This window comes from Cryobacterium algoricola (assembly GCF_004402485.1).
GTDB classification, from domain to species: Bacteria; Actinomycetota; Actinomycetes; order Actinomycetales; family Microbacteriaceae; genus Cryobacterium; species Cryobacterium algoricola.
The window spans coordinates 55,982-113,652 of the sequence record NZ_SOFG01000019.1; the positions used below are offsets into that span (position 1 = coordinate 55,982).

Consider the following 57,671-nt stretch of genomic DNA (forward strand, 5'->3'; position numbering starts at 1 on the left):
GAGCGTCCGCGAGCTCGCCGAACTCGAGTGGGACGACGAACTGTTCCCGCTGCGGGAACGGGCCGAACGGGTCGTGCGCCGGGCCCTCGCGCTCGCGAGCGAATTCACCGAACAGCCCTGGGCTCCCGACGTCGAACTCTCCGGAGACCCGGCCGTCGCGGCCTGGCAACTCGCGGCGATCGCACCGGTCGGACCGCTCGACCAGGTCGAGCTGCTGCGGTCGGAGTCGATGGAGGCCCTGCTCACCCGAGTGATCGAGGTCACCGAGGCGGCCACAGACTCCTTCGGCGCCTGACCGGCCCGCAACCGAGGCCGGTCGGGCAGGCCGGAGCCGGTCGCTGGGGGACTCCGGCTGCTAAGCTGCTCGCGAAGCGGTTGTGCCCTGACGGGTGTGCCGTCCAACTGAATACCGGGCCGACATGGCCGATGCGGGAGAGTCCGGCGCCTCGGCGGCCGGACACCGAAGGAGCAATCCTCCCCGACAATCTCTCAGGTACTCGTACCGCATCGGACTGGCCACTCTGAAAAGTAGTCGCAGCACAGTGCGGCTCGCCCATGGTGAAAGTCACGTCCCGACCAGGACGCGGCGAAGCTCTCAGGCCTGACGACAGAGGGGGAGTTCCCACGGGGTCTTTCGACCCCGAGAATCTCGCTCGGCCGCGGCCGACCTGCCTGGAGAACTCATGACCCCGGAACTGACCGAACGGTATTCCCCGCTGCACCAGGCGCACGTCGATGCCGGAGCCAGCTTCACCGACTTCGCCGGCTGGCAGATGCCGGTGCGCTACTCGAGCGATCTCGCCGAGCACCACGCGGTGCGCACCGCGGCCGGTCTGTTCGACCTCTCCCACATGGCCGAGATCCGGGTGAGCGGGGCGGATGCCGCGGCCTACCTCGACTACGCCCTCGCCGGAAAGCTCTCCGCGATCGCCCTCTTCCAGGCGAAGTACAGCCTGATCCTCAACGCGGCCGGCGGCATCGTCGACGACGTGGTCGTCTACCGCACCGGAGAGACCGAGTTCCTGGTGATCGCCAACGCCGGCAACCACTACCCGGCGCTCGAGGCCCTCACCAAGCGCGCGGCCCGCTTCGACGTGACCGTCACCGACGAGAGCGACGACACCGCCCTCATCGCCGTGCAGGGCCCGAACTCCCTCGCCATCCTGCAGGCGACCGTCGGTCTCACGGCCACGGACGACCTCGCCGCCCTGCGCTACTACCGGGCGATGACGGGCACCTTCGGCGAGGTCCCCGTGCTGATCGCCCGCACCGGGTACACCGGGGAGGACGGCTTCGAACTGTACGTGCCCGTCGCCGAGGCGCTCGCACTCTGGAACGCCCTCACCGTTGCCGGCGCGGGCCACGGCCTCGTGCCCGCCGGCCTCGCGAGCCGCGACACCCTGCGCCTCGAGGCCGGGATGCCGCTCTACGGCCACGAGCTGAGCGTCGCGACCTACCCGGCCCAGGCCGGACTCGGCCGGGTCGTCAACCTCGCCAAGGAGACCGACTTCATCGGCCGCGCCGCGAGTGAAGAGGGTCCGCAGGCGGGGTCCGCCGTGCTCGTCGGCCTCGTGTCCGCGGGCAAGCGTGCCGGCCGCGCCTCCTACGACGTCTACCGCACCGCTGACGCGCACACCCCGGAGGGCATGATCACGAGCGGCGCCCTCTCCCCGACCCTGGGGCATCCGGTCATGATGGCGTACGTCTCGCCGTCGATCGCCCGGCTCGGCACCGAGGTCTTCGTCGACGTGCGCGGCACGCGGATCCCGGCGACCGTGACCGCGCTCCCGTTCTACTCCCGCAAGCCCTGATCCCTGAGGCCCTGACCCCGCGGGCATCCGCCCAGCTCGCTCCCGCCGGCGAATCACGCCGGCATCCCACACCAGACGCACTGCCCGTTGTTCCGCCGAAAGGACACCCCATGACCGACCAGACCACCCTCAAGTACACCGCTGAACACGAGTGGGTGCTCCTCGAGGGCGACACCGCGACCGTCGGCATCACGGCATACGCGGCCGAGAAGCTCGGTGACGTCGTCTTCGTCGAACTGCCCGCCGTCGGCACGGGCGTCATCGCCGGCTCGATCGTCGGAGAGATCGAATCCACCAAGTCGGTCGGCGAGCTCTTCGCGCCGGTCACAGGCACGGTCACGGCCACCAACGACGGCGTCGTCGACAGCCCCGAGCTCGTCAACAGCGACCCATTCGGAGAGGGCTGGCTGATCAAGGTCACCTTCCTCGAGCTGCCGCCCCTCCTCACCCACGCCGAATACTCCGCCCTCACCGGCGAGTAGACCCACCGGAAGCAGGCAGCGCCAGATGACCAAGCACCTCAGCCCCACTCTGACCCCCCAGGCCGCGTCCCAGGCCGCCGAACGGCCGTTCACCGAACGGCACATCGGCACGGATGCCGCGGCGCAGGCGACGATGCTCGCCCGCCTCGGCTACGACTCCGTCGACGCCCTCGTGGCCGCTGCCGTTCCCGCCTCGATCCACGTCGACGCGTTCCGGTCGGAGTCGGACACCCTGCTTCCGCCCGCCGCGAGCGAGCGCGAGGCGCTCGCCGAACTGCGCGCCCTCGCCGGCCGCAACACCGTGCAGCGCTCGATGATCGGACTCGGCTACTACGACACGATCACGCCCGCCGTGATCAAGCGCAACGTACTCGAGAACCCGAGCTGGTACACGGCGTACACCCCGTACCAGCCCGAGATCTCCCAGGGTCGGCTCGAGGCGCTGATCAACTTCCAGACGATGATCGCCGACCTGACCGGCCTGCACACCGCGAACGCGTCGATGCTCGACGAGTCGACCGCCGTCGTCGAGGGCATGCTCCTCGCCCGCCGCGGCTCCAAATCGCCGTCGCACCGGTTCCTCGTCGATGCGGATGCCCTCCCGCAGACCAAGGCGCTGCTCGCGAACCGGGCCGCCGCGCTCGGAATCGAACTCGTGGAAACCGACTTCGGCACGCTCGGCGCCGACGCCGAACCCTCCGAACCCACCGAGGTCGACGCCGAGGCCTCCACCGGGCTCGGCGACTACTTCGGAGTCTTCGTGCAATACCCCGGCGCGACCGGCCGGGTCTGGAATCCCACCGCCGTCATCGAGGCCGCGCACGCCCAGGGCGCCCTCGCCGTCGTCGCCGCCGACCTGCTCGCGCTCACCCTGATCATGTCGCCCGGTGAACTCGGCGCCGACGTCGCCGTCGGCACGAGCCAGCGCTTCGGCGTGCCGATGGGCTTCGGCGGTCCGCACGCCGGCTACCTCGCCGTGCGCAAGGGCCTCGAACGCCAGATGCCCGGCCGTCTCGTCGGCGTGAGCGTCGACGCCGCCGGCCACCCCGCCTACCGCCTGTCGCTCCAGGTGCGCGAGCAGCACATCCGCCGGGACAAGGCGACCTCGAACATCTGCACCGCCCAGGTGCTCCTCGCCGTGATGGCGGGCATGTACGCCGTCTACCACGGGCCGGACGGGCTCCGCCAGATCGCCCGCGGGGTGCACGAGAACGCGGGCAGGCTCGTCGCCGCCCTCCGCGCCGCCGACGTGACGGTGCTGAATGCCACCTTCTTCGACACCGTGCGCGTCTCGGTGCCGTCCCGGGCCGCCGAGATCGTCGCCCGCGCCTCGGGCGCTGGCGTCAATCTCTACCAGGTCGACTGCGACACGATCGGCATCAGTGTCGACGAGACCACCACCCCGAGCGACCTCACCGCCGTGCTCGGCGCGTTCGGCGGCACGGATGCGTTCGGACACGTCGACCTCGAGACATCCGTCACTGGGCTCCCCGACGAGCTCGCCCGCACGACGAGCTACCTCGAGCACCCGGTCTTCAATACGCACCGCTCCGAGACGAGCATGATGCGCTACCTCAAGCGCCTCGCGGACTACGACTACGCGCTCGACCGCGGCATGATCCCGCTCGGATCCTGCACCATGAAGCTCAACGCGGCGACCGAGATGGAGGCCGTCAGCTGGCCCGAGTTCAGTGGCATCCACCCCTTCGCGCCGCGCGACGACGTCGACGGGTACCTCGAACTCATCCGGCAGCTCGAGACCTGGCTGACGGATGTCACGGGGTACGACTCCGTGTCGCTCCAGCCGAACGCCGGGAGCCAGGGCGAACTGTCCGGGTTGCTCGCGATCCGCGGCTATCACCTGGCCAACGGAAACGCCGAACGCACCGTCTGCCTGATCCCGTCGAGCGCGCACGGCACGAACGCGGCCTCCGCCGTGCTCGCCGGCATGAAGGTCGTCGTCGTGGCCTGCGACGAGCTCGGCAACGTCGACCTCGACGACCTGCGCGCGAAGATCGCCGAACACTCCGACACCCTCGCCGCGCTCATGATCACGTACCCCTCGACCCACGGCGTCTACGAGCACGAGGTCGGCACCATCTGCGAGGCCGTGCACGCGGCCGGCGGCCAGGTCTACGTCGACGGCGCCAACCTCAACGCCCTGCTCGGCTTCGCCCGGTATGGCGACTTCGGCGGCGACGTGTCGCACCTTAACCTGCACAAGACGTTCTGCATCCCGCACGGCGGCGGCGGACCCGGCGTCGGCCCCGTCGCGGCCAAGGCGCACCTCGCACCGTTCCTGCCCGGGCATCCACTCGCCCAGGACGAGGAACACTACCTGCGCGGCGCCGACGGCAGTGCCGGCACCGTCGTGCACGGCGGCGGCCCCGTCTCGGCCGCACCATACGGGAGCCCGGGCATCCTGCCGATCTCCTGGGCCTACGTGCGCATGATGGGTGCGGCCGGCCTCAAGCAGGCCACCGGCGCCGCCGTGCTCGCGGCGAACTACGTCGCGAAGGGGCTCGAGGGCGCTTACCCGCTGCTCTACTCCGGGGAGAACGGGCTCGTCGCCCACGAGTGCATCCTCGACCTGCGGCCGCTGACCGCGGCGACGGGCGTGACCGTCGACGACGTCGCCAAGCGACTCGTCGACTACGGCTTCCACGCGCCGACGATGAGCTTCCCGGTCTCGGGCACGCTCATGGTCGAACCGACCGAGAGCGAGGACCTCGGCGAGATCGACCGCTTCATCGAGGCCATGATCGCGATCAAGGCCGAAGCGGATGCCGTCGCGGCCGGAGTCTGGCCGGCCGACGACAACCCCCTGCACAATGCGCCGCACACGGCGCAGTCCGTGATCGAGGGGGAGTGGGAGCACTCGTACGACCGCGCCACTGCCGTCTACCCGCTGCGCAGCCTGATCCGCGGCAAGTACTGGCCGCCGGTCCGCCGCATCGACAACGCCTTTGGAGACCGGAACCTGGTCTGCGCCTGCCCGCCCCCCGAGGCCTTCGCCGACTAGCAGCATCCGCTGAGCCCTGACGCGCCCGCAGCCCAGCCACAGCCCGGCCGCGAGAGCGCACTTTTGGCCCTTAAACCCCCGGTTTAAGGGCCAAAAGTGTACTCTCGCGGAAGGAAACCGGCGGTTCTGCGGACGAGGCGAGACGGGGACCGGCGCGGGGACGGGACGGGCGCGGGCGCGGGGAGCGCGCGGGTCAGGTGGCGGGGGCCAGGAGCGCTGGCCACCAGGCGACAGCTAGGGGGTAGCCGACGAAGGAGACCACGTCGAGGATCGTGTGCGCCACGACGAGCGGCGCCGTGCGGCCCCAGCGGGTGTAGCACCAGCCGAAGACGACGCCCATGGCGGCGTTGCCGATGAACGGTCCGATGCCCTGGTAGAGGTGGTAGCTGCCGCGGAGCAGCGCGGATGCCGAGATGATCGTCCAGGTCGACCAGCCGAGCTCCTTGAGCCGGATGAAGAGGTACCCGACGACGATGAGCTCCTCACTCAAGGCGGCGCGAACCGCGGAGAACAGCAGGATCGGGATCGTCCACCAGAACGTGTCGATGGGGGAGGCGACGACCGCGACCGTGATCCCGAGCGCCCGCCCGGCGAGATAGAGGCCGAGGCCGGGGATGCCGATGGCGAGGACGAGCACAACACCGGCCGTGACGTCGCGCCCCGGCCGGGTCAGGTCGAAGCCGAGCCGGCGGAAACTGCTCGACCCGGGCCGCCAGAGCAGGTAGAGCACGAGGGCGACGGCGAAGAGCTCGAAGAAGATGCCGAGGAACTGGTAGGTGAAGTCGAGCCATTCCCGGGTCGACTGCGAGCCGTTGATGGTCGTCGACTGGTTACCGAGCGGGGTCGTGTCGGTCAGGCGGGCGATGATCGACACGATCGAATACACGGCGGATGCCCCGAGCGACAAACCGAGGACGATGACGATTTCCCAGGCCAGTCGCGTCCGGTTCACGCCCCGGCTCCCTCGGGGAGCGTGCCGGAAGAATCCAGGCCGGTAGAATCCGTGCCAGAAGAATTCATGGCCCCGCCCGTGCCGCCGGTGTTCATGCCGCCCGCTGTCACTCGGCCGGCTTCATCCGGCAGGCCGGGGTCCCGCCGGGCAGGCGGTGCCGGTTGCGGGCCACCACCCGGTAGCCGGCCTCAGCGGCCCACGACCACGGTGGCACGGTGCCGAGCCAGCCGAGGAACCGCAGGCCCGGAGCCGGCTGGTGCCGGAGCAGGGCGGCCACTGCGGCGGCACCGCCGAACCGTGTTCCAGCGGAGTCGACGAGCCAGACCCGGGAGTGGGCATCCGTTTCGGTGAGCCCGTAGGCGGAGAGATCGGTCCACTGGTAGGGCGAAGCGTCCGGCATCACAGGCAGCAGGCGACTCATCCACCCGACGGCCGTCGTGCAGAAGGCACAGTCGCCGTCGAAGACCAGCAGTGACGCGCGCGCACGGGTAGCAGCATCCATACCCCTATCCTCGCATCGATGAAAGGGCGGCGTGGCTGCGCGCATTCTTCGCGCGGCCACGCGAGTTTCGGCGAAAGATTCCCTATTTGCGCAACGAATTTGCGCAAGATGTTTCGTCGAGGTAACGATTCCATCCGCGATTGTGCTTTTGGCTCAATGAATACTTAGGGTCAGAAGTATCTGAGGCGTCTTCGCGGTCCCGAATCGCGCGGCGTTTCCCTGCGCACTGGAGGAAAATTGAAAATCAGGAGACTGGGCATTCCCATCGCTCTGGCCACAGCGGGAGCGCTCATGCTCTCCGGCTGCGCCAGCGGCTCGACGACACCGGCGAAGACGGGTGATACGGCTGCGATCATCTCGACCAACGGTTCAGAACCGCAGAAGCCGTTGATCACCACGAACACCACCGAAACCGGTGGCGGCAAGATCATGACGTCGATCTACGCCGGACTGGTGTCCTACGACGCCAAGGGCGAGGGCAAGAACGAGGTCGCCAAGTCGATCTCCGCCGACGACGCACAGCACTGGACCGTCACGCTCAACACCGGCTGGAAGTTCACCAACGGCGAGGCCGTCACGTCCAAGTCGTTCGTCGACGCCTGGAACTACGGCGCCAAGTTCAGCAACGCCCAGAGCGCGTCGTACTTCTTCGACGACATCGAAGGCTTCAGCTACGACGCAGACACCGAGCTCACCGGACTCAAGGTCGTCGACGATTCGACCTTCACCGTGACGCTCGCGTCTCCGGAGGCCGACTGGCCGCTGCGCCTCGGCTACACGGCCTTCATGCCGCTGCCGTCCGTCGCGTTCACCGACATGGCAGCATTCGGTGAGAACCCGATCGGCAACGGCCCGTACATGCTGGCCAAGACCGGCGCGTGGGAGCACAACGTCAAGATCGACCTCAAGACGAACCCCGACTACAAGGGCGTGCGCACCCCCGCCAACGGCGGACTGAGCATCGTCTTCTACTCCTCCCTCGACTCGGCATACGCCGACGCCCAGGGTGGAAACCTCGACGTGCTCGACGCCGTCCCCGACTCCGCGTTCGCGACCTACCAGACGGACTTCCCCGAGCGTTTCGTGAACCAGCCCGCCGCGATCTTCCAGGCATTCAACATGCCGTACTACCTCGAACACTGGAGTGGCGAAGAGGGCAAGCTGCGTCGCGCGGCCATCTCGATGGCCATCGACCGCAAGGAAATCACGGACGTCATCTTCCAGGGCACCCGTACCCCGGCGACCGACTTCACTTCCCCGGTCATCGCGGGCTACTCCGACGCCCTCAAGGGTGCCGACGTGCTCAAGTTCAACAAGGAACAGGCCGTCAAGGACTGGGCGGCCGCTGACGCGATCTCCCCGTACACCGGCACGTTCGACATCGCGTACAACTCCGACGGCGGACACGCCGGCTGGGTAGACGCCGTTGCCAACAGCATCAAGAACACCCTCGGCATCAACGCAGTCGGCAAGCCGTACGCGACCTTCAAGGCCGCTCTGGCGGACCGCAAGGCGAAGGCGCTGACCGGCGGAACCCGTGCCGGCTGGCAGGGCGACTACCCCTCGATGTACAACTTCCTCGCGCCGTTGTACCAGACCGGTGCCGGCTCGAACTACGAGATGTACGCCAGCACCGAGTTCGACACCCTCCTCAAGGAAGGCGCAGCGGCCAAGTCCGTCGACGACGCCACCGCGAAGTACCAGGCAGCACAGGAGGTCCTGCTCAAGGACCTCCCGTCCATCCCGCTCTGGTACTCCAACGTGACCGGTATCTGGTCCGACAAGGTCCAGAACGTCGTCTTCGGCTGGGATTCCGTGCCGCTGTACAACGAAATCACCAAGGGCTAGTTCCCCCGCTCAACCCGAAAAAATAGAACCCAGTTTCATGCGAAGCGATGTCCGGGGCACTCAGTCCCGGACATCGCTCGCTAGACTCGACCAGTGATTGCGATTCTCATGACCGTTCGTTCCAGTGCGGGAACCTGATGCTCTGGTACACCGGCAAACGCCTGCTCCAGATGATCCCGGTATTCTTCGGCGCTACCTTCCTCATCTACTTCATGGTCTTCTCCCTCCCCGGAGATCCCATTGCTGCCCTCTTCGGTGATCGGCAACCCGCGCCAGGCGTGATCGAACAGCTCCGTGTCCAGTACCACCTGGACCAGCCCTTCATCGTGCAGTACTTCATCTACATCGGCGGCTTCTTCCACGGGGACCTCGGCACCACGTACTCCGGTCGCGCCGTTTCCGACGTGATGGCCGCCGCCTTCCCGATCACCGCCCGGCTCGCGCTTCTCGCGCTGTTCTTCGAGTCCGTCGCCGGTATCCTCGTCGGCCTCGTCGCGGGTCTCCGCAAGGGCAAGCTCTTCGACGCGAGCGCCCTCGTCGTGAGCCTGCTGCTGATCAGCGTGCCGACCTTCGTGATCGGGTTCATCCTGCAGTACGTCTTCGCGGTCAAGCTCGGCTGGGCGCGTACGACGGTCAGCAGTGAGGCCCCGCTCTCCGAACTGATCCTGCCGGCCATCGTGCTCGCATCCGTCTCGTTCGCCTACATCGTGCGGCTCACCCGGGCGAGCGTCTCTGAGAACCTCGGCGCCGACTTCGTGCGCACGGCCACGGCGAAGGGCCTGTCACGCCGACGGGTCGTCACCGTGCACGTGTTGCGGAACTCGCTCGTCCCCGTCGTCACATTCCTCGGCGTCGACCTCGGCTCGCTCATGGTCGGCGCGATCGTGACAGAGGGCATCTTCAATATCAACGGTGTGGGTGGCACCGTCTACAAGGCGATCAAACTCGGCGAAGGACCGACCGTGGTGTCGTTCATCGCCGTCATGGTCGTGATCTTCGTGCTGGCGAACCTGCTCGTCGACCTGCTGTACGCAGCCCTGGACCCGAGGATTCGTTATGCCAAGTAATCGTCAGACGCAGCCGCACTTCGTCGCTGCGCTCGAAGACACCCCCATCGCCGCGATCGATCGCCTCGACGAGACCGAGAAGGCGCGCAGCACCTGGGCGGATGCCTGGGAGTCGCTGCGCGGCAAGCCCAGCTTCTGGATCGCCTCCGCGCTGATCCTGCTGATCGTGATCGTGGCCCTGTTCCCCGGCATCTTCACCCAGGTGCCGCCGGACCAGAATTGCCTGCTCGCCAACAGCAACAAGGGACCGGAAGAAGGGCACCTGCTCGGCTTCACCCGGCAGGGCTGTGACGTGTACTCGCGGATGATCCACGGCACCCAGGCATCCGTCACGGTCGGCCTGCTCGCGACCATGATCGTCACCCTCTTCGGCCTCGTCGTGGGAGCCCTCGCCGGCTACTACGGCGGTTTCTTCGACGCGATCGTCTCCCGGATCGGTGACATCTTCTTCGCCGTCCCGACCGTGCTCGGCGCAATCGTGCTGATGTCGGTCCTCCCGGAGCGCACGCCGGTCACGATCGCGCTGGTGCTCTCGATCTTCGCCTGGCCGCAAATCGCCAGGATCATGCGCGGTTCGGTGCTCTCGGCCCGGAACTCGGATTACGTCACGGCGTCGATCGCCCTCGGCGTCTCGAAGTTCCGCATCCTCGTGCGCCACGTCGTGCCCAACGCGATCGCCCCCGTGATCGTGATCGCCACGGTCTCCCTCGGCACGTTCATCGTCGCGGAGGCGACGCTGTCGTTCCTCGGCATCGGTCTGCCCCCGCAGATCATGTCCTGGGGCAATGACATCAACTCGGCCCAGTCGTCGATCCGAACGAACCCCCAGGTACTGATCTACCCCGCCATCGCCCTGTCCCTGACCGTGCTCGCCTTCCTCATGCTCGGCGACGCCGTGCGCGACGCACTCGACCCCGAATCGAGGGCACGCCGATGAGCCAGACCGTGATCGAACCCGTGAGCACCGCTGTCCGGGACGAGAATTCCCCGCTCCTCGAGATCCGCGATCTCGAGGTCGGCTTCCAGACCCAGCACGGTGTCGTTCCCGCCGTGCGCGGCGTCAACCTCACCCTGTATCCCGGCCAGACCCTCGCGATCGTCGGCGAGTCCGGGTCGGGCAAGACCACGACGGCGCAGGCGATCATCAACCTGCTCGCCAACACCGGCACGGTCACCGCCGGCCAGATCCTGTTCGAGGGGCGCGACCTCACGACCCTCAAGCCCAAGGAAATGCAGGATGTCCGCGGGCGCCTGATCGGCTATGTCCCGCAGGACCCGATGTCGAACCTCAACCCGGTCTGGAACATCGGCTTCCAGGTCGAAGAGGCCATCCGGGCCAACGGCGGCGCCATGAGCAGGAAGGCCGCGAAACTGCGCACCATCGAGGTGCTCAAGGAGGCGGGCCTCAGCGACGCTGAGGACCGGCTCAAGCAGTTCCCGCACCAGTTCTCCGGCGGCATGCGGCAGCGAGTTCTGATCGGGATCGGCCTCTCGGCCCGTCCGAAGCTGCTGATCGCCGACGAGCCGACCTCCGCGCTCGACGTCACGGTGCAGCGCCAGATCCTCGACCACCTCGCCACGCTCACGCGCGACTACGGCACCTCGGTGCTGTTCATCACGCACGACCTCGGTCTCGCGGCCGAGCGCGCGGAACAGCTCGTCGTGATGTACAAGGGCAAGGTCGTCGAGTCCGGTCCCTCGCAGGAGATCCTGGCCAACCCGCAGCATCCGTACACGCAGCGCCTTGTCGCCGCTGCACCGAGCCTCGCATCGCGGCGCATCCAGTCGGCCAAGCACTCCGTCGCGGTCGACACGGATGTTTCCGCAGCGGGCGCGAACGACCAGGTTCTGGTGAACCGTGCGATCGAGCGGGAGCAGGCCGCACCGGCCAAGGACCTGATCTCGGTCCAGGGCATCTCGAAGATGTACCGCATCCGCACCAAGGGCTTCAAGTACAACGAACTGCTCGCGGTCAACGACGTGTCCTTCGGCATCAAGAAGGGCACGACGACCGCGCTCGTCGGCGAGTCCGGCTCCGGCAAGTCCACGGTCGCCAAGCTCATCCTGCAGCTCGAGTCCATCACGAGCGGGCAGATCGAGTTCGATGGCCAGGACGTCGCCGGGCTCAAGGGCGCGGACCTGCTGAAGTTCCGCCGCCGCGTGCAGCCGGTCTTCCAGGACCCGTACGGCTCCCTCGACCCGCAGTACAACGTCGGCAACACCATCGCCGAGCCGCTGCTCGCCCACAAGGTCGGAACGGCCAAGGAACGTCAGGCCCGGGTGCGGGAGCTCCTCGACCAGGTCTCGCTGCCGTGGGCGTCCCGGCACCGCTACCCGAGTGAACTCTCGGGCGGCCAGCGCCAGCGCATCGCGATCGCTCGGGCGCTCGCGCTCAAGCCGGACGTTCTCGTGCTCGACGAGGCGGTCTCCGCCCTCGACGTGCTCGTGCAGGGCCAGGTGCTCAACCTCCTGACCGAGCTGCAGACGGAACTCGACCTGACCTACCTGTTCATCACCCACGACCTCGCCGTCGTCCGCCTCGTTGCGGACAACGTCTGCGTCATGCAGCAGGGCCGGATCGTCGAGGCCGCGACGACGGACGAGGTCTTCGACAACCCCCGCCAGTCGTACACGCAGGAGTTGCTCGCCGCGATCCCGGGCGGCAACTTCGAGTTCGGGCGCTAAACAGCACCGGCTTCATCGTCAGTCAGCGGGGCGGGGACTTCGGTCCCCGCCCCCTTTTCGGCGTTCCAGCGGATGCCCGGATCACCGGGTACCGGCCGCGACACGGCTCCCAGCCTCCCGGCAGGAAGAGTGCGGTAGGATTATCCGTTGGGTCGGACCTTGACCACATACATCCATTCTTCGCCGCATCCGTTTGTCCGCGGCATCATTCTTCGTAAGGATTCACTTCATGGCGATTGCCACGCGCAATAACCTCCGAAATGTCGCAATCGTCGCCCACGTCGACCACGGCAAGACCACGCTGGTTGACGCGATGCTCCAGCAGACCAACTCGTTCTCCGACCACTCGCACGTGGACGAGCGCGCGATGGACTCGAACGAGCTCGAGCGCGAAAAGGGCATCACCATCCTCGCCAAGAACACGGCGATCTCGTACAAGGGCATCCACGCCACCGACGGCCCCATCACGATCAACGTGATCGACACCCCCGGCCACGCCGACTTCGGTGGCGAGGTCGAGCGCGGCCTGTCCATGGTCGACGGTGTCGTTCTCCTCGTCGACGCGAGCGAGGGCCCGCTGCCGCAGACCCGTTTCGTGCTGCGCAAGGCGCTCGAGGCCCACCTGCCCGTGATCCTCCTGGTCAACAAGACCGACCGTCCCGACGCGCGTATCGAAGAGGTCGTCGCGGAGAGCCAGGACCTGCTCATCGGTCTCGCGAGCGACATGGCCGACACGCACCCCGACCTCGACCTCGACGCCATCCTCGACGTCCCCGTCGTCTACGCGTCCGGCCGTAACGGCGCCGCGAGCCGCAACCAGCCCGAGAACGGCCAGCTGCCCGACAACGCCGACCTCGAGCCGCTCTTCGAAGCGATCCTCGAGCACATCCCGGCCCCCGTCTACGACGACGAGCACCCGCTGCAGGCCCACGTCACCAACCTCGACGCCTCGCCTTTCCTCGGCCGCCTCGCGCTGCTGCGCGTTTTCCACGGCACGATCCGCAAGGGTCAGACCGTCGCCTGGATCAAGCACGACGGTTCGGTCCACAACGTGCGCGTCACCGAGCTCCTGATCACCAAGGCGCTCGACCGCTACCCGACCGAGAGCGCCGGCCCCGGCGACATCGTCGCCGTCGCCGGCTTCGAGGACATCACCATCGGTGAGACCCTCGCAGACCCCGACGACCCCCGCGCGCTGCCGACCATCACGGTCGACGAGCCCGCCATCTCGATGACGATCGGCACCAACACCTCGCCCATCATGGGCAAGGTCAAGGGCCACAAGCTCACCGCCCGCATGGTCAAGGACCGTCTCGACCGCGAACTTGTCGGTAACGTCTCCCTCAAGGTCGTCGACATCGGACGCCCGGACGCCTGGGAGGTCCAGGGTCGTGGCGAACTCGCCCTCGCCATCCTCGTCGAGCAGATGCGTCGTGAAGGCTTCGAGCTCACCGTCGGCAAGCCACAGGTCGTCGTGCACCGCGTCGACGGCAAGATCCACGAGCCGTACGAACACCTCACCATCGACTCGCCCGAAGAGTACCTCGGCGCGATCACGCAGCTCCTCGCCGCTCGCAAGGGTCGCATGGAGAACATGGCGAACCACGGCACCGGCTGGGTCCGGATGGAATTCATCGTTCCGTCGCGCGGCCTGATCGGCTTCCGCACCCAGTTCCTCACCGACACCCGCGGTACCGGTATCGCCAACGCGATCTTCCACGGCTACGAGGCCTGGGCCGGCCCGATCGTCACCCGTAACAACGGCTCGATCGTCGCCGACCGTAACGGTGTCGTCACGCCGTTCGCGATCATCGCCCTGCAGGAGCGGATGTCCTTCTTCGTCAACCCGACCGAAGAGGTCTACGAAGGCATGGTCATCGGCGAGAACTCGCGCGCCGACGACATGGACGTCAACATCACCAAGGAAAAGAAACTGACCAACATGCGTCAGTCCACCTCCGACACGTTCGAGTCGATGACGCCGTCGCGTCAGCTGACGCTCGAGGAGTGCCTCGAGTTCGCCCGTGAAGACGAGTGCGTCGAGGTGACCCCCGCGATCGTGCGGATCCGCAAGGTCGAACTCGCGGCATCCGCTCGCGCACGCAACGTCTCGCGCATCAAGAAGCAGGACGCCAACTAGTCCCAGCTTGTCGGCGGCGCCGGCGGTTACGCTCTGATACATCAGGGCGGCACTGCCGGCGCCGCTTTTTGTCCCCCGACACTGAGGAAATGAAGAAGATGACGACATCCCTGCTCCACGTCCGAGTCCTGGCGACGATCGCGCTCACCCTGGTCGGCGGCACGCTGCTGACCGGATGCACCGCCGACGCGGCTCAGAACGCCGTCAACGGGGCCGTGCAGGGCGCGACCAACGGCGACGTGAGCCTCGGCGGCGCACTCCCGTCCGGCTGGCCGGCCGAGGTGCCGGTCGTCGAAGGCAAGATCCTGTTCGCCGCGGTCCAGAAGGGCGACAAGCCGGGCTGGACCGTGACCGTGAAGGCGAGCGCCGCCGATCCCATCGCCGAGGCCACCAGCAGCCTGACCGCGGCCGGTTTCGTGGCCGGCGGCAACGTGTCCGCGACGGTCGGCTCAGCCGGTCTGGTCTCGATGAAGAACGACCACTACGCCGTGGTCGTCGCCGGAGGACCCGACGGCCTGCTGTACACGGTCACCCCGGTCTCCTGACCTGACCGCTCGTCCCGTCAGGGGGCGACGTCGATGAGGACCTTGCCCACCACTCCGGCCTCGACGGCGGCGTGCGCGTCGGCCGTGCGCTCGAGCGGGAAGCGGTGCAGGGGCAGGCCTGCCTCGACGCCGACGCGGAGAGCGCCGTCATCGATGGCGGCGCCGATGTCGGCCGCCGCGGCGTCCAGCAGATCCTGGCCGAGCGTGTAGAGCAACTGGAACTGGTACCGCACGTTGAGGGTCATCTGGGCGCGGATGTCGAGCGTGAGCGGCTCGCCCGTCGTCGCATAGACCGCGATCGAGCCACGGGTGCGGATCACGGCCGCGTTGAGCGCCGCGTTCTGCGCGGGAGCGACCTCGACGACGAGGTCGACGCCGTCGGGCGCCAGTGCGCGGATGGCGCGGGCGGCATCCGTGTCTCGGTAGTTCACGATGTGGTGCGCGCCGGCGGCGGATGCGAGTGCACCCTTCTCCGCGCCGCTGACGGTGGTGATGACGGTCGCCCCCGCCCAGCGGGCGAGCTCGATGGCCGCGTGGCCGACCGCACCCGCCCCGCCGGCCACCAGGACCACCCGGCCGGCGAGAGCACCGGGGGAGAGGCGACGGGGACCGTCCTCCGCGACGGTGAGCGCGCGGTGGGCGGTCATCGCGGGAACGCCGAGGGTCGCACCGAGGTCGAAGCTCGCCGAGTCCGGCAGCGGGTACACCCGCTCGGCGGGGAGCACGGTGTAGTCCTGGGCGGTGCCGCCCGAGGCGAGGCCGTACGCGGCGATGGCCGTCCAGACCCGGTCGCCGACGTCCAGGCGCTCGACGCCCGCGCCGACTGCGTCGACGATGCCTGCGCCGTCCTGGTTCGGCACGACCTCCGGGAACGCAAGCGCCTCGCCGGGCCTGCTGCCCGCGCGGGACTTCCAGTCGGTGGGGTTCACGCCCGAGACGAGGATGCGCACGCGCACCTCGCCGGGGCCGGGCTGCGGCAGGTCGCGTTCGACGAGCCGGAGGACGTCGGGGGTGCCGGTTGCGCTGTAGACGATTGCTCTCATGCTCTGTCCAACGTTCCGGCGACGGAAAAGGTTCCCGCAGTTGCGCGGAATGGGTGGAACTCGGTCAGCGGCCCAGGAAGAACTCGGCGAGCAGCGGGGCCAGTACGGTCTGGTCGACGTCGTGATCCTGGCCGGGAACGGTCAGCACACTGCCGTCGGCGACGGAGGACGCCACCGCCTCGGCTGCACGGGCCGCCCAGGCGGGGCTCCGGCCGCCCGCGAGTGCCAGCGTCGGCGCCGTGATCGCGGCCAGGCGACCCACCGGGGGCACGCCGTCGGCCGTGAGGGCGAGTTCGTGCGGCAGGGTGGGGGCGAGGTGGACGAGCCCCGGCCAGAACGGGGCGGACGTGATGAAGCCAACGGCCGCGTCGTCCATCCCGGTGATGCGGAGGAAGAGCGTCGCCGCGGTGGCCGGGTCTCCCGCGTCGAGGGCGGCCTGGAGGCCGAGGTCGTCCGCCGGTGCCGGGTGCTCCGGGTCGGCGGTGTACGGAGGCTCGTAGACCGCGAGCCGGGTGACGTGCACGCCGGCCGCGGCGGCCTCGATCGCCAGGATCGCTCCGGACGAGTGGCCGTACACTCCGGCCGCGCCCCCGGCAACGGCGACGAGGGCCGCGAGGTCCTCGATCTCGCGTTCGACGGCGTAGGGGTGCGTCTCGGGGCTGTCGCCCTTGCCCCGCCGGTCGTAGGTGAACACGGTGAAATGCTCGGCGAGCAGCGTGACGAGAGGGTACGGGGAGGACCGGGTGTTGAAGGCCCCGCCGATGACGATGACGGGGTCCCCGGAACCGGCTCTCTCGAAGGCGATCTGCGTTCCATCGGCTGACCGGACGAATTCGGGCATCTGGCTCTCCTCGGGTTGGTGGCTATCGGCGGCGGTGATCAGTGGATGGGCGCGGGCACCGTCGCAGTGGCGGTTGCCGCCGTGCTGGTTCCAGCCGCGCGCGGGACCGCGAGCGGGCGCACGGTCCGGCCCCGGGCGCTCTTCACGAGGAAGAGCGTGAGCACGGTGCCGGTATAGGCGAGCCAGGCGAGGAGCGAGAGCCAGGTGGTTTCCGGCGAGAAGTTCAGGGTGCCCTTCAACAGGGTGCCGTACCAGCTCTCCGGCGGGATCGCGCTGCTCACGTCGAAGGCGAGGGCGTGCTCACCGGGCAGGATGCCGGACTCCTGCAGGTCGTGCACGCCGTAGGAGAGCACTCCGGCCGCGACGACGATCAGGATCGCCCCGCTCCAGGTGAAGAACCGCGCGAGGTTGATCTTGAGCATGCCGAAGTAGATGAGTGCGCCGAGGGCGACGGCGGTGAGGATGCCGAGCGCGGCTCCGATGAGCGGCAGCGTGGTCTCCCCGGTGGACTGCACGGCGGCCCAGATGAACAGGGCCGTTTCAATGCCTTCCCTCCCGACGGCGAGGAAGGCGACCAGGACGAGGCCGACGCCGGTGCCCACGAGGGAGCGGTCGATGGTGCCGCGGAGGTGACCGCTCAGGTCGCGGGCCGTGCGCAGCATCCAGAAGACCATCCAGGTGACCAGGCCGGTCGCGGCGACGGAGAGCGAGCCGGCGATGGCCGGTTCGGCGGATTCCGGAAGGCTCGCGGTGCCGAACGTGAGCACGGCGCCGATCGTGAGGGCGAGGAGCACGGCCAGGCCGACGCCCGTCCAGAGCCGGCCCAGCAGGTCGCGGCGGGCGACCTTCACGAGGTAGGCGACGAGGATGGTGACGATGAGGGCACCTTCGAGACCCTCACGGAGTCCGATCAGGTAGTTGGCGAGCACGGCACTCCGGTTCTGGTCTGGTGGGTGATGCGCACCGAGAGTACCACGGAGTTGGTAAGCCTACCCTTACCATCCGCCCCTGAGATTCTGAGAATCCACGAGGATCCTCCCGCCCGGTCAGGCGAAGAGGGCGGCGCCGAGGTAGCTGCCGCGGGCGGCACCGGGCGGGACCGCGAAGAGCGCCGAACCGACGTGCCGGACGTACTCGTTCATGGCGTCGTGCCGGGCGAGCGCGAGCTGCACCGTCGTGAACTGCGACGGCCGGCGCTGGTAACTGATGAAGAACAGCCCGGCCTCGAGCCGGCCGAGGTCGTCGTTGCCGTCCACGAAGTTGTAGCCGCGCCGCAGCAGCTGCACCCCGTTGTTCTGGGCGGGATGCGCGAGGCGCACGTGCGAGGTCGCGGCGATCAGCGGGGCGCCCGTGTTGCCGGTGCTCGCGAAGTCGGGCTCGGTGAACTCGGTGCCCCCGGAGAGCGGAGCGCCCTCACCCTTGGTACGGCCGAACACGGTTTCCTGTTCGCGGAGCGCGGTGCGGTCCCAGGTCTCGATCGTCATCCGGATCCGCCGGGCGACGAGGTAGGAGCCCCCGGTGAGCCACGCGGGACCGTCGCCCGCACCGACCCAGACGTGCTCGTCCACGACGGCCGGCTGTTCCGCCTTGACGTTGGCGGTGCCGTCCTTGAAGCCGAAGAGGTTGCGCGGGGTGGCCTGGCTCGTGCTCGTCGAGGAGGTGCGGCCGAAGCCGAGCTGCGACCAGCGGATCGCCGCGCGCCCGAAGGCGATCCTGGACAGGTTGCGGATCGCGTGCACCGCGACCTGCGGGTCGTCCGCGCAGGCCTGGATGCAGAGGTCGCCGCCGCCGCGCGCGGCCTCGAGCTGGTCGCCGGGGAAGTGCGGCAGATCGACGAGCGCGTCCGGGCGGGCGGATGCGAGGCCGAACCTGTCCAGACCTGCACTCGTCTCGAAGAGCGTCGGCCCGAAGCCGACCGTGATCGTCAGGCCGGCCGGAGGCAGGCCGAACGCCTCGCCGGTGTCCTCCGGCGGGGCGTCGTACGGCCCGCCGACGGCGCCGTAGCTGCCGATGTCGCGCCCGGCGGTCAGGGCCGCTGCCGCGGCGGTCCAGTCCTGCAGCAGGGAGATCAGGTCGGCGCGGGTGGCCCCCGGTGCCAGATCGAACGCCGCGAAGTGCAGCCGGTCCTGGGCGGGCGTCACGATGCCGGCCTGGTGCTCCTGGTAGAACGGGTAGACGGTGCTGCCGGCGGCCGGTGCGCCCGCCGCTGCGACGGCCTGGACCCCGCGGTCCGCGGCGATCCCGATGCCGAGGCCCGCGACGCCGGCCCCGGCGAGGCCGAAGAGTCCGCGCCGGGAGATGCCGCGCCGGGAGGTGCCGCGCGGGCCCTCCGCGGCTGCCCCGACCACGGACGCCGTCCCGGACGCGTTCGCGCCGGCATCCGCCCGGTCCTTCCGTTCCTCCCCGTCTTCCCGCGAGAGCGGAGTTTCGGCCCCTTCGGCGCCCGGGAAGGGGCCACTTTTCCGCTCTCGCGAATCGCCGCCCTGCATCAGAGGACGAGGGCCGCGGTGAGCCGGCCGAGGGGCTCGGCGAGGGCGTTGACCTGGTCGGCGAGGCCCTTGACGGTCCCGGTGGACAGGTCGGTGTAGAGCACGAAGCCGTCGCCGACGCGCTGGGCGTCGAGGAGGGCCTGCAGGGCCGCGAAGCGGGTGTCGAGGGTCGCCGCGAGGTCGGCGTCCTTCTGCACGAGCACGTCTCGCACCCCGGCGTAGAGCACCCGGGCGCCGTCGACGTTGGCCTGGAAGTCCCAGAGGTCGGTGTGCGACCAGACCTCCTCCTCGCCGGTGACCTTGCCGGTCGCGACCTCGTCGAGGAGGCCGATCGCGCCGTTGGTCTGCTGGGCGAGGGTGAAGCTGAGCGGCTGCACCTTCTCGTTCAGGGTCGCCGTGTCCGCGACGAGCAGTCCGGCCAGGCGGGCGCGCTCGGCGGCGGGGTACGCGGCGAAGCCGGCTTCGGCGTCGGCGGGCCAGAGGTCCTTCTCGATGGCGTGCCAGCCGGTCCAGTCCTGGCCCTCTTCGAGGTCGGCCTCGCGCAGGTCGAGCTTCGGGTCGAGGTCGCCGAACGATTCCGCGACGGTCTCGACGCGCTCCCAGTGCGCGCGGGTGGCCGCGTAGAGCGTGCGCGCGGTGTCGTCGTCGCCTGCGGTGTACGCGGCGGCGAAGGCTGCCGTCCCGGTGACGAGCTGGCCGATCTGGTCCTTCACATAGGAGGCGTAGTTGGCGTTCGCGGTCTCGACGCGGGCAGCGAGGTCGGCGTCACCTGGGGCGTTCGTCGCCGCATCCGCTGCGCTCGACGGGGTCACGGTGAACGGGGCCTGGCCGATACCCGCACCGGTCATGCCGGGCTTGCACGCGGTGAAGTAGCTGCCGGCGTTCAGGTCGACGACGAGGGTGCGGCTGAGGCCGGGGCCGATGTTCTCCGCCTCGCCCACGATGTGGAGCTGGTCGTCGCCGAGGAGGTAGAACTCGGTGACCTGGTCTCCGGAGTTCGAGACCGTGAACGTGACGTTGCCTGCGGATGCCGTGGAGGCCGACACCGTGCACGCCGTCGCGCTGCTGTCGACGGTCAGGGCGGCGTGCGTCGCTCCGGGCGCCGAGGCGTTCGGGACGCAGCCGGTGAGGGCGAGCGCGGTCGCCGCGGCGAGGGCGGCGAGGGGAAGGAGTCGGGGCTGCATGGAGTCCTTAGGGGTGGTGAGCGGGGTGGTGGTGCGGGAGGAACGGGCCGGTGGGCGGATGCCGGGAGTGCGGGCATCCGTTGCTGCGGCGCAGGGATGGTCGGCGGCGGGAGGGGTGTCGACGGGTCGACGGAGCAGGCGCCCGAACGAATTCGCCGGACGAGTCCGACGGAGTCTTTCGGGCTTCCGGTCGGTCAGGCGCCGGCCAGGACCTCTTCAGGCAGAGTCTCCGGCGCAGCGGTGCTGGGGCGGCCGCGGCGGACAGCGCGGGCGAAGAAGGTGAGCGTGGTGCCGACGTAGGCGACCCAGACCAGGAGTTCGAGCCAGGTCGTCGCGGGGGAGAAGTTGAGCGTTCCCTTGAGCAGGGTGCCGTACCAGCTGTCCGGCGGGATGGCCGCGCTCACGTCGAAGGCGATGCTGTGCAGGCCGGGCAGGACGCCGGCCTCCTGCAGGTCGTGCACGCCATAGGAGAGCACGCCGGCCGCGACGACGATGAGGATGCCGCCGGTCCAGGTGAAGAACTTCGAGAGGTTGATCCGCAGCATCCCCGAGTAGATCAGCCAGCCGAGCCCCGCGGCCGTGACGATGCCGAGGAAGGCGCCGATCAGCGGCAGGGTGGTCTCGCCGGTCGCTTGCACGGCGGCCCAGAGGAACAGCGCCGTTTCGATGCCCTCCCGGCCGACGGCGATGAAGGCGACGACGACGAGTCCGATGCCGGTGCCGAGCAGGGACTTGTCGATGCTGCCGCGCAGGTGGCTCGAGAGGGTGCGCGCGGTGCGCAGCATCCAGAACACCATCCAGGTCACGAGGCCGGTCGCGGCGATCGAGAGCAGGCCGCCGATCGTTTCCTGCGCGGCGAACGAGAGCGTGGAGGTGCCGTAGGTGAGCAGCGCGCCGATGCCGAGCGCGAGGAGCACGGCGAGGCCGACGCCCGCCCAGATCCGCGGCAGCACGTCCTTCCGCCCGATCTTGACGACGTAGGCGACGAGGATCGTCACGATGAGAGCGGCTTCGAGGCCCTCACGCAGGCCGATCAGATAATTTGCGAGCACGGTGTCCTGGTCTTCGGGAGCGGTCGATGTTGGTAAGGCTATCCTTACCTGAGCGACTCTACCGGCGGTCGCCCGGAATTGTCCAGTTATTATTCTGAGGTGGGTGTCCGCCAATCCGACCCTGGGGAGCTCATCGATGGTCATGTCCGGCAGTGCAGAACGCGTCGTCTTCGTGCACGACGGGCCCGGCGACGAGGCCTGGTTCACCGGCGGCACCATCGCCCGCCTGCGCGGCGATGACGCAGAGGTCGTCGTGCTCTTCGGCGCCCGGGCGCCGGGGGACGACGGCGACAGCACCGCGGGGGCGAGCTCCGAGGTGCGTGCAGCACTCTCCGCACTCGGAGTCAGCGACTGGCGTTTCCTGCCCGTCGCCGCCGACCCGGCGGCGGCCGTGCGCGCCGTGCTCGACGAGGTCAGGGCGACGGCGATCGTGATCGGCGCCCGCAGCGAGCTGCTCCAGGCTGCCGCAGCGGATGCCGCACGCGTGTCCCGCGTGCCGGTCTTCGTGAGCCGCGGGGTCACCGAGGCCATCGGGCAGCGGATCGTCGCGATCGACGTCAGCGATCACCTCGGGCAGAAGCTCGCCGCCCTCTCCGAATACTCCGACCGGTGGACCGTGGACGGACGCGTCGTGTCGGCCGTCCGGCCGGGCGCCCCGGCCGGGACGGTGACGGGAACAGAGACCTACCTGCGGGACACTCCGCCGCCGGCCGCGTTCGCAGACCGGTCCGCGGCATCCGCCGCCCCGGCGCCGCAGCCCGCAGCGGACCAGGAGGATGCCCCGAAGCTGGTCTCCCCGGCGCCGGCCGGCCCCGTCGCGACCGGGGCCTTGCGCGCCCTCGCGAGTCTCGTCGCGTTCGCCGCCGGCGTGGTCTTCGGGGTGCTCGGCACAGTGGCGCACCAGGCCACCGTGTCGGTCGGCTCCGTGACCCTGCCCGCCGGGCTCGTGCTCGCGACGCTCGCCGCGAGCGCCCTCCTCATCGGCCTCCGGCTCGTGCTCGACGACCGGGTCGTCGTGCTCGCGTGCACGATCGGCCTCGTCGGATCGATCTTCCTGCTCTCACTGAAGAGCACGGGCGGTTCCGTGCTCGTGCCCGCCGGGTTGGCCGGCACCCTGTGGACGGCGCTGCCGACCCTTGTCGCCTCACTCGTGCTGGCCTGGCCGCGGCTCCCGCAGCGGAGCACCCGGCCGGGCCGGGGCGCCTGAGGCGGGCGCTCGACCGAGGGCGCTTGTCCTAGACTGGACGTTCAGCTCGTGAAGGGAGCTCCCCGCTCGTGACCTATGTCATTGCCCTGCCGTGTGTCGACGTGAAAGACCGCGCCTGCGTGGACGAATGCCCGGTCGACTGCATCTACGAGGGTGACCGTTCCCTCTACATCCACCCGGACGAATGCGTCGACTGCGGTGCCTGCGAACCGGTCTGCCCCGTCGAGGCCATCTACTACGAGGACGACGTCCCCGAGCAGTGGGCCGAGTACTACAAGGCCAACGTCGAATTCTTCGATGACATCGGGTCTCCCGGCGGCGCCGCGAAGGTCGGCGTGATCCACAAGGACCACCCGATCATCGCCGTCCTGCCCCCGCAGGTCTAACCGACCGTGCTCAAGCCGCTCCCCGACTACCCGTGGGACCAGATGGCGCCGTTCGCGGCCCAGGCCCGCGCGCACGCCGACGGCATCGTCGACCTGTCGATCGGCTCGCCCGTCGATCCGACCCCCGACGTCGTGCGCCACGCCCTCGCCGAGGCGACGGATGCCCACGCGTACCCGCAGACCGTCGGCACGCCTGAGCTGCAGGCCGCGATCGTCGACTGGTACGCACGCCGTCGCGGGGTGACGCTGACCCCGGCGAACGTGCTTCCCACGATCGGCTCCAAAGAGCTCGTCGCCCTGCTGCCCTTCATGCTCGGCCTCGGCGAGGGCGACACCGTCGTGCACCCCCTCGCGGCCTACCCCACCTATGCGATCGGTGCCGCGATGGCCGGATGCGACGCGTTCGCCTCCGATGACCCGGCCGCGTGGCCGTCCGCGACGAAGCTCATCTGGCTGAACAGCCCGGGAAACCCCGACGGCCGCGTGCTGTCGGTGTCCGAACTGCGTGCCGCCGTCGAACGCGCGCGGGAGCTCGGGGCCGTGATCGTGTCCGACGAATGCTACGCCGAGCTCGGCTGGGCCGGGCCCTGGGCGTCCGAGCCGATTCCCAGCATCCTCGACCCGCGCGTGATCGGCACCGACCGGCGCAACGTGCTCGCCATCTATTCCCTCAGCAAGCAGTCGAACATGGCCGGCTACCGCGGCGCCTTCGCGGCCGGCTGCGCCACCGTGCTCGCCCGGGTGCTCACCGTGCGCAAGCACGCCGGCCTGATGCTCCCGCAGCCGCTCCAGGCCGCGATGGTGGCCGCCCTCGGCGACGACGCCCACGTGGCGGCGCAGCGTGAACGGTACCGCGGCAGGCGTGCCGTGCTCGTGCCGGCAATCGAGGCCGCCGGGTACCGGATCGACCGGAGTGAGGCCGGCCTGTACCTGTGGGCAACGAAGGGGGCCGACTGCTGGCAGTCGATCGCCGAACTCGCCGGGCTCGGTATCCTCGCCGGGCCGGGATCCTTCTATGGGGACGGGTACCCGCAGCACGTCCGATTCTCGCTCACGGCGACGGATGAGCGCATCCACGCAGCCGCCGTCCGGCTCCGGTCGCTAGAGTAGCAACTGCCCACGGTGTACCCGGACCGGGTGGCATCGCCATTCTTGTAGATCTCCTCCGGTGAAACTGCCGAAAGTTTGGCGGATGCAACAGTAGGTGGTGGGGCCGATTAGGCTGTATCCGCTTGGACGTCTCCAGCCACACCGGTGTGCCATGGCGGCCACCCCCAGTCCGTAAGGCAGTGATTCAGTGACACTCAGTGATATTCAGGGAGGCGCCGTGAGCGACGTCGTACAGCGAACACCGTCCATCGACCCGCTGGGGGCGACGCTCGCCTTCCCAGGGGGCATCGCCGAGTTCCCGATCGCCCATGGGACCGACGGCCCCTCCGGCATCGACATCTCGACGCTCACCAAACAGACCGGGCTCGTCACGCTGGACTCCGGCTTTGTGAACACAGCGGCGACCCGTTCGGCGATCACGTACATCGACGGCGGCAAGGGCATCCTGCGGTATCGCGGCTATCCGATCGAGCAGATCGCCCAGAACTCCAACTTCCTCGAGACCGCGTGGCTGCTCATCTACGGCGAGCTGCCGAGCGCCGGCGAACTCGAGGCCTTCGACAAGCGCATCCGCAAGCACACCCTGCTGCACGAGGACATGCGCCGCTTCTTCGACGTGCTGCCGTTCAACGCGCACCCGATGGCCGTGCTCGCCTCCGGCGTCTCCGCGATGGCCGCGTACTACCAGGACTCGCTCAACCCGAACGACCCGGAGCAGGTCGAGACCGCCACGATCCACCTGCTCGCCAAGCTTCCGGTGATGGCGGCATACGCCCACAAGAAGAGCGTCGGACAGGCATTCCTCTACCCGGACAACTCCCTTGGCTACGTCGACAACTTCCTCAAGCTGATCTTCGGGACCCTTGCTGAGCCCTACGAAGTCGATCCCGTGGTGAGTAAGGCGCTCGAACGCCTGCTGATGCTGCACGAAGACCACGAGCAGAACGCGTCGACGTCGACCGTTCGCCTCGTCGGCTCCACGGAGGCCAACCTGTTCGCCTCGGTGTCCGCCGGAATCAGCGCGCTCTCCGGCCCGCTGCACGGCGGTGCGAACGAGGCCGTACTCAAGATGCTCGGCGAGATCAGGGCCTCCGGCGAAAGCGTCGAGAAGTTCGTCGAGCGGGTCAAGAACAAGGAGCAGGGCGTTCGCCTGATGGGCTTCGGCCACCGGGTCTACAAGAACTACGACCCGCGCGCGACCCTCGTCAAGGAGAGCGCAGACGAGGTGCTCGCCGCCCTCGGCGTCAAGGACGACCTCCTCGACATCGCCAAGGAGCTCGAGCACATCGCCCTCAATGACGACTATTTCCGTGAGCGCAAGCTCTACCCGAACGTCGACTTCTACACCGGAGTCATCTACAAGGCGATGGGCTTCCCGACGAGCATGTTCACCGTGCTGTTCGCGGTGGGCCGCCTGCCGGGCTGGGTCGCGCACTGGCGCGAGATGAACGCGGACCCGACCACGAAGATCGGCCGCCCGCAGCAGCTCTACACGGGCTCTCCGGCGCGGGACTTCCCCCGCCGCTAGCCGTACGCACAGAACGACGGATGCCCGGCACGCCAACGCGTGCCGGGCATCCGTCGTATCGTGCCGGGGTCAGGCGTGCAGTTGCTCGTTGAGGACGATTCCGTTCCCGCTGCGGGCGAGCACCTCGACGGCGCCCGACATCGAGTTGCGGCGGAAGAGCAGGTTCGGCACCCCGGACAGCTCGACGGCCTTCATCGTCTGCATGCGGCCGTCCGCGGTGCGCGGCTGGTCGGGCAGGGACACCTTCGTGCCCGCCGTGACGTAGAGCCCGGCCTCGACGACGGAATCGTCGCCGATCGAGATGCCGATGCCGGAGTTGGCGCCGAGCAGGGCCCGTTCGCCGATGCGCACGCGCTCGGTCCCGCCACCGGACAGGGTGCCCATGATCGAGGCTCCACCGCCGATGTCCGCGCCGTTGCCGACGACGACACCCTGCGAAATGCGCCCCTCGACCATGGAGACGCCGAGGGTGCCCGCGTTGAAGTTGACAAAGCCCTCGTGCATGACCGTTGTGCCGGGGGAGAGGTAGGCGCCGAGACGCACCCGGGAGGCGTCGGCGATCCGCACCCGGTCGGGGGTGACGTAGTTCAGCAGCGGCGGGAACTTGTCCACGCCGCCGGCCTGGATGCCCGCGCGCTGCAGCGCCGGTCGCAGCCGGTCGAAGTCGGCGGGCAGCATCGGGCCGGCGTTCGTCCACACCACGACGGGCAGGTGGCCGAAGATGCCGTCGAGGTTGATGCTGTTCGGCAGGACGAGCAGGTGCGAGAGCAGGTGCAGGCGCAGGTAGGCGTCCGACGTGCCGGCCGGGGGAGCGGTCAGGTCGATCTCGATCGTCACGGTCTCGAGGCGCACCGCGCGCCGCGGGTCCGGCCCGGCGAGTTCGGTGACCGAGGCGGGCACGATCCACGGGTCGCGACCGGCGGGCAGGGAGCCGAGCAGGGGAGCGGGGAACCAGGTGTCGAGGACCGTGCCGTCCTGGGCGATGGTGGCCAGGCCGTAGCCCCAGGCTGTGGTCGGAACGGCGGGCTGGGGGGACTGTCGCGTGGTCATTCCTCTAGATTAGTAGGGTGCCTTCGACCCCCCAGCCCGCGTCCCCGCCCGTGAACCCGTACGTGAACCCCGCACCGGATGCCACGGGCGCCCGCCGCGCCGGACCGCTCGACCTGGCCGCATCGTCTGTCGCGATCACCCAGGCGATCTGCGACATCGAGTCCGTCTCCGGCAACGAAACCCCCCTCGCCGACGCCGTCGAGCGTGCGCTCGCCGGCCTCGCGCACCTCGAGATCATCCGCGACGGCGACACGATCGTCGCCCGCACCCGCCTCGGCCGCGCCCAGCGCGTCATCATCGCCGGACACCTCGACACCGTCCCGGTCAACGACAACCTGCCGACCCGGTTCGAGACCGTCGACGACCTCGACTACCTCTGGGGACGAGGCACCGTGGACATGAAGGCGGGTGTCGCCGTGCAGCTGAAGCTCGCCGCCGAGCTCACCGAGCCCGGCCTCGACGTGACGTGGATGTGGTACGACCACGAGGAGGTCTCTGACGACCTCAACGGCCTCGGCCGGCTCGCCCTGGCCCGGCCCGATCTCTTCGAGGGCGACTTCGCGATCCTCGGCGAGCCGAGCAACGGGCAGGTCGAGGGCGGCTGCAACGGCAACCTGCGGGTCGAGGTGCGCACCCACGGTCTGCGTGCCCACTCCGCCCGCAGCTGGGTCGGCGAGAACGCCATCCACAAGGCCGCACCGATCCTCGCCATCCTCGCCGGCTACGAACCCCGCGCCGTCGAGGTCGAAGGGCTCGTCTACCGGGAGGGCCTGAACGCGGTCGGGATCAGCGGCGGCATCGCCGGGAACGTCATTCCCGACGAGTGCATGGTGCACATCAACTACCGGTTCGCCCCGAGTCGCAGTTCCGCCGAGGCCCTCGAGCACGTGAGCGAGCTGTTCGCCGGTTACGACGTCACCGTCGTCGACCGCGCGGAGGGCGCCCGCCCGGGGCTCGACGCTCCGCTCGCACAGGAATTCCTCGCCTTCGTCGGAGCGGAGGCCCGCCCCAAGTACGGCTGGACCGACGTCGCCCGGTTTTCCGCGCTCGGCATCCCCGCCGTCAACTACGGTCCGGGAGATCCGCTCAAGGCCCACGCCGACGACGAGCGCGTCGCCGTGCACCAGATCACCGACTGCGAAGATGCCCTCCGCTCCTGGCTGACCGCGGCCCCGAACCGGAAGCAGCGTTAGCCCGTGTCGACAGGGGCCCCACTCCGCCCCAGCCAGGGACCGCCGCTCGAGCAGGGCCGCGTGCCGGTGCCGGCGGCCAGACCTCCGGCCGTGAGGCGGATGCTGCCGGCCCGCTGGCGGGCCCGCGCCCGGCTGGCCCCGTGGTGGGCCGCTGTCGCGGGCATCTGGGTGCTGTCCCGGCTCGTGACGACCACCCTCGTCCTCATCCTCGCGCGCGTCCAGGGCGCGAACCCGTGGACCGGTGCCAGCCCGGGGTACTTCGACTTCGCCAACATCTGGGACGCCCGCTGGTACAACATCGTCGCAACATCCGGCTACCCGGCCGTGCTGCCGATCACGAGCTCCGGACACGTCGGCGAGAACGCCTGGGCGTTCCTGCCGGGTTACCCCGCGGTCGTGCGCGTCGTGATGTTCCTCAGCGGGGCGCCGTGGGCACCGGCCGCCGTCATCGTCTCGCTCGCCTTCAGCCTCGGGGCCGCCCTGCTCTTCTACCGGGTGATGCTGCGGGTCCAGGGCCGCGGCACCGCCCTGTTCGCGGTCGTGCTGTTCTGCGTCGCCCCGCTCGCCCCCATCCTGCAGTTCGGCTACGCCGAGTCGATGTACCTGTTCTTCCTCACCCTCGCCCTCCTCCTCCTCCTCGAACGCCGGTATGTGCTGCTGTTCCCGGTGATCGCCGTGATGGCGTTCACCCGGCCGAGCGGCCTCGCCTTCGCTCTCGCACTCGGCTTCCACGTCGTGCACCGCTGGCTGACCCGCCGCAGCGACCCGTTCCCCGTTCCCGAGCGGATCCTCGCGGCATCCGTCACCGCTTTCAGCGCCCTTAGCGGCTTCGCCTGGCCGTTGATCGCGTGGATCGCGACCGGCTCGGCGACCGCGTACACCGAAACGGAGCTCGCCTGGCGGTCCTCGTACATCGGCTACCAGGAACTCGTTCCCTTCACCGCCTGGTTCCAGGGCGGGGTCTGGTGGCTCGGGCAGCCGCTCGGCATCGTCGTCGTGCTCGTACTCGTCGTCGGCTTCGCCGCCGCGCTGTTCGCCCCTGCCGTGCGCAGGCTCGGCGTCGACCTGCGGTTCTGGCTCGCCGCATACGGGCTCTACCTCTTCGCGGTGTTCTTCCCGCAGTCGAGCACCTTCCGGCTGCTGATGCCGATGTTCCCGCTGCTCGGCGCGATCGCGCAGCCGAAACGGCTGAGTTACCGGATCGCGATCGTGGTGCTGTGCATCCTCGGCCAGTGGGGATGGCTGCTGATCTGCTGGGGCGTCGACGGCGCCGACTGGACACCGCCGTAACCGGTGTGACCGCCCGCGTAACCCGCCCGGACCTCGCGAATTTTCGTCTCGGGCCGGGATGGTCGATAATAGAAGTTCAGACGAATGAGTGGAAGGGGAGTTCATGGCGGCCATGAAGCCACGGACCGGAGACGGGCCAATGGAGGCTGTAAAGGAGGGGCGCCTGATCATTGTGCGTGTTCCGCTTGAAGGCGGAGGGCGACTCGTCGTCTCTGTGAACGACGCAGAAGCCAAGGAGCTTCACGATGCACTCGCCGGGGTAGTACGCCCGGTTGTCTAGCGTCGGAGATCACGTCTCCACCTCGTAACCGAGGAGAATTACGGATCGGCCGTGCAGCCCTGCTGCGCGGCCGATCCTTTTGTCGCCGCTCGTGGTGGCGCTGGAACGCTACGCGCGCAGTTTGGTGATCTGCAGCAGCCCGTCGCCGACGGGGGACAGGGCGCTGATCACGGCGGTCGAGCCGCTGATCTCGCTCAGGAGCGTGCGGAACCCGGTGGCGACCTCGTCGCGCTGCGCCGGGTTGGCGACGCGGCCGCGCCAGAGGGCGTGGGCCACGAGCACGGTTCCGCCCGGCCGGGCCAGGCGCAGCCCGTGCTCGACGTATTCGATGACCGACTGCGGGTCGGCGTCGATGAAGACGATGTCGTACGAGTTCTCGTTCATCCTCGGGAGGACATCCGCTGCCTTGCCCGTGATCAGCCGCACCCGGTTCGCCGGGATCTTCGCCTCGGTGAACAGGGCGCGGGCGTGCTGCTGGTGGTCCACCTCGGTGTCGATCGAGGTGAGCGTCGCCCCCGGCGCCCCGGTCAGGAGCCAGATGCCGGAGACTCCGGCCCCCGTGCCGACCTCGAGGATGCTGCGGGCACCGGTCGCGGCGGCGATCACGGCGGACTGCGCACCGACCGCGGGGGAGATCGCGTCGATCCCGAGTTCGAGCGACTGCTGGCGCGCCCGGACGACGGCCTCGGATTCCACGACCGAGTCGTCGGAAAATTTCCAGTTCAAATCTTTGTCTGACACGGTGCAACTCCAGTTTTGTATGGGTCCAGCCTAAGGGCGCTCCCCTCGGGTCGGCGGAGGCCCCGCCGCGCGTTATCCTCAACCTATGCTTGGTTTGACGTTCGAGAAGCTCCTCCTGGTCGGGATCGTCGCCGTCTTCCTGCTCGGGCCCGAGAAGCTGCCCCACTACGCGGCCCAGCTGGCCCGGCTCGTCCGGCAGCTCCGGGACCTGGCCAACGGCGCCAAGGAACGCATGCGCGACGAGATGGGCCCCGAGTTCGACGACGTCGACTGGAAGAAACTCGACCCCCGCCAGTACGACCCGCGCCGGATCATCCGTGAGGCGCTCGTCGAGGACGAGCCGGTCAAGGAGCAGTCCGCCGTGGTGTCCCGGGTCTCGCCGAACCCGAACGGCGCATACCTGTCCCGGAAGCGCGCGAGGGAGAACGCCCTCGCGCCGTCGGAACCCGCGCCGTTCGACTCGGAGGCGACGTAGCGGCACCGCACGATGGATCCGCTGCTGCGGCTCCGACCCGGGCGTTCCCCCGCCCGTTCAGGCACGGGCCTGCACGGGCCGTTCGGCGCCGAGTTGCGTCGCGAGAGCGTTGGCCGCGGCGCGGAGCCGCACGGTGAGCGCGCCGAGTTCGGCGGGGCTGCGCTCTCCCGTCACCGCGACGCCGAGCGCGGCGATGACCCCGGGCGCCCGCACCGGAACGGCGAGGCACGCGGTGCCGTGCGTCGTCCCCTGGTCGCGGCCGAAGGCATCCGCAGGGCGGGGAGAGGCGGCCCGGTGCGCGCGACGCGTCATCACCTGCGCGCCGACCTGCGCTCCCGCGTTCGCGGCGTGCAGCGCATGGCCGACCGGGAGTCCGCGGGCGTCTGCGTCCGCGTGGGAGGCGTGGGCTCCGGGACGCCGGTCCGCGGTGCCGAGGAAGTCGACGCGCTGTTCCCGGCTGAGCTGGGCGAGGATCTGGCGGCCGAGCGCGGAGGCATACGGGCTCGCACCGAGCCCGGTCCACTGCTCGACCCGGGGGGCGCCCGTCGCGTCGACGATGTCGATGATGCTGACCATTCCGTCCGAGAAGCGGGCGAGGTAAGCGGTCGCGCCGTTCTCCGCTGCGACGTGGTGCAGGGTCTGGCGCACCCGGGCGAGGAAGACCCCCGCGTCGGCGCCGCGGAGACTGGGGAAACGCAGGCCCAGAACGAGGCCATCGGGTTCGGCGACGAGATACCCCTCGTGCACCAGGGTCCTGGTGAGGTTGTACGCCGTGCCGAGGCTGAGCCCGGAGGCCTGGGCGACCGCCTTGACCGGCATCGGACGTGGCGCGCCCGCGACGATGTCGACGACCTTGAGGGCGCGCTGGACCGAGGAGATGAGGGTGCGGTGCTCGAGCGTCATCAAGCTCCTCTCGTGTCGTCGGCGACTATTCGGAACAGGATAGACAGACTCGGCCGAGCCGGATAGAGCAACCCGACCGTTCGGCGTCGTTAGGCTGTGACCCAAGCGAACGAAAGGTCGGGGATGGCCAAGAAGAAGTCCACACCGGGTCGGGTCAGGAAGTCGGACTACAACGTCGAACTGCGGCGGTTGCAGACCGAACTGGTCGCGATGCAGGAATGGGTACGCGAGTCCGGTGCGCGCATCGTCGTGATCTTCGAGGGACGCGACGCCGCGGGCAAGGGATCGGCCATCAAGCGCGTCACCGAATACCTCAACCCGCGCATCGCGCGGATCGTGGCCCTTCCGGTGCCCACCGACCGCGAGCGCGGCCAGTGGTACTTCCAGCGGTACATCGAGCACCTGCCGTCGACGGGCGAGATCGTCCTGATGGATCGTTCCTGGTACAACCGGGCCGGGGTGGAACGCGTGATGGGGTACTGCACCCCCGACGAGTACCGCCGGTTCCTGCACCAGGCGCCCCTCTTCGAGCGGATGCTCGTCGAGGATGGGATCCTCCTCGTCAAGTACTGGTTCTCCGTCTCCGACCACGAGCAGGAGGCCCGGTTCCGCTCCCGGCTCAAGGACCCGATGCGGCGCTGGAAACTCTCGGAGACCGACCTGCTCTCGATCACGAAATGGGTGGACTACTCCAAGGCGAAGGACGAGATGTTCGTCCACACCGACATTGCCGAGGCGCCCTGGTGGGTCGTCGAGAGCGAGGACAAGCTCGCGGCCAGGCTGAACATGATCAGCCACCTTCTCTCGATCGTGCCGTACGACCACCGTGAACCGCCGCGGGTCTCGATCCCGCATCGGCCGCAGGGAACCGACTACGAGCGTCCTCCGCGTGAGCTTAACCGGACGGTCCCCGACCATGCTTCGACCCTCGGCGCGGCCGGTGACGCGTCCGGATAGCGAATGCTAGGCGGCGGGGGATTCGTCCGTTAGAGTGAGCCATCCGGAGGGGGAGCTCGTGGGTACCTTGTTGTACGGCAGTCCAGGAATTGTGGTCAGTTTTGAGGATCGCGCTCTGATGCACCTGCAGATCGTGATCACGACGAAACTGAGGCGCAGGGAGGGCTTCATTTTTTCGTGGACGGAGTCGACAGATGACGAGACCGAGAGCGGGCGGAGCGCGATCTGGCTCGATGCCAGCAGCATCCTCTACTACCGCTATTCGGTCAGTCGGGTGCCGAACATCAACCGGGACTGGATCGAGCGGTTGATGGTTTCGGCGAACAGCGCGGGCGGGCTGTTCTTCTCCGTCGAACCGCCGCCGGTCATCCCGGTCCTCAAGTCCCGGTCCTGAAGTCGCAGTCCTGAAATCGCGTTCCTGAAGTCGCAGTCCTGAAGTCGCGTTCCTGTCCCTCACGATTCGCACCATACCGTCGCAGATGAAGGGTATCCGTGTCCGTCCGCTCCCTGGCCGCACCGTGGGAGGCCGCTCTCTCCCCGGCGCAGTACCAGCTCATCTGCTATTTCGTGGGCATCGGCGCCCTGTGCTTCTTCGTCGGGTTTCTCCGGGCCTGGGTGACGCGTGGCGAGGTCGGCGCCCGCTACCGGACCGCCGTCGTCGCCCGGCTGGGCATCATGAGCGCCATGTTCGTGTCGTACGTCGTGCTGCTGGGCGGCCTGCTCTTCGGGTACACCCGTGTCGCCGGGGAGTTCGTCCCGAACGACGTGGCACTCCTCACCTTCGGCGTGCGCTACGTCGAGTGGTCGGTCGCGGTTCCCCTCGTCGTCATCGAGCTCCTCGCCGTGTGCGTCGTCCTCGGCGGCGTGGCCCGGCGCATCCGCCTGGTCGCGATGACCGGTGGTTTCCTGATGGTGTTCCTCGCGTACCTGGGCGCGATCGTCGCCTCGGGGGGCACGGATGCCGCCGCGCTCGTGGGGTGGGGAATCGTCGCCGGAGTGTTCTGGCTGGCGACTACGGCCCTCCTCGCGATCGTGGTGCGGCGATCCCTGCCCGCGCTCACGGTCGAGTCTGCCGCACTGCTGCGCTCCGCGACCATCCTGCTGCTGTCCTCCTGGGCGGTGTACCCCATCGTGTACGCGATGCCGCTCGTCGGCTCCGGTGGGACGCTGGTCGTGGTCATGCAGGTCATGCTCACCCTCGCCGACATCGTCGCGAAGATCTGGTTCGGCGGCGCGTTGCATCGCGTGGCGAAGCTCCGGACCGCCGAGGACGTGCGTGCCGGCCGCGACGTGCACCCGGAGGCGATCTGGATCTCCTCCGTCAAGCATTCGGACGCAGGCAAGCCGCGCGAGGTGTATCTCGCCGCCGGTGCGGCCGTGCACGTGCGGCGTCCGCAGCCGCCGACGAGTACGGCCGCGCCGACTGCGCAGCCAGAGCTGTTCGCCGACCCGCAGCCCGAGGTGTTCGCCGACCTCGAACCCTAGCCTCGTCCCGACCCTGAGGTGTCGCACATCGACGTTCGCGGGCCGCGGGAACGTCGATCCGCGACACCTCACGCCCGGGCGCGCAAGCGGTGAGCGGGGCTACTTGAGGGAGACGCCGAGGCTGCGACCGGAGAGGCCCCGGGCGCGGGAGAAGAGCCGCTCGGCGACCGCGTCGATCGCCTGGGCCGCCGGGTCGAGCGGGTCGCTCAGCACGACCGGGCGACCGTCGTCGCCTCCGGTGCGGAGGGGAACGCTGAGCGGCACGCTCGCCAGGAGCGGCACCGGCGTGTCCTGGCCGGCCGAGAGGCGGCGCGCGACCTCCGCGCCGCCGCCGGCGCCGAAGAGTTCGAGCATGCTGCCGTCCGGCTGGAGGGCGCCGGACATGTTCTCGATGACGCCGAAGATCGTCTGCCCGGTCTGGCGGGCGACGACGCCGCTGCGTTCGGCGATGTCCGCAGCGGCGGGCTGCGGGGTCGTCACGACGATGACCTCGGCCTGGGGGAGAAGCTGGCCGATCGAGATCGCGACGTCGCCGGTGCCGGGCGGCAGGTCGAGCAGCAGCACGTCGAGGTCGCCGAAGTAGACCTCGGTGAGGAACTGGGTGATCGTGCGGTGCAGCATCGGCCCGCGCCAGGCGACCGCGACGCCGCCGTCCTCGACGAACATGCCGATCGAGATGACCTTCACGTCGTAGTTGATCGGCGGCAGGATCATGTCGCCGACCCTGGTCGGTTTGACGGCGGTCCCCTTGGCGCCGTCGACGCCGGGCGTGACGAGGCCGAGCAGTCCGGGGATGGAGAAGCCGTAAACATCCGCGTCGACGACGCCGACCTTGAGGCCGCGGGCGGCGAGCGCGACGGCGAGGTTCGCGGTGATGGTGGACTTGCCGACCCCGCCCTTGCCGCTCGTGACGAGGTAGACCCGGGTGAGGGATCCCGCACCGAACTGCGTCGTGCGCGCGGCCGCCCCACCGCGGAGCTTCTCGGTCATCGCGCGGCGCTGCTCGCGGGTCATCACGCCGACCGACACTGTGATGGCGCCGGGCCCGGCGACGGACTCCGCCGTCTCGAGCACGTCCCGTTCGATCTGGCGGGCGGCGGGGCATCCGGCGATCGTGAGTAACAGGTCGACGGTGGTGTGGCCGTTCTCGGTGCGCACCCCGGACACCATGTCGAGGTCGGTGATCGGCTTGCGAATCTCCGGGTCGATCACCCGGGTGAGCGCGGTCATGACCCTGGCGGCGATTCCGGAGGCATCAGCGGATGCCGCGTTCGATGCCGTGCCCGGCGCCGTGGGCGAGTCAGCGGCCAATCGGGGGTCGCTCCTCGATGATCTTGGCGGATGCGGCCGGTGCCCCGGGTCCCGCGGGTGTCTCTGCCGGCGCAGGCTCGACGCTTCGGGCCGTCGCGGTGGCGGTCGCCCGGCCCTGATCTGCCGCACGGTCGTGGTCGTGATCATGGTCGATTTCCCGGTCGCGGTCGCCCTTGCGGGAGCGCTTGCGGCCGCGCTTCTCCTCGTCCTCGCGCTGTTCGAGGTTCTCGAGGAGGGCGCGGAGCTCGCTGCGCAGGAAGTCGCGGGAGGCGAGGTCCTTCATCCCGAGGCGGAGGGCGACGACCTCGCGGGCGAGGTACTCGGTGTCGGCGAGGTTGCGTTCGGCGCGCTGCCGGTCCTGTTCGAACTGCACCCGGTCGCGGTCGTCCTGGCGGTTCTGGGCAAGCAGGATCATCGGGGCGGCGTACGAGGCCTGCATCGAGAGCACGAGGGTGAGCGCGATGAAGCCGAGGGCGACGGAGTCGAAGCGCCACGCGACGGGGGCGAGCGTGTTCCAGCCCATCCAGAAGAGGACGAAGAGCGTGAGTCCGAGCAGGAACCACGGGGTGCCCATGCCCCGGGCGATGGCCTCGGTCAGCCGGCCGAAGCGGTCGCTCGACGGCCGGTCGCGATTGCGGTTGCGGTTCCTGGTGCGGGACAGGGGAGCGACGCGCAGGCCCTTGGGCGAGTCGAGGCGCTGATCCGAGCGATCAATTCGGGCCATTGCCGGTCCTCCGTCCGTTTGGGAGCGGGATGCTTCCCGTCTTCAGCTCGCTGCGGGCGGCTGCCCTGCGGCGTACATCGTCATTGCCGTCGTGACTTCGCCAGTCGTCGGGCAAGAGGTAGTCGAGGACATCGTCAATTGTCACCACCCCGACGAGTCGGTGGTTGTCGTCGACAACGGGGACGGAGACGAGGTCATAGCTCGCGAGGATCCGGGTGACCTCCGCGGCGGAGGTGTCAGCGGTGACGGGGTCGAGACCCTGGTCGAGCAGCGTGCCGAGACGCTCGTGGGGCGGGTAGCGCAGCATCCGCTGGAAGTGCACCATGCCCAGGAAACGACCGGTCGGCGGCTCGTACGGCGGCAGGGTGACGCAGATCGCCGCACCAAGAGCCGGGGCGAGGTCGTGGCGGCGGATCAGGGCGAGGCCCTCCGCGACGGTCGCGTCGGCGGAGACGATGATGGGCTCCGTCGTCATCAGGCCGCCGGCCGTGTCCGGCGCGTAGGTGAGCAGGAACCGCACGTCGTCGGCTTCTTCCGGCTCCATCAGGTCGAGCAGCTGCTCGCCGTGCTCCTCCGGCAGCTGCGCGATGAGGTCGGCCGCGTCGTCCGGCTGCATGTGGTCGAGTACGTCGGCGGCACGGGCGTCGCCGAGCCGGGTGAGGATGGCGACCTGTTCGCTCTCGGGCATCTCCTCGAGCACGTCGGCGAGGCGGCCGTCGGGGAGCTCGCTCGCGACCTCGTGCATCCGCTCGGGGGGAAGATCGAGCATCGTGTTGGCGAGGTCGGCGGGCTTGAGGTCGGAGTATGTCGCGATGAGCTGCTCGGCGGACTGGGCCTGACCGACGGTGGTCTTCTCGCGGACGTCGCTCCAGGTGGCGAACGTCGTCGCGCCCTTCGCGAAGAGGGACACGCTCGCCTTGGGGCGGCGGACGAAGAGCTGGGCGATCTCCCAGGCCCCCTGCTTGGTCTCCTCGATCGAGACGTCCTCGACGGTCGCCTCGCCGGAACCGTTGTTGAAGACGACCTCGCGGCCCAGGAGCTCCGCGATGACGCGGACCTCGCCGCCGCGCTGTTCGAAGCGGCGCACGTTGATCAGGCCGGTCGTGATGATCTGGCCGGAGCCGATGCTCGTGACCCGGCTCATCGACACGAAGACGCGGCGTTTGCCCGGGATTTCCACGATGAGTCCGACCGCGAGGGGCGGATCGTCTTTTCGATAGACGACGAGAACGTCGCGGACCTTGCCGACGCGGTCTCCCGCGGGGTCGAAGACGGAACACCCGGCCAATCGGGCAACGAAGACTCTGGTGGCAGTCACGTTACAAATGTAGGCCACCTGTAGCCCTTCGGCGTGCTGTGGGAGAATGGGTCCATGAGTAATCAGAACCCTTTCGGCAATCGCGGTCCCGCCCTGTTCCCGGTTTTGCCCAAGGGCGAGGTGCTCGCGACCTATGAAACCTACGCAGAGGCGCAGGCCGCCGTCGACACCCTCGCGAAGGCCGATTTCCCGGTGAAGCAGCTTTCGATCGTCGGCAACGACCTCAAGACCGTCGAGCGGGTCACCGGGAAACTGACCTGGGGTCGCGTTGCCCTCGCCGGGGCGGCCTCCGGCGCCTGGCTCGGGATCTTCTTCGGCCTGCTGTTCTTCATCTTTTCTCCGACCGGGGCCGGCCTGCCGTTCGTGCTCGCCGCGGTGCTGATGGGTGCGGGCTTCGGGATGCTGTTCGGAGTGGTGAGCTACGCGCTCAACCGCAGGCGCCGCGACTTCACCTCGACCATGCAGGTGATGGCGAGCAGCTACCAGATCATCGTGGAGGCCGCCCTTGTGAACAAGGCGCGCAACCTCCTGCACGGCACCGCGGAGCCGGTGGTCGTCCACCAGGCCGATCCGGAGCCCGCCCAGCCGGCCCAGCCGGAGCCGTCGGCCCCGTCGGCCCGCCCCGACCAGCCGGCACCGCCGTACGGCCAGTTTGCGCCGCCGGCCGCCACCCCGACCCCCGAGGCCGCGCCCACCGCATCCACTGACTAGCGCCCACGCACGCTCGCGAAAGCGGGTGAATCGTCGGTTTGACCTCGTGAGAACGACGATTCACCCGCTTTCGCGGCGGGGTTAGGCGGTGAGAGTGGCGATCCAGGTTTCTACGTCGTCCGCGCTGCGGGGGATGCCGACGGACAGGTTCTCGGCGCCCGTCGCCGTGATCAGCACGTCGTCCTCGATGCGGACTCCGATACCGCGGAACTCGAACGGAACGGTGAGGTCGTCGGGCTGGAAGTAGAGGCCGGGTTCGATCGTGAAGATCATCCCGGGCTCGATCACGCCGTCGAGGTACATGTCGCGCCGCGCCTGGGCGCAGTCGTGCACGTCGATGCCGAGGTGGTGGCTCGTGCCGTGCACCATGTAGCGGCGGTGCTGGCCGTTCTCGGGCTTCAGGGCCTCCTCGGCGGTGACCGGGAGCATGCCCCACTCCGCGGTGCGGCGGGCGATGACCGCCATGGCCGCGGCGTGGACATCGCGGAAGATCGCGCCGGGCTTCGCGACGGCGAAACCGGCATCCGCTGCCTCCCGTACGGCCTCGTAGACGCGACGCTGCACGGGGGAGAAGGTGCCGTCGACGGGGAGGGTGCGGGTGACGTCTGCGGTGTAGTAGCTGTCGACCTCGATACCCGCGTCGAGCAGGATCAGGTCGCCCGGGTTGAGCGGGCCGTCGTTGCGGGTCCAGTGCAGGATGCACGCGTGCGGGCCGGAGGCCGCGATCGTGTCGTAGCCGACCGTGTTGCCGTCAACCCGCGCGCGGGTGTTGAAGACGCCCTCGACGAGACGCTCGCCGCGTTCGTGGGCGCTCGACCGGGGCAGGTCGCGGATGACGTCCTCGAAGCCGCGCCCGGTGGCCGCGATCGCGAGGCGCATCTGGGCGATCTCGTAGGAGTCCTTGACGAGGCGCAGCTCGGACAGGTCGCGGGCGAACCGGTCGTCCGCCTCGTGCTCGCCGTTGACCTCGAGGCTGAACGGGGAGTTCGTGGCGTTGTCGCCGAGCACCTTGTCCGCGGCGAAGCGGAGGCGGCCCTCGTCGACGGCCACGGTGAAGGCCGGGTCGGCCTCGCGGATGACGAGGGTCGTGGTGTCGACGAGGGTGAGCACGGCGTCGAGGTCGGCGATGCCGCGCACGGTGACGGCGAGGTCGCTCGCCACCTGGGCGATGGAGGGGCGCGGGCCGATCCAGAATTCGCCGATGTCGGCGTTGGCGTAGAACTCGTCGGAGTCGCGTCCGGCGCGCTCACGGAAGTACAGTGTCGCGTCGTGCCCGGTCGCCGTCGGCTCGAGCACGAGGACTGCTCCGGGCTCGGAGTCGCTGCCCCAGCCGGTGAGGTGCGCGAAGGCGGAGTGGGCGCGGAAGGCGTAGTCGGTATCGTTCGAGCGCTGCTTGAGGCGCCCGGCCGGAACGATCAGGCGCTGCCCCGGGTACATCGCGGAGACGCGAGCGCGCCGGGCCGCGGCGAACGGCGCCTGCTCACGGGCCGGAGGGAGCGTGTCGACGCGCTCCGCCCAGCCGCTCGAGATATAGGACTTGAAGCCGTCCGACCCCGGCGTCGTGGAACGGTTCTCGTTCGGGCGGGGCTTGGCGGTGACGGTGGGCACGGTTTCGGTGGAATTGGCCATGCTCCCATTGTCCCATTGCCCGCTGGCTGTCCCGCGAGTATCGCCGGGACGCGGCCGGGCTGCGGTCGACCGGTGGCCGCTCCCGCCGCAACTAGCATGGGGTCATGGCAGGCGAACGGCAATTCAGGGGTCCCATCGACCTGCACGCGCACTCGAGCGTCTCGGACGGCACGGAAACCCCCTCCCAGCTGGTGCGGGCCGCGTCCGCGGCCGGTCTCGGCACCGTCGCGCTGACCGACCACGACTCCACGGCGGGCTGGCACGAAGCGGCGGCGGCGGCCCGCACCGCCGGAATCACGCTCATTCCGGGAATGGAATTCAGCACCCGGGTGTCGACGGCGAGCGTGCACCTGCTGGCATACCTCTTCGATCCTTCGGATGCCGGAATCGTCGCCGAGACGGCGCGGGTGCGGCAGGCCCGCCTCGTCCGTGCCGAGGAGATGGTCGAACGGATCGGCGTGGACTACGCGCTGACCTGGGACGACGTTCTCGCCCAGACCACACCGGATGCCACGGTGGGGCGCCCGCACATCGCGGATGCCCTCGTCGCCCGAGGCTTCGCCCTCACCCGGAGCGAGGCCTTCGCGGGCATCCTGCACTGGGAGTCCGGGTACTACCAGCCGCACTATGCCCCCGACCTGGTGCGCGCCGTCGGCCTCGTCGTCGCGGCGGGGGGCGTGCCGGTCATCGCGCACCCCGCGACCCGCGGCGCGGGCGACGTGATCCCGGAGGCCCGGCTCGCCCGGCTCGTGGACGCCGGGCTGTTCGGGCTCGAACTCGAGCACCGGGAGAACAAGACGGCCGCGAAGGCGCGGCTCTATTCGCTCGCGACCAAGTACGGGCTCGTCGTCACGGGGTCGAGCGACTACCACGGCGAGGGCAAACCGAACCGTCTCGGGGAGAACACCACGACGCCCGAGGTACTCGACCGCATCCTGAAGCAGGCGACCGGCTCTGAGCCCGTCTTCGCCTAGACCCCCGTGAGGTGTCGCAGATCGAGGTTCGCGCGCTGCGGGAACCTCGATCTGCGACACCTCAGCGAGATACGTGCTGCGGATGCTGCGGGTTGCGGCACGCAGAAGGGCGCGCCCGCCGAAGCGGACGCGCCCTGTTCTGGCGACGGAATCTGTCGGCAGCGGCGGCTGGAGGCCAGAGCGGCTAGTTGGCTCCGCCGGCTGCGGGGGCGGAGCGGCGCGAACGGCTGCGCCGGCGCGGGGCGCTGTTGCCGTCGTGGTGCTGGGCTCCGCCGCCGTCGTGGGTGCCCGCTGCGGGGGTCACGGCGGGAGCATCGGGGTTGGTGGTCTGGCTGACGCGGGTGCGGGTGCGTGCTGCGCCCGAGCGGCCGGCGTCCGCGGTGCGGCCCGAATCCGAGCGTGCACCGTCGCCGCCGCGGCCCGATCCGCCGGAGCGGCCGGCGCCGCCGGTGCGCCCGGCTCCACCCGAGCGTCCGTCCGAACGACCGGAGTCCGAGTGACCGGTTCCCGCGGAGTGCTCGCGCACGGGGGAGATGCGCAGGCGGCCCTTCGAGCCGACCGGGATGTTGAGGTCGGAGTACAGGTGCGGTGAGGACGAGTACGTCTCGACGGGGACCGGAACGCCGAAGTCGAGCGCGGTGTTGATCAGCGTCCACTTGTGCATGTCGTCCCAGTCGACGAACGTGACCGCGATGCCGGTCTTGCCCGCGCGCCCGGTGCGTCCGACGCGGTGCAGGTACGCCTTCTCGTCCTCGGGGATGGTGTGGTTGATCACGTGGGTGACGTCGTCGACGTCGATTCCGCGAGCGGCGACATCCGTTGCGATCAGGATGTCCTTCTTGCCGGCCTTGAACGAGGCCATCGCGCGTTCGCGCTGGTCCTGGTTGAGGTCGCCGTGCACTGCGGTCGCGTTGAAGCCGCGGTCGCCGAGCTCCTCGACGAGCTTGGCTGCTGCGCGCTTGGTGCGGGTGAAGATGACGGTCTTGCCGCGGCCCTCCGCCATCAGGATGCGGCCGATGACCTCGTCCTTGTCCATGCTGTGGGCGCGGTAGACGATGTGCTGGATGTTGGCCTGCATGAGGCCCTCGTCGGGCTCCTGCGCACGGATGTGGATGGGCCGGTTCATGAAGCGGCGGGCGAGGGCCACGATCGGGCCGGGCATCGTCGCGGAGAAGAGCATGGTGTGCCTGGTCGACGGCGTCTGGGCGAAGAGCCGTTCGATGTCGGACAGGAAGCCGAGGTCGAGCATCTTGTCCGCCTCGTCGAGGACCATCTCGCGCACGTTGGCGAGGCTGAGTAGGTGCTGGCTCGCGAGGTCGAGCAGGCGGCCCGGGGTGCCGACGACGATCTGGGCGCCGGCCTTGAGCTGCTCGATCTGACCCTCGTAGGCCTTGCCGCCGTAGATGGACACGATCTTGGTGTTGCGGTTCTGCGAGGCCATCTCGAGGTCTTCGCTGACCTGCACGCACAGTTCGCGGGTCGGAACGACCACGAGCGCCTGCACGCCGGGCTCGGGGTCGAGGCCGAGACGCTGGATGAGGGGGAGACCGAAGCCGAGGGTCTTGCCGGTGCCGGTCTTGGCCTGGCCGATGATGTCCTGGCCGCTCATCGCGAGCGGGATGGTCTGGAGCTGGATCGGGAACGGCTCGAGGATGCCTTTACTGGCGAGAGCGTCAACCAGGTCCTGGTCGATATTGAGTTCGGAGAAAGTCACGAAAGTTTGCCTGTCATTAGCTGGAAACGGAAATGCGCCCGTCTTCTGCCTCGGGCACCAGCCACCGATCCACGCCGATGGCTTGTCTCACCTTACCGGGAGCTGTCTGGGAAGCAGCCGAAGCCACGCGGGCAGGCGGGTGTCCGGCTGCGCGGACGACGCGGCTCTGACCTAAGCTGGGCTGGTGTTCTCCTGGTTTGATGGGCGCGCCAAGCGCGTCGAGATAATCCCCCGGCTCACCACCCGGGGGGAACGTCCATCGACCACGAAAGTGGACATCAAGGACCTCACCCCCGAACTGCTGCCCTTCCTGGGCCAGTCCGCGTACTTCGAGCTCGGCGTCTTCGAGAGCCTCGCCCGCGCCGTCTTGATTGCGCCGGACCTTGCCGCCAAGCAGGCGCTCAGCACCGCAGCCGGGCGGGCGCTCTCCAAGCATCAGGGCCTCGTCGCCGAGATCCGCCGCCGCGGAGCGGAACCCGCAGACGTGATGGCACCGTTCGTCCCTGCCCTCGACGCGTTCCGCGCCGAGATCACGGGCGCGGACTGGACCGAGCTGCTGCTGAGCTGCTACCTCGCCGGTGGACTGCTCGACGATTTCTTCATCCGGCTCTCCGACGGGCTTCCCGGTGAGGTCGGCCCGCGGATCGCGCACCTCCTCGGCGAGGACGCCGGGGCCGCGATCCTCGCGACCCAGCTCGCCGCAGCGATCGCCACGGATGCTCCGCTCGCCTCGCACCTGGCCCTCTGGGGCCGTCGGCTGGTCGGGGACACCCTGCTGATCGCCCGCTCCGCCCTCGCGTTCGCGGGCACGACGGACCAGGCCGGAGTCGTCACCGTCGCCGGTCCCGCCGAGGAACGGATCGAGCCGGTCTTCACCGAACTGATCGCCGCGCACACCCGGCGGATGGACGGCCTCGGCCTCACCGCCTGAGCCCGCCGTCGCGGCCGAGCTTGAGCGCGGGTGTTGCGCCGCTGCGCGGGTGGCGCACCGCACGCGCAGCGGCGGAACACCCGCGCTCGGCAGTGAAGCCTAGGCGCGGGCGGGGTGACCCGTGCGCATCAGTTCGTGCAGCATCCGGGTGTCGCCGGCGACGCGTGAGCGCGCGAGGGTCGTGCCCGAAACGACGGATGCCGCACCGGCGATGATGAGGGTGGCCCACCAGATCCAGCCACCGTCCCACGTCCAGCCGGCCCACGTCAGTGCCACCCAGACGACCATGGCGACGATCGTGCCGATCGCGGGAAGCAGCACGGCGCCGTGGTTCGTGCGCCCGGGGAGCACGTACCGTGCCGCGAGGCCGAGGACGGCCCCGCCGAGCGCGGCGAAGAGGAGTTCCATTCCGGGTCTACGCGACGAAACCGACGCGACGGGACTCCTCGGAGCCCAGCTCGACGTAGGCGAGGCCGATCGTCGGGACGATGAAGACCCGGCCCTTGCTGTCGGCGAGCTTGAGGTACCCGGTCGAACCGGAGAGGGCGGCGGCTACCGCTTCCTCGACCTCGGTCGCGGCCTGCGACGTCTCGAAGCTGATCTCACGGGGAGAGTTGAAGATGCCAATGCGGATATCCACCAGATGCGCCTTTCGTTGCCTAAGCGCCCAGAGTACGACAGAACGGCGGGGCAGCCGGACAGCGTTCACTGTCGGCGCAACCCGCTAGCTTTGAAAACGTGACCAGCCCCGGAATCCCGACCCTCTCCCGCGCTGTTTCCGCGCTCCCCTTCCCCCTCGATGACTCCCAGCGGGTGGCGCTCGGCCTGGCGGACGGGGTCTCGGCCGCCCTCATCGGCGCACCGGGCACGGGGAAGACCACGACCCTCATCGAGCTCCTCGCCGAACGCGTCCTCGAGCGCGGGTACGCCCCGGGGGAGGTCCTCCTGCTCGTGCCGACCCGGGCGGGCGCCACCGTGCTGCGTGACCGGCTTGCCCTCCGCCTCGGCGTCCCGACCAACGGCCCGCTCGCTCGCACGGCGAACTCCGTCGCGTTCGAACTCGTGCGCGGCGCCGAGGCAGCAGCCGGCGGCCAGGCGCCCACGCTGCTCACCGGCGGCGAGCAGGACCAGATCATCGCCGAACTGCTTCAGGGCGACTTGGACGACGGCGGCCCCCTCGATGCGGTCGGGGCGGTTCCGTCCGGTCCGGCCTGGCCGCCGACCCTCGATCCCGGCGTGCGCCGGTTGCGCGGGTTCCGCACCGAACTGCGCAACCTGATGATGCGGGCCGTGGAATACGGGATCACCCCCGCTCGCCTCGCCGAGCTCGGCACCACGACCGATCGCCCGGAGTGGGTCGCGGCGGCGAACTTCATCCGTGGCTACGACGAGGTCAAAGACCAGAGCCGGCCGGGCCAGTACGACTCCACCGAGCTCGCCGGTTTCGCTGCGGCCGTCGTCGCCGCCGCAGCGCCAGGAGCCGCGGGCGCTGCGACCCTCGGCACCCTTGCCGGCCTCCGCCTCATCGCCGTCGACGACGCCCAGGAACTGAACCGGGCCACCCTCACCCTGCTCGCCCAGTTCGCCGCCCGCGGCGTCGCGATCGTGGCGGCAGGAGACCCCGACATCACGACGGGCTCCTTCAACGGCGCCCACGCGGATGCCCTCGGCCGGCTCTCCTCCTACCTGGCCCCTGGCGCACCGCTCGTCACGACCTTCGTCCTCGACACCGTGTACCGGCATGGGCCCGGCATCCGCGGCGTCGTCCGGGAGATCACCCACCGGATCGGGACGGCGTCGGCGGGCACCCAGCGCCGCGCCGCGTCCGTCGGTGCCCCTGCCGACGAGACAGGCGGCGACGGGACAGGCGGCGACGAGCGCGGCTCCGCTGAGACCGGTAGCGCCGCGACGGGCGCCGTCGGGACCGGTGCAGTCGAGACGGGCACCCACACGACAGGCACCGACACGACAGGCACCCACACGACAGGCGCCGACGAGCCCGGTGCAGACGCTGCCGGTTCCGTCGTTGCCGATGCCGACGATGCCGTCGTTTCCGGTGCCGCCGGATCCGACGCCGGGGCGCCCGCCGCCGCTTCCGTCGAGACCCTCCTCGCCGCGAGCCCGGCAGACCAGCTCGCACTCATCGCCGGTCGGCTGAGGGAACGACACGTGCTCGACGGCCTGCCCTGGGGGCGCATGGCCGTGATCGCGCGGAGCGGTTCGGCCATTCCGGCACTCGCCCGCGGCCTCGCCGCCCTCGAGGTGCCCACCCAGGTGCCCTCCGCCCAGACCGCGCTCCGCGACGAGTGGGCGGTGCGGGCGTTCATTCTCGCCCTCGAGGTCACCCTCGGCCGCCGTCCGCTCGACGCCGAAGCGGCGACCGAACTCCTGCGAGGCCCCCTCGGCGGCCTCGACCCGATCACCCTGCGCCGCCTGCGTGCTGCCCTGCGTCAACAGGAACTCAGCCAGCCGGAGCCCGACCAACTGGAACCCGGCCAGCCGGAACCCGGCCAGCCGGAACCCGGCCAGCCGGAACCCGGCGATCACGCGTCCGGCCGGTCGGAGTCCACCCGACCGGAAACCGGCGCGCCCGCGAGCACGGCCGGCACCCGCACTGCCGACGAGCTCCTCGCCGCCGTCTTCGCGACGCCATCGCTGTTGTCCACGATCGACAACCGCACCGCCCGCCGCGCGGCGAGCTGCGCGGAGAGCCTGCTCACGGCAGCCGTCGAATATGAGGCGGGCGCCACGATCGAGGAATTGCTCTGGGGCCTCTGGCAGCGCAGCGGCCTGGCCAGGGAATGGCTCGAGCAGTCCGCAGGGATCGGCATCATCGCCGACGAGGCCAACCACAACCTCGACGCCGTCGTGGCCCTGTTCTCCGCGGCACAGCGCTACGTCGAACGCACCCCGGCGGCCCCGCCGGTGCTCTTCCTCGAACACCTCGTCGACACCGACGTCCCCGAGGACACCCTCGCCCCTCGCGCCCTCGGTGACGCCGTCACCGTCTCGACCCCGAACGGGCTGATCGGCCGTGAGTTCGACCTCGTCGTGATCGCGAACGTGCAGCAGAACGTCTGGCCGGACCTCCGCATCCGCGGCTCGCTGCTCGGTGCGGGCGACCTCGCCGCGCTCGCCTCCGGACGCGACCCCCGCGGCGGCGACGCGCGCACCGAGGTCCTGCACGACGAGCTGCGGATGTTCGCCCAGGCCGCGAGCCGGGCCCGCACCGAACTCCTCGTCACGGCGGTCGACAACGAGGAGAACGAACCGTCGGTGTTCCTCAAGCTGCTGCCACGGCCGACCCCGGCGGCGGGGGCTGACGGTACCGACCCCGCCGGACGCTATCCGGTGTCGCTCCGCGGCCTCGTCGGCCGGTTGCGTCGCGACCTCACCAGGGGCGTACCGACGGGTTCCCCGTCCGACCACCCGGACTGGTCGGGACGCGCAGCGGATGCCGCGGCGACCCTCGCGCGGCTCGCCGCGGCATCCGTGCCCGGTGCGGACCCCGGCCAGTGGTACGGCCTCGCCGAGCCCAGCACGGTGCAGGCCCTCAACGACCCGGCCGCCGGCGACGAACCCGTGCGGGTCTCCCCGTCGAAGATGGCCGCCGTCGAGACCTGCCCGCTGCACTGGGCGATCGGTCGGCTCGGCGGCGGCAGCTCCAACACGGCCGCGAACCTCGGCACGATCATCCACGCCGTGATGGAGGAGTCGACGGACCGCCGCCCCGAAGCGCTGTGGCAGGCGGTCGACGAACGCTGGGGAGAGCTCCGCTTCGACGCGGAGTGGCAGTCCGAGGTGCAGCGCGCCGACGCGCGAAACCTCACCGACCGGCTCGCCTCCTACCTGTTCGACTTCGAACACGCCGGCGGTGAACTCCTGAGCGCGGAGGGCAGCTTCGGCTTCGACGTCGACGGCGCCTGGCTCACCGGCACCGTCGACCGGGTCGAACGCCTCGCTGACGGCAGCGCCGTCATCGTGGACCTCAAGACCGGGCGGGGAGACCCCGTGAGCGACGCGGGCGTCGCAGACCACCCGCAGCTCGGCGCCTACCAGCTCGCCTTCCAGGAGGACCGGATCGAGGGCGTCGCCGCGGGGACCCCGCTCGCGGGCGCCCGCCTCGTGATCGTCTCCTCCGGCACCGTCAAACAGAACTACCGTAACCCCACCCAGGCCACCTTCACCGCGGAGCAGCTCCTCGCCTTCCGCACCAGGGTCGGCGCCGATGCGGCGCTCATGGGCGGGGCGACCTTCGTCGCCGAGCTCGCGACGCACTGCCTCGACCCGCGCTCGCACGGAGCCTGCCGCATCCACATCATCGGGCAGGTCAGCTCGTGAGCCAGAACGGAACGCCCGTGCACCAGCATCCGAACCGTCCGCACCACCCGGTCAGCGCCCTCGAGATCGCCGCAACGCTCGGCATGTTCCCACCGACCCCCGAACAGCGGGCCGTGATCGAGGCCCCGCTCGCGCCGACCCTCGTCGTGGCAGGGGCCGGCAGCGGCAAGACCGAGACCATGGCCAACCGGGTGCTCTGGCTGCTCGCAAACGGCCTCGCCCGCCCCGACCAGATCCTCGGGCTCACCTTCACCCGCAAGGCGGCCGGCGAACTCGCCGAGCGCATCGGCGACCGCATCGCCCAGCTCGACGCCCAGGGGCTGTTGCCGGCGCCCACCCCGGCCGTTGGCGAGGAGGCCACCGGCGAGCTCGTCGACTCAGGCCTGTTCAACACCCCGACCGTGTCGACGTACAATTCGTTCGCGAGCCGGCTCTTCACCGACAACGCCCTCCTTCTCGGCCGCGAACCCGAGTCCGTGCTGCTCACCGAGACGAGCGCCTGGCTCCTCGCCCGCCGCGTCGTGATCGAGCACGGTGACCGCAGGCTGGTGCCCTGGGGCAAGAGCCTCGACGCCGTGACGGATGCCGTGCTCCGGTTCAGCCGTCTGCTCGCCGAGAACCCGCCGAACCTCACGACCGGTCTGGCGACGGGCGTGCCAGGCGCGGACGCTCCCGACCGCCCCGGGCACGATCTGGCCGGCCTCGCCGCCGGCTTCGCCTACCTCGAAGACCTTCCGTACGGCAACCCGCGCAAGAAGGTCCCGTACGCCTCCGTCGTCGACTCGCTCGCCGCGGTCGCGCCGCTGCCCGTGCTCGCCGAACTCGCCGGCTGGTACGACCGGGAGAAGCGCCGGCTCGGCCTGATCGAATTCTCCGACCAGGTCGCCCTCGCCCTGCAGGTGAGCCAGCGGGTTCCGCGGGTGGTCGCCGGGTACCGCGACCAGTACCGGGTCGTGCTGCTCGACGAATACCAGGACACCTCCGTGCTCCAGACCGAACTCCTGCACACCCTCTTCGCGAGGCACCCGGTGATGGCCGTCGGCGACCCGCACCAGTCCATCTACGGCTGGCGCGGCGCGAGCTCCGCGAACCTGCTCGCCTTCTCCGCCGACTTCGACCCGGACGCCCGTTCGGAGCACCGGGTCACCCCCTCGATGTCGCTCTCCTTCACCTGGCGGAACCCTCGCTCGGTGCTCGACGCCGCGAACACCCTCGTCGCCCCGCTCAGCGAGGCCCTCCGCCGCCGGACGGACGGCATCCAGGTCGAGACGCTCAAGGTTCCGGACGGCACCCGGCCCGGCGCCGTCTCCGCGCACCTCGCCGAAACAGCCACCGACGAAGCCCAGACCGTCGCCCACTGGTTCGCCGGGCGGCTCGGGTCCGGCAGCGACAAGTCCGGCGCCATCCTCTTCCGTGCGCGGCGCGACATGGACTTTTTCGCCGGCGTACTCCGCGCGAACGGCGTCAGGGCCCACGTCCTCGGCCTCGGCGGGCTGCTCTCCACCCCGGAGGTCACCGACGTCGTCAGCGTGCTCCGGGTCGTGCACGATCCCTCGGCGGGAAGCGAGCTCGTCCGGTTGCTGAGCGGTGCCCGGTTCCGGGTCGGACCGCGCGACCTGCAGCACCTCGCCGCCGTCTCGCGCTGGCTCGCCGCCCACGACTGGGCCCAGAAGGCCGTCAGCCGGGAGCTCACCGAGAAGCTCCGGGCGTCCGTCGCCGACGACGAAGGGGCGTCCCTCGTCGACGCCCTCGACTTCGTCGCGGCGGCGCCGCCCGGCCACGGCCAGCTCGCCGGCTTCACCGACGTCGGCCGGGAACGGCTCCGGGCGGCAGGCAGGCTCCTGGCCTGGTTGCGCTCCCGGGCCGGTCTTCCGCTGCTCGACTTCGTGCGCCTCGTCGAACAGGAACTCCTCCTCGACGTCGAACTCGTCGCGAACGAGAACAACAGCCTCGGCCTCGCGAACCTCTACGCCTTCCACGACACGATCTCCGACTTCCTCGCGAGCGACGAGCTCGGCACCGCGGCGAGCTTCCTGCGCTGGCTCGGCCGGGCGGAGCTCGCCGACGACATGGGGCCGCGCGCCGAAGTGGCCGAACAGGGCACCGTTCAACTCCTCACCATCCACGGTGCCAAGGGTCTCGAGTGGGACTACGTCGCCATCCCGAACCTCACGGACAAGAGCCTGCCGGCCCCCGCCCGCGAGGTCACCGGCTGGATCCGCTTCGGCGAGCTGCCGTACCCGTTCCGCGGCGACCACGCCGAGCTGCCCCAGCTGGACTGGACCGGCCACGACAGCCAGCTGTCCTACGACCTCGCCTTCCAGGCATACAAGGCGGAGCTCGCCGACCGGCACGACGATGAGGAACGACGGCTGATCTACGTCGCCACGACCCGGGCCAGGCACGAACTCCTGCTGACCGGCTCGTTCTGGGGATCCGGCTCGACCGTGCGCGCCCCGAGCCGGTACCTCGTCGAGCTCGCCGAGGCCGGCCTCATCGATGCCCTGCCCGAGGCGAGCGCCTTCGACGAGAAGCCCGCCCCGGAGGACGGCCTCACCCCGGCCTGGCCCTTCGACCCGCTCGGCACCCGCCGGGCCGTCGTCGAAGCGGCCGCCGCCGGGGTGCGCGCCGCCGCGAACGATCCGGACGCCCCGGCCCGAGAAACGCGCTGGTCCCACGTGGTGACCCTGTTGCTCGAGGAACGCGCGCTCCGCCTGGGCGCGGGCACGGTCGCGCCGCTGCCCGCCCGCATCCCCGCCTCGCGGTTCAAGGACTACGTCGACGACCCCGACCGGGTCGCCGCGCAGGTGCGCCGCCCGATGCCCGAACGGCCGTACCGGGCCACCCGGCTCGGCACTCTCTTCCATTCCTGGGTCGAGCGGAGGGCCGGCGGCCTCCTCGGCGGGGACCGGATCGACGCCGGGCTCTTCGAATCCGACGACGACACGGATGCCGACGCGTTCGACCTCGACCTCGACCAGAACCAGCCGCTCGAGCAGGCCCAGCTCGAACGCCTCCAGGCCACCTTCGAACGGTCGCCCTGGGCCGGCCTCAAGCCGGAGGAGGTCGAGATCGAGATCCACTACGTGCTCGCCGGGCAGGTCTTCATTTGCAAGCTCGACGCGGTGTACCGCACCGAGTCCGGCTTCCAGGTCGTCGACTGGAAGACCGGCCGGGCGCCGAAGAACGCCGCGGACCTCGAACTCAAGCAGACCCAGCTCGCGCTTTACCGGCTCGCATACGCGAGCTGGAAGGGCATCGACCCCGAGACGGTCGACGCGGTGTTCTACTTCGTCGCCGACGACACCGTGGTCGCCCCCGAGCGGCTCTACTCCGAGGCGGACCTCGTGGCGGCGTGGTCCGCCGTCGTGTCCCGCACGTCAGTGCCCGAACCGGAGTCGGCGCCGGTGTCCCCGCCGTCGCCGACGATGTCGATCGCACCGGTCGTGTCGGCCTCGTCGGAGAATTCGCCGGTCTCGAAGTCGGACAGCCGGTAGGCATCCGTATGCATCGCGGCGGCCGGCGCACGCTTCACCGCGGCGTACGGGGTCGCGGCGAGCAGGCTCTCGACCTCAGACACGTTCAGGATCGGGCCGGTCTTCGGGGACAGCGGGTGCGAGGTGGCGTGGTGCACGTTCTCGACCAGGCCGTCGAGCATCGCGACGGCGTCATCGACGATGCCTTGATTGCGGGTGTCCGTGCCGTGCAACAGCCAGCGCGCGAGCTCGAGCTCGGCGTAGAGCATCGCCCGCTGCGTGATGCGCGGGTCGTTGCCCTGGCGTACGCCGCCGTAGGACGCGATCGCGGCTTCGCCGGCGGCCCCGCGGGACGCGAGCAGCCAGTTCAGGTCCCTCGCCGGGTCGCCGACGCTCAGCGCCGCCCAGCCGAGGACGGCCGTCACGGAATCCTCGCCGATCAGGAAGGACTCCGCGGACAGGGAACCGTGGATGACACAGGGCAGGAACTGCCAGAGGGCATCGTCGTCCGTCGCCAGTTCCCAGCGGCGGAGCAGCGCGGCGGGCAGATACCCGGTCGCCTCGGTGCGTCCGATCAGCTCGATCACCTCGGTGCGGCAGTCCTGGGCGCTGCGCTGCGTGAGCCCGGCATCGCTCACCACCGCGGTCGGCAGCCCGTGGACGGCCGCGATGGCCCGGCCGATCGACCCGGAGACCCCGGCGTGCCCGGTGAGGGCATCCGCGTCGAAGGTGTCGCCCGGCAGGAATTCGTAGACGACGGCGCGCGTCCCGCCGAGCGGGGCCTGACCGACGAACTGCGGCACGTCGAACGGCAGCCGGCTGCGATTGCCGACGGTCAGGGCGCGGAGCGCGACGAGGTCCGCGGACTGCTCGGTCTCTGCGGCCTGCGAAAGCGGCACCCGGATGATCAGGGAGCGTCCGTCGCGGTCCAGGAGGACGGCGGAATCGTACGCCCCTGGCGCGCCGGACGAGCGCCCGCTTGAGCCATGGCTGCGGGCCTGGACGACGTCGAGACCGGGCACGGCTGAAGTGGCGAGCGCGGCTAGAGTGAGATGGGATCTGGCCATACCTACTAGGTTAGGTCGACTTCCCCTCGGTGTGGTCGTTCGCCACGCCTCCACACAACTTCGGCAGTCACGCCAGAGTCCGAAGGGGTCTTCATGCCGTTCACGTTCACCGCCCGACTGCCGTTGTCCCGCCACGCCGTCGACAGGGACCACCTCACCCGGGCCCGGCCAGGGCTCTTCGACGAACTCCGGGCGGATGCCGCAACGCGCGTCCTTCCGCTCTGGCGCGGTTCCACGCTCCTCGCCGAGGAACCGGGGGCCGGTTCCGCAGGCACCCACGAGCTCGCGGCGTACGATTCCGGTGACGGAAGCCCCCGGCCCCGGCTGCGGCTGTTCCCGCCCGCGCTCGTCCCGCGGGTCCCGATCGAGCTCTACCTCGGCAAGTCCCTCGCCGACGAGGGTGCGGAACCCGCAGGCACCCGCCTGGTCGCCGCGATCCTCGACGACGACGGGGCCGCGACCCTCGAACCGGACGAGTCCCTCTGGGTGCCGCTCCGCACCGTCGCAAGCGCCCTCTCCGACCGTGACGCCGGCCTCTTCACCGAAGCACTCGCCCTGGCGAACTGGCACGCCTCGCACGCGCACTGCCCGCGCTGCGGCGCCGCGACCGAGGTCGAGGGCGGCGGCTGGAGCCGCCGGTGCCCCGTCGACGGCAGCCAGGTCTTCCCCCGCACGGACCCCGCCGTGATCGTGCTGATCACCGACGACGACGATCGCATCCTGCTCGGCTCGAACGCCATGTGGGAGGACAACCGCTACTCCCTCCTCGCGGGCTTCGTCGAGCCGGGGGAGTCGCTCGAGGCGGCCGTCATCCGCGAGATGTTCGAGGAGTCCGGCCTGCGCGTGACCGATCCGGTCTACCTGGGCTCCCAGCCGTGGCCTTTCCCCGCCTCGATCATGTTCGGCTTCACCGCCCGGCTGGCCGACGGCCAGAAGCCGGCCGGTGTCCTGCCGGACGGTGAGGAGATCCTCGACCTGCGCTGGTTCAGCCGCACCGAACTCGCCGCGGCCGGCGACAGCATCATCCTGCCCGGCCGCTCCTCGATCGCGCGGGCGATCATCGAGCAGTGGTACGGCGGACCGATCGACTTCGGCCCCGACCTGGTCGCGGGATGGCGCTGACCCCCGAGACGCTCCTGGCCGGCCTCGACGACCAGCAGCGCATCGCCGCGGAGGCCCTCGTCGGGCCGGTCTGCATGCTCGCGGGCGCAGGAACCGGCAAGACCCGGGCGATCACCCACCGGATCGCCTACGGGGTGATGACCGGCGCGTACGCCCCGAACCGGGTGATGGCGCTCACCTTCACCTCGCGGGCCGCCGCGGAACTCCGCGGCCGGCTGCGTCAGCTCGGCGCCGGCGGCGTCGCGGCACGCACCTTCCACGCCGCGGCGCTCTCCCAGCTCAACTACTTTTGGCCGCACGTCGTCGGCGGCCAGGCGCCGCGCATCCTCGACGGAAAGGGCCGTCTTCTCGGCCACGCGGCCGAACAACTCAAGCTCCGGCTCGACACCGCGACCCTGCGCGACCTCGCCGCCGAGGTCGAGTGGCGGAAGACCACCGGGCTCTCGATCGAGGACTATGCCGCAGGCATCGCCCGGCGGAGCCTGCCCGGCCGGCTCGACGCCGACCAGGTCGTCGCGATGCACGAACGCTACGAACGACTGAAGGACGAGCGCAAGCAGATCGACTTCGAGGATGTCCTCCTCGCGATGGCCGGGATGATCGAGTCAGAGCCTTCCGTCGCCCTGCAGGTGCGCGAGCAGTACCGGTTCTTCGTCGTCGACGAATACCAGGACGTCTCGCCGTTGCAGCACGACCTGCTCGCCCTCTGGGTCGGTCCGCGCAGGGACCTCTGCGTGGTCGGCGACGCCAGCCAGACCATCTATTCGTTCGCGGGCGCTCGCAGCGACTACCTGCTGGACTTCCCCAAGCGGTGGGAGGACGCGACGGTCGTGCGCCTCGAACAGAACTACCGGTCCACCGCGGCGATCGTCACGACCGCGAACCAGCTGATGCGCGGACGCACGGGTGCGCTCACCCTCCGGGCGCACTCGGCGGAGCCCGGGGTCGATCCGAGCGTGCACGAGTACGCGAGCGACCTCGCCGAGGCGCGCGGAGTCGCCCAGCAGATCCTCGAACTGATCGAGTCCGGAACCCGGCCGGAGAACATCGCGGTGCTCTACCGCGTCAACGTGCAGGCCGCCGCTCTCGAGACCGCGCTCGGCGACCTGTCGATCAGCTACCAGATCCGCGGATCGAAGCGGTTCTTCGACCTCACCGAGGTCAAGCAGGCCGTGATGCAGCTGCGCGCGGCATCCGTCTCGATCGTGGGCGAGCCGCTGTTCAAGTCGGCGAGCGACGTGCTGCGCTCGCTCGGCTGGAGCCAGACCGCTCCGGAGGCCGCCGGTGCGGTGCGGGACCGCTGGGAATCGCTCAACGCCCTGATGGGGCTCGTCGACCAGGCCCCGCCGGGCACGACGTTCCGCCAGTTCACCGACGAGCTGATGGAACGGCAGGCCGGCCAGCACGAACCGACCGTCTCCGCCGTGACCCTGGCGACGCTGCACTCGGCCAAGGGGCTCGAATGGGACGCCGTCTTCGTGGTGGGGCTGTCAGAGGGGCTCGTCCCGATCAGCTACGCGGGCACCTTCGAGCAGATCGACGAGGAGCGCCGGCTGCTCTACGTCGGCATCACCCGGGCACGCCGGCGACTCGCACTGAGCTGGTCCGCGTCCGGACACCAGCAACGGGCCCCGCGGGAACGATCGCGGTTCCTGACAGAGCTCGGCATGCGCAACGCTCGTGCGGCCGGTGCGCGCGGCGCGTGATCCTGCCGCTCGCGGCGTCGATCGACAGGGAGACGCCCGCGAGCTCCGAACGACCCGACAGCACCCGGTCCTGCACGATTCCGGCGACCCGGACGGCGACCTCGAGGCCGCGACGCGGTGACTCCGTCGGCGCAGGCCGATGGGTCAGCTGGCTCGCCATCGCAGGCCAGGCCGGGTCGGCATCGACCCTCGCCTGCTCGAGGCAGAACAGGCACGGGCCCCGACCCGGCTCCACGAGCGGGCCGATCCGCACCTCGCGGTCTCCGAACACGACGGGCAGGTGCGGCACGTCCCGGTTCAGCCAGCGCCGGTAGCGCGCCGGCTCGATCGCGAACCGGCCGATGATCACCGCGAGCTGCGTCGTCGCCGGCGCCGCGGCATCCGCCTCTGCGCCGGGAAGGACATCGCCGGTGCCGCCGTCGTCGTCGAGGTCGTGGGCCTCGAGCCCGAGATCGTCGAGGAAGGCACGCAGCCGCGCGGCCGTGGTGCCGCGACCGTCGACCGACACCCAGCGCCGGGGCCGGGCCGGCGAGACTGCCGGCCTGCGGTCGTCGAGCAGGACCGGGCGGAGCTCGGCGAGCAGGGCGTGCACGGACTCCGCCGTCGCGCCGCCCCTGCTACCGAGCATGACGGCCCCGGCGCGGGGCACCCCGGAGCGGAGCGCGTCGATGACGCCTTCGAGGCCGGGGCCGGGCACCCGGACCCGGAGCACCGGGTGGTCCACGCCGAGCTGGATGGTGTCCGGTGAGCGCCAGACGAGGGGATACCGGGGGTCGAGTCGCAGAGTCATGCGCCGATCCTGCCGGATTCGCCGACGGCGCGCGCGATTCATCCACAGGCCCGGCAGGCTCCCAGCCTCGGCGGCGGCGTTCGCCCTAGGCTCTTCTCCATGACTGCCAGACGAGCATTGGTGACCGGTGCGACCGGCTACATCGGCGGACGGCTGGTTCCGCTCCTCCTCGACGCCGGATTCGAGGTGACCGTGCTCGTGCGCTCGCCGCAGAAGCTCACCGACGTCCCCTGGCGGGACCGGGTGGAGATCCGGGTCGGCGACCTCTCGGACGCCGACGCCGTGGACGCCGCGTGCGCCGGGATCGACGTCGTCTACTACCTCGTGCACGCGATGGGCAGTTCGGGCGATTTCGAACAGGCAGAGGCACGGGCCGCCCGGACGCTGGCATCCGCGGCTGCCGCTGCCGGCGTCTCCCGGATCGTCTACCTCGGCGGGCTGCACCCGGACACCGAGACCCTCTCCCGGCACCTCCGGTCCCGGGCGGAGGTCGGGCGGATCCTGCTCGCCTCCGGCGTGCCGACCGCCGCCCTGCAGGCCGGCGTCGTGATCGGGAGCGGCTCGACGTCCTTCGAGATGATCCGGCACCTGACCGATGTGCTCCCGTACATGCCCGCACCGAAGTGGGTGCGGAACAAGATCCAGCCGATCGCCGTGCGCGACGTGCTCTACTACCTCGTCGCGGCGGCGGACCTGCCCGCCTCCGTCAACCGCACCTTCGACATCGGCGGTCCCGACGTGCTCCGCTACGGGCAGATGATGAACGGCTACGCCCTCGAGGCCGGCCTCCGCCAGCGCCCGATCGCCGCACTGCCGGTACTGACCCCGTGGCTCGCGTCGCAGTGGGTCAACCTCGTCACACCGATCCCGCGCAACCTCGCCGTACCGATCATCGCCTCCCTGCAGAACGACTGCGTGATGGGCGAGCACGACATCGACGGCTACATTCCCGTACCCGACGGCGGTCTGACCAGCTATCGCACGGCCGTGCGCCTCGCGCTCGGGCGGATGCGCGACGGCGACGTCGAGACCAGCTGGCGGAACGCCTCGATCGAGGGGGCCAGCAGCAACCCGCTGCCGAGCGACCCGGAGTGGGCGGGGCACCTCGTCTACACCGACCTTCGGACGAAGCACACCCCCGCGGCGCCCGCCGAGCTCTGGCGCATCATCGAGGGCATCGGCGGCGACAACGGCTGGTATTCCTTCCCGCTCGCCTGGGCCGTGCGCGGCTGGGCGGACAAGCTCGTCGGCGGCGTCGGGCTCCGCCGCGGCCGGCGCGACGCCGAGCGCCTGCACACCGGAGACGTGCTCGACTTCTGGCGGGTGGAGAGCCTCGAACGCGGGCGCTTCCTCCGCCTCCGCGCCGAGATGCGCGTCCCCGGGCGGGCCTGGCTCGAGATGACCGCCGAACCGACAGCGGACGGCGGTTCGGTCTACCGCCAGCGCGCCGTGTTCTTCCCGCGCGGACTCGGCGGCCGGCTCTACTGGTTCTCGATCCTGCCGTTCCACGGCGTCATCTTCAGTGGAATGGCCAACCGCATCACGGCGACGGCCGAAGCGACGAGCGGGTCCGTGCCGGCTCGCTAGAG

At 69.9% G+C, this 57,671-nt stretch carries 47 protein-coding genes, 1 pseudogene and 2 riboswitches (1 of these 50 cut by a window edge); of the genes and pseudogenes, 29 read left to right on the top strand and 19 right to left on the bottom strand.

Annotated features, from left to right (window positions below; translation table 11 throughout):
• The 4 genes from E3O44_RS14695 to gcvP all read left to right on the top strand — a co-directional run.
• Window positions 1-295, top strand: the 3' portion of a protein-coding gene (locus E3O44_RS14695) for an LON peptidase substrate-binding domain-containing protein (RefSeq protein ID WP_166792674.1). Its footprint begins 293 nt before the window's first position; the window shows 295 of its 588 coding nt (coding positions 294-588); the start codon falls outside the window, past its left edge; the stop codon is at window positions 293-295.
• Window positions 296-419: 124 nt separating this feature from the next.
• Window positions 420-515, top strand: a riboswitch (glycine riboswitch).
• 1 nt (window position 516) lies between these two features.
• Window positions 517-618, top strand: a riboswitch (glycine riboswitch).
• A gap of 65 nt (window positions 619-683) precedes the next feature.
• Window positions 684-1,811, top strand: a complete 1,128-nt coding sequence (gcvT, locus tag E3O44_RS14700; RefSeq protein ID WP_134535531.1) for a glycine cleavage system aminomethyltransferase GcvT — start codon at window positions 684-686, stop codon at window positions 1,809-1,811.
• A gap of 110 nt (window positions 1,812-1,921) precedes the next feature.
• On the top strand, window positions 1,922-2,293 hold the full coding sequence (gene gcvH, locus E3O44_RS14705) for a glycine cleavage system protein GcvH (RefSeq protein WP_134535532.1): 372 nt from the start codon (window positions 1,922-1,924) through the stop codon (window positions 2,291-2,293).
• Between the two features lie 133 nt (window positions 2,294-2,426).
• A complete protein-coding gene (gene gcvP / locus E3O44_RS14710) occupies window positions 2,427-5,315 on the top strand; it encodes an aminomethyl-transferring glycine dehydrogenase (protein WP_241976358.1) in 2,889 nt (962 codons plus the stop codon).
• 193 nt (window positions 5,316-5,508) lie between these two features.
• Here gcvP and E3O44_RS14715 read toward each other — a convergent pair whose 3' ends face one another.
• Window positions 5,509-6,267 (bottom strand): CPBP family intramembrane glutamic endopeptidase, encoded by a 759-nt coding sequence (locus E3O44_RS14715; protein WP_134535534.1) that lies wholly within the window; start codon window positions 6,265-6,267, stop codon window positions 5,509-5,511.
• Window positions 6,268-6,373: 106 nt separating this feature from the next.
• Complete coding sequence (locus tag E3O44_RS14720; protein ID WP_134535535.1) at window positions 6,374-6,769, bottom strand: thiol-disulfide oxidoreductase DCC family protein; 396 nt, start codon at window positions 6,767-6,769, stop codon at window positions 6,374-6,376.
• Between the two features lie 237 nt (window positions 6,770-7,006).
• Here E3O44_RS14720 and E3O44_RS14725 point away from each other — a divergent pair, with 237 nt between their 5' ends.
• From E3O44_RS14725 to E3O44_RS14750, 6 genes are all read left to right on the top strand, one after another.
• On the top strand, window positions 7,007-8,617 hold the full coding sequence (locus tag E3O44_RS14725) for a peptide ABC transporter substrate-binding protein (RefSeq protein WP_134535536.1): 1,611 nt from the start codon (window positions 7,007-7,009) through the stop codon (window positions 8,615-8,617).
• A 137-nt stretch (window positions 8,618-8,754) separates the two neighbouring features.
• A complete protein-coding gene (locus E3O44_RS14730; RefSeq protein WP_134535537.1) occupies window positions 8,755-9,684 on the top strand; it encodes an ABC transporter permease in 930 nt (309 codons plus the stop codon).
• Complete coding sequence (locus E3O44_RS14735; RefSeq protein WP_134535538.1) at window positions 9,674-10,621, top strand: ABC transporter permease; 948 nt, start codon at window positions 9,674-9,676, stop codon at window positions 10,619-10,621. Before E3O44_RS14730 ends, E3O44_RS14735 begins: the two co-directional genes overlap by 11 nt.
• A complete protein-coding gene (locus tag E3O44_RS14740; protein WP_134535539.1) occupies window positions 10,618-12,369 on the top strand; it encodes a dipeptide ABC transporter ATP-binding protein in 1,752 nt (583 codons plus the stop codon). The genes E3O44_RS14735 and E3O44_RS14740 overlap by 4 nt, the downstream gene beginning before the upstream one ends.
• Before the next feature lie 229 nt (window positions 12,370-12,598).
• Window positions 12,599-14,509: a translational GTPase TypA gene (gene typA / locus E3O44_RS14745; protein ID WP_134535540.1), complete on the top strand. Its 1,911-nt coding sequence runs from the start codon at window positions 12,599-12,601 to the stop codon at window positions 14,507-14,509.
• 89 nt (window positions 14,510-14,598) lie between these two features.
• Entirely contained in the window at window positions 14,599-15,054 is a 456-nt protein-coding gene (locus E3O44_RS14750) for a hypothetical protein (RefSeq protein ID WP_134535541.1), read from the top strand.
• A gap of 17 nt (window positions 15,055-15,071) precedes the next feature.
• On the opposite strand, the gene E3O44_RS14755 is transcribed toward E3O44_RS14750, so the two are convergent.
• The 6 genes from E3O44_RS14755 to efeU (E3O44_RS14780) all read right to left on the bottom strand — a co-directional run bounded on the left by E3O44_RS14755 (window position 15,072) and on the right by efeU (E3O44_RS14780) (window position 21,663).
• Window positions 15,072-16,097 carry an NADPH:quinone reductase gene (locus E3O44_RS14755; RefSeq protein WP_134535542.1) on the bottom strand — a complete coding sequence of 342 codons (1,026 nt, stop codon included), beginning with the start codon at window positions 16,095-16,097 and terminating at the stop codon, window positions 15,072-15,074.
• Window positions 16,098-16,161: 64 nt separating this feature from the next.
• Window positions 16,162-16,938, bottom strand: a complete 777-nt coding sequence (locus tag E3O44_RS14760; protein WP_134535543.1) for an alpha/beta fold hydrolase — start codon at window positions 16,936-16,938, stop codon at window positions 16,162-16,164.
• 38 nt (window positions 16,939-16,976) lie between these two features.
• Entirely contained in the window at window positions 16,977-17,867 is an 891-nt protein-coding gene (gene efeU, locus E3O44_RS14765) for an iron uptake transporter permease EfeU (RefSeq protein WP_134535544.1), read from the bottom strand.
• A gap of 117 nt (window positions 17,868-17,984) precedes the next feature.
• Complete coding sequence (gene efeB / locus E3O44_RS14770) at window positions 17,985-19,427, bottom strand: iron uptake transporter deferrochelatase/peroxidase subunit (protein ID WP_134535545.1); 1,443 nt, start codon at window positions 19,425-19,427, stop codon at window positions 17,985-17,987.
• Window positions 19,427-20,611 carry an iron uptake system protein EfeO gene (efeO, locus tag E3O44_RS14775; protein ID WP_134535546.1) on the bottom strand — a complete coding sequence of 395 codons (1,185 nt, stop codon included), beginning with the start codon at window positions 20,609-20,611 and terminating at the stop codon, window positions 19,427-19,429. The genes efeB and efeO overlap by 1 nt, the downstream gene beginning before the upstream one ends.
• Before the next feature lie 194 nt (window positions 20,612-20,805).
• Window positions 20,806-21,663 (bottom strand): iron uptake transporter permease EfeU, encoded by an 858-nt coding sequence (gene efeU, locus E3O44_RS14780; protein ID WP_134535547.1) that lies wholly within the window; start codon window positions 21,661-21,663, stop codon window positions 20,806-20,808.
• A gap of 103 nt (window positions 21,664-21,766) precedes the next feature.
• Between efeU (E3O44_RS14780) and E3O44_RS14785 the strand changes: the two genes are divergently transcribed.
• From E3O44_RS14785 to E3O44_RS14800, 4 genes are all read left to right on the top strand, one after another.
• A complete protein-coding gene (locus E3O44_RS14785; RefSeq protein ID WP_134535548.1) occupies window positions 21,767-22,870 on the top strand; it encodes a PIG-L family deacetylase in 1,104 nt (367 codons plus the stop codon).
• A gap of 68 nt (window positions 22,871-22,938) precedes the next feature.
• Window positions 22,939-23,256, top strand: coding sequence for a ferredoxin (gene fdxA / locus E3O44_RS14790; RefSeq protein WP_104099174.1), 318 nt, complete (start codon window positions 22,939-22,941; stop codon window positions 23,254-23,256).
• A 6-nt stretch (window positions 23,257-23,262) separates the two neighbouring features.
• Window positions 23,263-24,366, top strand: coding sequence for a succinyldiaminopimelate transaminase (dapC, locus tag E3O44_RS14795; protein WP_255454404.1), 1,104 nt, complete (start codon window positions 23,263-23,265; stop codon window positions 24,364-24,366).
• Between the two features lie 217 nt (window positions 24,367-24,583).
• A complete protein-coding gene (locus E3O44_RS14800) occupies window positions 24,584-25,894 on the top strand; it encodes a citrate synthase (protein WP_198415946.1) in 1,311 nt (436 codons plus the stop codon).
• A gap of 69 nt (window positions 25,895-25,963) precedes the next feature.
• Here the strand turns inward: E3O44_RS14800 and dapD are convergent, their stop codons facing one another.
• Complete coding sequence (dapD, locus tag E3O44_RS14805) at window positions 25,964-26,944, bottom strand: 2,3,4,5-tetrahydropyridine-2,6-dicarboxylate N-succinyltransferase (RefSeq protein ID WP_134535549.1); 981 nt, start codon at window positions 26,942-26,944, stop codon at window positions 25,964-25,966.
• 62 nt (window positions 26,945-27,006) lie between these two features.
• On the opposite strand from dapD, the gene dapE reads away from it, so the two are divergent.
• From dapE to E3O44_RS14820, 3 genes are all read left to right on the top strand, one after another.
• Window positions 27,007-28,137, top strand: coding sequence for a succinyl-diaminopimelate desuccinylase (gene dapE, locus E3O44_RS14810; protein WP_134535589.1), 1,131 nt, complete (start codon window positions 27,007-27,009; stop codon window positions 28,135-28,137).
• A gap of 3 nt (window positions 28,138-28,140) precedes the next feature.
• On the top strand, window positions 28,141-29,427 hold the full coding sequence (locus tag E3O44_RS14815; protein WP_241976348.1) for a hypothetical protein: 1,287 nt from the start codon (window positions 28,141-28,143) through the stop codon (window positions 29,425-29,427).
• A gap of 103 nt (window positions 29,428-29,530) precedes the next feature.
• The gene (locus E3O44_RS14820) at window positions 29,531-29,707 is read left to right on the top strand and encodes a DUF3117 domain-containing protein (protein ID WP_134535550.1); all 177 of its coding nucleotides are present in this window, start codon (window positions 29,531-29,533) and stop codon (window positions 29,705-29,707) included.
• Window positions 29,708-29,815: 108 nt separating this feature from the next.
• Here E3O44_RS14820 and E3O44_RS14825 read toward each other — a convergent pair whose 3' ends face one another.
• On the bottom strand, window positions 29,816-30,448 hold the full coding sequence (locus E3O44_RS14825) for an O-methyltransferase (protein WP_134535551.1): 633 nt from the start codon (window positions 30,446-30,448) through the stop codon (window positions 29,816-29,818).
• A gap of 85 nt (window positions 30,449-30,533) precedes the next feature.
• On the opposite strand from E3O44_RS14825, the gene E3O44_RS14830 reads away from it, so the two are divergent.
• A complete protein-coding gene (locus E3O44_RS14830) occupies window positions 30,534-30,923 on the top strand; it encodes a twin-arginine translocase TatA/TatE family subunit (RefSeq protein ID WP_134535552.1) in 390 nt (129 codons plus the stop codon).
• Between the two features lie 57 nt (window positions 30,924-30,980).
• Here the strand turns inward: E3O44_RS14830 and E3O44_RS14835 are convergent, their stop codons facing one another.
• Window positions 30,981-31,826 carry a helix-turn-helix domain-containing protein gene (locus E3O44_RS14835; protein ID WP_134535553.1) on the bottom strand — a complete coding sequence of 282 codons (846 nt, stop codon included), beginning with the start codon at window positions 31,824-31,826 and terminating at the stop codon, window positions 30,981-30,983.
• A 123-nt stretch (window positions 31,827-31,949) separates the two neighbouring features.
• Between E3O44_RS14835 and ppk2 the strand changes: the two genes are divergently transcribed.
• From ppk2 to E3O44_RS14850, 3 genes are all read left to right on the top strand, one after another.
• Window positions 31,950-32,783 carry a polyphosphate kinase 2 gene (ppk2, locus tag E3O44_RS14840; RefSeq protein WP_134535554.1) on the top strand — a complete coding sequence of 278 codons (834 nt, stop codon included), beginning with the start codon at window positions 31,950-31,952 and terminating at the stop codon, window positions 32,781-32,783.
• A gap of 58 nt (window positions 32,784-32,841) precedes the next feature.
• Window positions 32,842-33,177, top strand: a complete 336-nt coding sequence (locus tag E3O44_RS14845; RefSeq protein ID WP_478213355.1) for a DUF7882 family protein — start codon at window positions 32,842-32,844, stop codon at window positions 33,175-33,177.
• Between the two features lie 98 nt (window positions 33,178-33,275).
• A complete protein-coding gene (locus E3O44_RS14850; RefSeq protein WP_134535556.1) occupies window positions 33,276-34,268 on the top strand; it encodes a bacteriorhodopsin in 993 nt (330 codons plus the stop codon).
• Window positions 34,269-34,367: 99 nt separating this feature from the next.
• Here the strand turns inward: E3O44_RS14850 and E3O44_RS14855 are convergent, their stop codons facing one another.
• The 3 genes from E3O44_RS14855 to E3O44_RS14865 form a co-directional block, all read right to left on the bottom strand.
• Window positions 34,368-35,498 carry an Mrp/NBP35 family ATP-binding protein gene (locus E3O44_RS14855; RefSeq protein WP_134535591.1) on the bottom strand — a complete coding sequence of 377 codons (1,131 nt, stop codon included), beginning with the start codon at window positions 35,496-35,498 and terminating at the stop codon, window positions 34,368-34,370.
• 70 nt (window positions 35,499-35,568) lie between these two features.
• On the bottom strand, window positions 35,569-36,303 hold the full coding sequence (locus E3O44_RS14860; RefSeq protein WP_134535557.1) for a DUF1003 domain-containing protein: 735 nt from the start codon (window positions 36,301-36,303) through the stop codon (window positions 35,569-35,571).
• Window positions 36,290-37,621 carry a magnesium transporter MgtE N-terminal domain-containing protein gene (locus E3O44_RS14865; RefSeq protein WP_134535558.1) on the bottom strand — a complete coding sequence of 444 codons (1,332 nt, stop codon included), beginning with the start codon at window positions 37,619-37,621 and terminating at the stop codon, window positions 36,290-36,292. Before E3O44_RS14865 ends, E3O44_RS14860 begins: the two co-directional genes overlap by 14 nt.
• Window positions 37,622-37,675: 54 nt before the next feature.
• Here E3O44_RS14865 and E3O44_RS14870 point away from each other — a divergent pair, with 54 nt between their 5' ends.
• On the top strand, window positions 37,676-38,332 hold the full coding sequence (locus E3O44_RS14870; RefSeq protein ID WP_134535559.1) for a YflT domain-containing protein: 657 nt from the start codon (window positions 37,676-37,678) through the stop codon (window positions 38,330-38,332).
• Window positions 38,333-38,413: 81 nt separating this feature from the next.
• On the opposite strand, the gene E3O44_RS14875 is transcribed toward E3O44_RS14870, so the two are convergent.
• Window positions 38,414-39,961: an aminopeptidase P family protein gene (locus E3O44_RS14875; protein ID WP_134535560.1), complete on the bottom strand. Its 1,548-nt coding sequence runs from the start codon at window positions 39,959-39,961 to the stop codon at window positions 38,414-38,416.
• 104 nt (window positions 39,962-40,065) lie between these two features.
• On the opposite strand from E3O44_RS14875, the gene E3O44_RS14880 reads away from it, so the two are divergent.
• Entirely contained in the window at window positions 40,066-40,935 is an 870-nt protein-coding gene (locus E3O44_RS14880; protein ID WP_134535561.1) for a PHP domain-containing protein, read from the top strand.
• Between the two features lie 184 nt (window positions 40,936-41,119).
• Here E3O44_RS14880 and E3O44_RS14885 read toward each other — a convergent pair whose 3' ends face one another.
• Window positions 41,120-42,649: a DEAD/DEAH box helicase gene (locus tag E3O44_RS14885; RefSeq protein WP_134535562.1), complete on the bottom strand. Its 1,530-nt coding sequence runs from the start codon at window positions 42,647-42,649 to the stop codon at window positions 41,120-41,122.
• 184 nt (window positions 42,650-42,833) lie between these two features.
• On the opposite strand from E3O44_RS14885, the gene E3O44_RS14890 reads away from it, so the two are divergent.
• Window positions 42,834-43,580, top strand: a complete 747-nt coding sequence (locus tag E3O44_RS14890; RefSeq protein WP_241976349.1) for a ferritin-like fold-containing protein — start codon at window positions 42,834-42,836, stop codon at window positions 43,578-43,580.
• Between the two features lie 99 nt (window positions 43,581-43,679).
• On the opposite strand, the gene E3O44_RS14895 is transcribed toward E3O44_RS14890, so the two are convergent.
• Together E3O44_RS14895 and E3O44_RS14900 are read right to left on the bottom strand one after the other, a co-directional pair.
• Entirely contained in the window at window positions 43,680-43,988 is a 309-nt protein-coding gene (locus E3O44_RS14895) for a hypothetical protein (RefSeq protein ID WP_134535563.1), read from the bottom strand.
• Window positions 43,989-43,995: 7 nt separating this feature from the next.
• Complete coding sequence (locus tag E3O44_RS14900) at window positions 43,996-44,220, bottom strand: DUF3107 domain-containing protein (RefSeq protein ID WP_134449555.1); 225 nt, start codon at window positions 44,218-44,220, stop codon at window positions 43,996-43,998.
• A 98-nt stretch (window positions 44,221-44,318) separates the two neighbouring features.
• On the opposite strand from E3O44_RS14900, the gene E3O44_RS14905 reads away from it, so the two are divergent.
• Together E3O44_RS14905 and E3O44_RS14910 are read left to right on the top strand one after the other, a co-directional pair.
• A complete protein-coding gene (locus E3O44_RS14905; protein WP_134535564.1) occupies window positions 44,319-47,921 on the top strand; it encodes a UrvD/REP family ATP-dependent DNA helicase in 3,603 nt (1,200 codons plus the stop codon).
• A complete protein-coding gene (locus E3O44_RS14910; RefSeq protein ID WP_241976350.1) occupies window positions 47,918-51,418 on the top strand; it encodes an ATP-dependent DNA helicase in 3,501 nt (1,166 codons plus the stop codon). Before E3O44_RS14905 ends, E3O44_RS14910 begins: the two co-directional genes overlap by 4 nt.
• A gap of 305 nt (window positions 51,419-51,723) precedes the next feature.
• Here E3O44_RS14910 and E3O44_RS19665 read toward each other — a convergent pair.
• A pseudogene (locus E3O44_RS19665) lies at window positions 51,724-52,464 on the bottom strand (phosphotransferase); the annotation flags it as partial.
• A gap of 93 nt (window positions 52,465-52,557) precedes the next feature.
• Here E3O44_RS19665 and nudC point away from each other — a divergent pair.
• The 3 genes from nudC to E3O44_RS14930 all read left to right on the top strand — a co-directional run bounded on the left by nudC (window position 52,558) and on the right by E3O44_RS14930 (window position 57,669).
• Entirely contained in the window at window positions 52,558-53,586 is a 1,029-nt protein-coding gene (gene nudC, locus E3O44_RS14920) for an NAD(+) diphosphatase (protein WP_134535566.1), read from the top strand.
• Window positions 53,577-55,292, top strand: coding sequence for an ATP-dependent helicase (locus E3O44_RS14925; protein WP_134535567.1), 1,716 nt, complete (start codon window positions 53,577-53,579; stop codon window positions 55,290-55,292). The genes nudC and E3O44_RS14925 overlap by 10 nt, the downstream gene beginning before the upstream one ends.
• 889 nt (window positions 55,293-56,181) lie before the next feature.
• Complete coding sequence (locus E3O44_RS14930) at window positions 56,182-57,669, top strand: SDR family oxidoreductase (protein ID WP_134535568.1); 1,488 nt, start codon at window positions 56,182-56,184, stop codon at window positions 57,667-57,669.
• Window positions 57,670-57,671 lie beyond the last annotated feature (2 nt).

Excerpts from the sequence above, each read along its gene's own strand:
- gcvT (WP_134535531.1), top strand. The coding sequence starts at position 684 with ATGACCCCGGAACTGACCGAACGGTATTCCCCGCTGCACCAGGCGCAC.
- gcvH (WP_134535532.1), top strand. The coding sequence starts at position 1,922 with ATGACCGACCAGACCACCCTCAAGTACACCGCTGAACACGAGTGGGTG.
- gcvP (WP_241976358.1), top strand. The coding sequence starts at position 2,427 with ATGCTCGCCCGCCTCGGCTACGACTCCGTCGACGCCCTCGTGGCCGCT.
- E3O44_RS14720 (WP_134535535.1), bottom strand. The coding sequence starts at position 6,769 with ATGGATGCTGCTACCCGTGCGCGCGCGTCACTGCTGGTCTTCGACGGC.
- E3O44_RS14730 (WP_134535537.1), top strand. The coding sequence starts at position 8,755 with ATGCTCTGGTACACCGGCAAACGCCTGCTCCAGATGATCCCGGTATTC.
- E3O44_RS14735 (WP_134535538.1), top strand. The coding sequence starts at position 9,674 with ATGCCAAGTAATCGTCAGACGCAGCCGCACTTCGTCGCTGCGCTCGAA.
- E3O44_RS14740 (WP_134535539.1), top strand. The coding sequence starts at position 10,618 with ATGAGCCAGACCGTGATCGAACCCGTGAGCACCGCTGTCCGGGACGAG.
- typA (WP_134535540.1), top strand. The coding sequence starts at position 12,599 with ATGGCGATTGCCACGCGCAATAACCTCCGAAATGTCGCAATCGTCGCC.
- E3O44_RS14750 (WP_134535541.1), top strand. The coding sequence starts at position 14,599 with ATGAAGAAGATGACGACATCCCTGCTCCACGTCCGAGTCCTGGCGACG.
- E3O44_RS14755 (WP_134535542.1), bottom strand. The coding sequence starts at position 16,097 with ATGAGAGCAATCGTCTACAGCGCAACCGGCACCCCCGACGTCCTCCGG.
- E3O44_RS14760 (WP_134535543.1), bottom strand. The coding sequence starts at position 16,938 with ATGCCCGAATTCGTCCGGTCAGCCGATGGAACGCAGATCGCCTTCGAG.
- efeB (WP_134535545.1), bottom strand. The coding sequence starts at position 19,427 with ATGCAGGGCGGCGATTCGCGAGAGCGGAAAAGTGGCCCCTTCCCGGGC.
- efeO (WP_134535546.1), bottom strand. The coding sequence starts at position 20,611 with ATGCAGCCCCGACTCCTTCCCCTCGCCGCCCTCGCCGCGGCGACCGCG.
- dapD (WP_134535549.1), bottom strand. The coding sequence starts at position 26,944 with ATGACCACGCGACAGTCCCCCCAGCCCGCCGTTCCGACCACAGCCTGG.
- E3O44_RS14820 (WP_134535550.1), top strand. The coding sequence starts at position 29,531 with ATGGCGGCCATGAAGCCACGGACCGGAGACGGGCCAATGGAGGCTGTA.
- E3O44_RS14830 (WP_134535552.1), top strand. The coding sequence starts at position 30,534 with ATGCTTGGTTTGACGTTCGAGAAGCTCCTCCTGGTCGGGATCGTCGCC.
- E3O44_RS14835 (WP_134535553.1), bottom strand. The coding sequence starts at position 31,826 with ATGACGCTCGAGCACCGCACCCTCATCTCCTCGGTCCAGCGCGCCCTC.
- ppk2 (WP_134535554.1), top strand. The coding sequence starts at position 31,950 with ATGGCCAAGAAGAAGTCCACACCGGGTCGGGTCAGGAAGTCGGACTAC.
- E3O44_RS14855 (WP_134535591.1), bottom strand. The coding sequence starts at position 35,498 with ATGACCGCGCTCACCCGGGTGATCGACCCGGAGATTCGCAAGCCGATC.
- E3O44_RS14860 (WP_134535557.1), bottom strand. The coding sequence starts at position 36,303 with ATGGCCCGAATTGATCGCTCGGATCAGCGCCTCGACTCGCCCAAGGGC.
- E3O44_RS14870 (WP_134535559.1), top strand. The coding sequence starts at position 37,676 with ATGAGTAATCAGAACCCTTTCGGCAATCGCGGTCCCGCCCTGTTCCCG.
- E3O44_RS14875 (WP_134535560.1), bottom strand. The coding sequence starts at position 39,961 with ATGGCCAATTCCACCGAAACCGTGCCCACCGTCACCGCCAAGCCCCGC.
- E3O44_RS14880 (WP_134535561.1), top strand. The coding sequence starts at position 40,066 with ATGGCAGGCGAACGGCAATTCAGGGGTCCCATCGACCTGCACGCGCAC.
- E3O44_RS14895 (WP_134535563.1), bottom strand. The coding sequence starts at position 43,988 with ATGGAACTCCTCTTCGCCGCGCTCGGCGGGGCCGTCCTCGGCCTCGCG.
- nudC (WP_134535566.1), top strand. The coding sequence starts at position 52,558 with ATGCCGTTCACGTTCACCGCCCGACTGCCGTTGTCCCGCCACGCCGTC.
- E3O44_RS14925 (WP_134535567.1), top strand. The coding sequence starts at position 53,577 with ATGGCGCTGACCCCCGAGACGCTCCTGGCCGGCCTCGACGACCAGCAG.
- E3O44_RS14930 (WP_134535568.1), top strand. The coding sequence starts at position 56,182 with ATGACTGCCAGACGAGCATTGGTGACCGGTGCGACCGGCTACATCGGC.